The organism is Brevibacillus nitrificans (genome assembly GCF_003710965.1).
Taxonomy (GTDB): Bacteria; Bacillota; Bacilli; order Brevibacillales; family Brevibacillaceae; genus Brevibacillus; species Brevibacillus centrosporus.
This window is the reverse complement of record NZ_RHHU01000002.1, coordinates 57,672-115,342: the sequence shown is the minus strand read 5'-3', so window position 1 is coordinate 115,342 and position 57,671 is coordinate 57,672. Positions and strand designations below refer to the sequence as shown.

Here is a 57,671-nt window from a genome sequence, read left to right as displayed (position 1 = left end):
ACTTATTTGAAGAAAACAGATGTAGCTTCGACTTGGTACTATAATTGGAACATCACTTTCCATAAGATTTCTGCTTCGAAAGTTTTGGTCTTCCTGAATGAAAAAAGCACAAGTGCCCTGTTGATGGGTGTCGTCACGATCAATGGGTATGCAGTGACTTGCAGTGCCAAACAGAACGCATCGCTGATCACTGTGTTCGAAAAAATGGCGAAGTTGAAGGAAACGGAAGACAAAATTTACTTCGCTGGAGTGTGCAGGGGCGGCACGACACTTCGCCTGTTCACGGTGACTTACGACAAGAACTCCGACGTTTTAGATTCTGCGGTCGCATCCAATATCGCCGGAAGCCCTGGACGGGCTGGTGCTATTCGGGTGATCGATGAAGGGAAAGTTGCCGTCTGGGGAATATACCAGCCGACTAGCACCCATAACTATCCAGTGGTTGGATACGCAAACATCACATACGACGAGAGTGGCGCCGTCACAATTGCATTCATGACTCCACTGAACAGCGCTGGATCAATTTACAACGTGAACTATAACTATCAATGGGATTCAGCTGTATTCTGGGACGATTACCTTCACGTCGATGTATGGGAGAACAACAGCGGTACACATAAATATTATTTCGATGTGTACAAACTAACTGATCCAGCCACAAACAAAATCGACTATTTGGGCAGGTTCACGCAGCCAGCACCAGCTGGACGGAAAGCGGTTCTTTACTTCAAGGACCGTCATGAAAAATGGGCGTACATGCTGTCGAACGAATCAAGTCCGAATGAATGCAGGATTGACATATCTGTGAAAAATGTCTATCCAGATTCAACAAACATCATTCCTTCGCCTTACAAATTCCAACGGACACTCAAGATTGGTTTGGGGCAACAGTTATCTTACGTATCTTTGATCCAGACGGAAGAGAACGAAATATTTCTGGCGTATTCTAGTGGATCGCCATACACGTCCTATTTGAAGCAGCTGGACGTCGACGCTTTCAAGAATATGCCGATTGGCGTGGCTAGATCACAGAGTCTGGTCACGTTAGACGGGGCTTGCGGCGGCTTTTCTGGATTGGAAGTAGGAAGGCGGTATTATTACGACGAGAACGGCGACATCAGTATAGATGTACAAGGGACGCTGGTAGGGACGGCGATCACGCCGACAACAATCTTCATGGAAAAGACTTTGTTCTAGGGGGTGAGAGAATGAAAGTAGTTGTTCAAAACGGCGTGGTGGTGGCGATCACAGAAATCGCAGAGATCGTGTCCGGCGGTATCTACATTGGGAATAACACGATTTTCGGAGATCCCAACGCGAAGATCTATGAGATAGCTGACATCCCTCCACAAGTAAAACCGATGGAGTATCTGTACAGCGATGAGGAAGGGTTTATTTTAAACCCTGACTACGTCCCGCCTACTACCGTAGAAGAACAGATGAAAAGTGTGCGGGAAGAAATAGCGAATCTTCAACGCATTGTGAAACGGATGAACGATGATCAGCTTGCTTTCATGGAGGACATACTCTCCATGTTGCAATAAACAATTCAAAATCAAAGGAGTGTTCCACGATGGCACAAACATTCAAACCGTATATGGTCAGCTTCTATTCCAACGCAGTTTATCTCAACGGCTCCCGGCAGCTACCGGAACTGGATCCGGTCTACCAGCAACCCGTTATGCAGTTTGCCGCAGACAATTACACGGAAAGCTTGATCGATAACTCGCTCATGCAGGGCTGGATCACACAGGAAGAGTACAACGCCACAATGGAAAAGCGCACGAACGTATAACGCAGCAAGGTAGCGTTATTTTTTTATGCCTCGGGAGGGCGGTGGCCCTCCTAGAAAGGAGTGAGCAGCCTTGAATCCGATCCGAATTCTGTCGCCTGACCTTACCATCTTGGGGGAAATAGATGACTACGAATCTTTGATGTTTATTCGCCGGTGGCACCGACCAGGAGAGTTTGAGATCCACATCAACCGGCATAAACGGAATGTAGATTCTCTCCAAAAAGATAACCTGGTAATCCTCGGGCGCGGAGCACAAAACATTGGCGTGATCAAGCATCGAGAAATCACGCTCGATGAAAGCGGAAAGCAAGGGGAGGTCTGGAAGATCGTCGGGCAGTCATTGGGAGAGGTCTTGGCACGCAGAATCACTTTTCCTCCGGTTGGACAGGCTTACGACTCAATCCGAGCGCCAGCTGAGACAGTCATGAAGCATTATGTGCTTGAGAACGCGATCGCTCCCGAAGATCCTAAACGGTCAATTGAGCAGATGGTAAATGAGACAGACCAGGCTCGGGGCAGCGTGATATCTTGGCAAACCAGGTACGCACCTCTCACTGAAGAGCTGGAGAAGCTGTCACTCGCCAGCGGCCTTGGCTGGGGTGTCGTCCTGGACTTATCCCTACGGAAGTACGTTTTTGAAGTATACGAGGGCAGAGACCTCACGGTTGGTCAATTCGTAAACCCACCGGTGATTTTCAGCCCAGAATTTGAATCGATTAAAACGCAGCACTTTGTTGATAGTGAAGTCAATTACCGGAATGTCGCTATAGTTGCGGGGCAGGGCGAGGGTGAGCTGCGCGACATCGTGGAGGTGGGGGAAGCGTCCGGGCTAGATCGAAAAGAGGTATTCATCGACGCCAGGGATTTACCGGAAACAGATTCGCTCTACGATCGCGGGCAGCAGAAGCTTGATGAAATGCAAGCCGATTTGCTCCTGGAAGGCCAGATCATGACGACAGGGCCGTTCAGATATGGTGAGGACTACGACCTGGGGGACATTGTGACGATCCGAAATAAAGACTGGGGAGTCACTTTGGATGGCCGGATCACGGAGGTCAAAGAAGTATATGAGCCTAGCGGTTTTGCACTGGAAGCCACATTCGGTAGCTCTTTCCCTACATTGATATCCCGGGTAAAACAGGAACTAAGCCAGATCAGCGCGGAGATCCGCAGATGACATAAGAATGACAGCCCGCCTCGAACCGATCGGGGCTTTACTTATGCCTTGGGGCAAGGGGGACAAATAGATGAGCATAAAAGAGACGATTATCACGGCAGCGATCGGCGCGAATGGCAAAGAGGCAACGGTTGGAGGAATGGTTGCCATTGTGGGTTCTGCAATGAGCGTATTCCTCGGAGGTTGGGACATCACGTTAAAGCTGCTGATTTACGCTATGATCGCTGACTATGCGACCGGCTTGTTGGGAGCAGTCAAACAGAAAAAGGTCAATTCAGAGGTAATGTTCTGGGGCGGTGTGCGAAAAGGTGTGATCCTGCTTGTTATCGGGTTAGCAGTAATGCTGGATCAGCTCATGGGTAACGACTCACCAGTGTTCCGCACGCTGGCGCTTTACTTCTATATTGGCCGGGAGGGTATTTCCATCCTGGAGAATTTCGGACATATCGGTGTAGCATACCCGGCATTTTTCAAACAAATAATGGAGCAGTTGAACGAGAGGGGGAACCAAAGTGGAAAATTGTAAGGGAATCGATTGTGCGATACCATTGACGGTAGTTAAGGCGAAAGCGATCGCGGAGGCAGGCATGAAATTTGTCTGCCGTTATCTTGTTCCAGCCCAGTACGCGTGGAAGCGGCTGACTAGGGCAGAAGCAGAGCTGATCTCAGCTGCAGGCATGAAAGTTGTCTCTGTCTTTCAACGGGGTAATAACGATGCTGCTGGCGGGGCAACAAACGGCACGCGAGATGGCATAGCAGCACTACAGGAAGCTAAGTCGATCGGCCAGCCGGAAGGGACGGCTATCTACTTTGCCGTAGACTATGACGCGCAGCCCGCCGATTACAATGCAATTGAGGCATACCTGCGAGCTGCAGCGAAAGAACTGCCTGGATATCTGATCGGGGTATATGGATCCTATGCCGTGGTCGATGAAATGGCAAAACGAGGGGCGTGCTCAAACTTTTGGCAGACCTATGCCTGGAGCAAAGGACGGTTGTCGCTTGCTGCGAATCTACATCAGTACAAGAACGGTCAAACGTTGGCGGGGCATACGGTTGATTTAAATGACGGGCTTGGAGACGAGGGATGGTGGGACACCCATCAACAGAAAGGGGATAACCCTGTGAATAACAGTCAGGCTACGCCTTTGACGCTGGAGGATTGGGAACGTGAAGCAGGATTGAAGGCAATCGACAGTCTTGCATGCAAAGGACTACTGAATGAACCGGATAAATGGAAACTTATATTGAAAGAAGATCCAGCAGGCGTATTGAGCGAGTTGCCCTGGCTCATGTTTACGATGCTGGATCGGGTGACAGAAAAAATAAAATAGTAAGGGAAAAGCTCCCTGGAGAAATCCGGGGGAGCTATTTAACAATCAAAATCACAGAGTTAACTATAGAATTGAAACGATTTCACGTAAATAAAACAAAATCAACAAAAAATGTTGATTATATTCGCAGAATGATATATTATGAATTTAATAAATCAACTGAATAGAAGGGAGGAACGAACCAATGTTAACTTCATTTGGAAAATTTTGCAGGAAGCTCAGAATTGACAATGAAGAGCTATTAAAAGATATGGCTAGCAAATTGGGAGTGACTTCTTCATATTTATCGGCAGTAGAAAATGGGAAAAGAAATGTTCCTCAAGAGTGGCTACAAGTGATTTCTGAGATATACGATCTCAGTGAGCAGCAGTTCTCAGAACTTCAAAAGGGCATAGAAGAATCCCAAACAGTCATTAAATTTGATTTGAAGGATTTTTCGAACGAAAAAAAAGATATTTTAGTTGCGTTTGCTAGGGAGCATAAGCGGTTAGAATCAAATGACTTGGAGAAAATTTTAAAGATTCTTCAAGGCAATAATGGGGTGAGTGAATGAGCGGTGTTTATGCTGCTACCCCTTATTCCAGGCATAAAATTAGAGAATTAACGAGCATCATAAGAGCGGCTTTTGGATTAACGGATGTAAAACACTTTCCAATAGTCCATTTACTTGAAATAGGATTGCCCCAGGTCTTTGAAGAATTTACTTTGGAGATTGTGGATAATCGTGAACTTCCTAATCAGTATGCAGTGGCTTACCCAGCAAAGAACCTTATTATGGTTAGAGAGGGAGTCTATGAAGGGGCAATCTCTGGTGTTGCTAGAGATCGCTTTACCATAGCACATGAGATCGGACATTTCATGTTGCATCAGCCAGTAAATATTTCGCTTGCGAGAAGTGAAAAAGCGATACCGCCCTATATGAATCCTGAGTGGCAGGCAAATACATTTGCGGGTGAATTACTAGCCCCACCTCACATTATTAGGGGGCTATCGAACGCGGAAGTAACTCTTCTGTGCGGAGTTTCAAAGAAGGTTGCTGAGATACAATTACAAAATTTATAGACGAAAGGTGATTGCTATGGGCAAAAAAAATTGCCATTGCTCTTGTAGAGAGCCAACGGCAGTGTAGAAAAACCTCACTGTTACCAGTGAGCCGCACTACAATAACGTACATACATAAATCGCAACGTAATTGTAGCATAAGCTGGTGCTCTCTTCAAGGGAAAGTCAACTTGAAGGGATGATGTATATATGGAAAATAAAGGTAAGTTGAAGTGGTCGGAGTTTCATCAATCATGGGGGATCTTTCGTGCTTGGCGAAAACATCCGAAATCTCAACAAATTATGTGGGCAAGCGCATATGGAAAGAAAGCGTGGTTTATACCACTAGCAGAATTAGAGAACGAATAAAATCTAAGCATAGACAAGACAAAATGGGAATCCGTGCGGCTCGGGTTTCCATCTATAATAAAAATGGAAGGTGATAAAATGGGGTTTCTAGAAACATTCCAACATCGAGTTGGACTGACAACATTTGCATTGGTTTCGCTCATTGTTGGCGCAATTACCCAGTTTTATTATCAAGTCGTAAAAGCACCCACATTGACATCGTTCATTAACACGATTATTGAAAGCACAAATAATGATGAGTTACTGCTAACATGGGTACTAAATTTGTTCTCAGGTGCATTTCTTGGCTTAGCAGGCTTCTTATGGGCTAAAGAGGCTATAACCGGAGATTTCTACTACGATAGCTCAGAAGTCGCATCTCGAATTACATGTGCTATAGTTGGATTGCTTTGTTTTGTATATGCTACTGTGTTTATCGGATATGTATTTACTGCTTTGCTTGGGATCGTTATTGCTAGTGTGATTGGTTTTATTTTGATTAATAGTAAAAAATAGCCTTAAATAAGTACAGCGATACCCTTCTTCTGGTTTTACTGCGAGGGTATCGCTGTACTTATTTAAACAGTTTCTTTATTAATGCGAACACATCAAAGGTGGTTCGTTGATAGACTTTGTTGTATGCGTACTTCTTCGGATTCCTTAACCAGCCCCAGCCACGGGGCATTTTTAGTTTAGTGCGGTGCACGATCTGACGTTTTATGCTGGTTCTGGCTGAGATTCTCTTTTTAAGACTGGGCTTCCTCATCCCAAATTTCATCAGTGCTCGCCGCTTTCTCTTTTCCACATTGTACCATCCATCGTGTTTATACAGAATAAGTATTTGCGTGTTCGTATATTGTTCGCATATAATACAGAACAAACGTTCTTGTTTGGAGGCGAACAATGTGGTAAAGGAACTACAACGCGCCATTGACCATCAACAACACATTCAGATCATCTATTTGGGCCGAGAAGGCCAGACAACAATGCGAACCTTACGACCGATGGAGGTTACGGGGGATCGTCTGAAAGCTTATTGCCTCACACGTAAGGCACCGAGGGTCTTTGTCATCGATAATATTCTCGCTGTTGCGCCGGCGGTGAGCAGCCGTGCTGTCTGATATCGAGAGAAAAGTTCTGCGGGTGATCGCCAACTACTCAGCTGGAAGGCGTAGGACGCCAACTGTGGACGAATTGTGCATCAAGACTGGGCGCAACAGAGGCGGTATTATGGCAGTGCTGGAAGTATTAGCGCGAGAGGAATATATCGAATGGCAGCGATCCGCGCCGGACAACATGACGGTGCTGGAAGCCTGGGAACGAAAGGGGCCGGTATCATGGTAAGAAAATTAGACAATATGTTTGCGGCAAGTCGATTTGTGCTACCAGAGCAACGTGAGCTGTACCTACAGTTGAAGGAAGATGAGAAGCTGGTTTCTATGCCTACGATCGAACAGGACGAATTTGAATCGTTCGAATACATCCTTAGGGATGCTCAGCAGGCGAATTACGCTGTAACGATTACCTGGTGGCGACACAAAAAGAACAATTTGGGAACCACCTGTATGATGTGGGGAAAAGTAGAGTGGATCAATTCTAATAATAGAAGAGTTAAGTTGCTCACTGACGAAGATGTCCAATGGATTCTAATGGATACTATCATAGCTGTAAAAGGTTAGGAGGTAAATTTGATGGCAAAGGCATCTACGCCAAAACGTCCGACTCGAGATGAATTCGAATTAGAGGACTTAGGCAATCAGCTCGTGGAAGCAAAGGAAGATGGAGACGAAAGGGCTTTAACGGTTTGGGGAGAAGCTGAGAAGGTCCGTGGACGGATCACAGTACTTGACTCAAGAACAAGGTTAGTCCATGTTGAAGATAATGGGCATATCAGGAAAATTCCGTTCTTAGACATTATGAAGGTTAGTTATTCTTAAAATGAAGGACTTGGTTATTCCGGTGAGAGGATGATGAACGGTGGAAAAAACAGAGCTCGTAACAAGGGTAGAGTACCTTTCAGACGTGGTACAGGAAAACGTGATTCGAATAGCAGAAGATGCTTACTCCTCGATAAAAATAGACAATCTGTTTAGATACTTAGATGAAGAGAATAACGTAATGTACTGTGCTTCCGGAAGTGATGAGGACTTCTGCGTTTCGGTAAGCGATTATAGACCAGAACTAAACGTTAGCGCTTTGGGACTTCTTATAAATCGCTTTGGCGAACCACATTCACTCAATGTGAAGGAGAGCTCACTAGATCCGGGATTACATATTTTTTATATAACATGGAAGAGAGTCATCCATTAGAAGCGAATTCGCTGCAAATTAGTATTAAATATATTTAGCGTTGTTTGTTAATAATGATTAAGACAACGAGACAAAACATGTCCCCTCCCTCGCTATTTCTGGGGGATTTTTTTATGGAAAAATGCCTAGCTACATTTATGCGAGGTGATTGGGTACCTGAGTCTGTAGCAAGTACGTACAGATCAAATGGATATAAATGATGATCCTGATAAATAATACTAAAAAAATCAGTGGAGGTATTATGAAGGAAACTGCAGACTCACCAGTTAGTGTCACTTCCGCCCCTAATGAAGTCCAATTGAGTAGTAAAGAAAAAACTAGCGGACAGATTTTGAGCCAGGTGCTGGAGAGTAAATTTGTGAAAGCTGAAGAATCATTAAAGAAAGAGGATAAATACCTATTAGAAGGAGAGTAATTAATGTGGAAACCCGTCCCTGATATAAGGTGACGGGTTTCCACATTAGTACCTATCTAAATAATCCGATGTGTATATGAATCTCTTCCCTACACCGATCATATACCTCTGCAGATTCTTACGGATGTTCGGATCAGCGAGTGCCTAGCTCCATGACAAATGCCTGCTAAATTCCGATTTCGTTTTGCACTTGCTCTGCCGTAGAAAATCCCTTTTGAAAGTCCAGATTTTCAGCGATTTGGAACCTTACAAGGCAGGCTTAAACTACTATAAATTAATTTTTATTCGCAAAAACAACCCATTCAAGGGTGGCTTTCATAGTTTTGAGTCCGAGAACATGCATTATGTTAAGTCTTTGAAAACCATAAATTCATTGTAAACACTCAAATAATTGCTGCATGGCGACACAAAAATTTTATTATAACGTCATTTAGTCTATTCATATGAAATCTTTTTGGAACTTGTGTTTTATTGAACTATCGAACCCGATAGTTCAAGAGAAAGTGATATCTCATGATAGCTTAGTTTAACCTTTTTAGTTGGTTGCACCCCTATTAGAGCATTTTTATTCTATAAAAAGGAAGACGCCATCCAAAATACATAGGATAGCGTCATGATGTTTCTAATATTTTTATTAAGGGTTGGTTGACCAAAGTCCGGCATGTTTTAATAAAACACGTGGATGAAGTTTTAATCCTGCAACCATTAAGTCAGCTAAATCTTCTGCTTGCATCACTTTATCCGGATTACCGTCTGTTAAGTTGAGTTCAACAGCCATATCTGTTGCAACCGTACTTGGAGTTAACGTTGTAACACGAATATTTTGCTTACGCACTTCAAGCATTAATGACTCACTTAATCCGATAACTGCAGCTTTTGAAGCCGAGTATGCACTTGTAACTGGTGCACCTTTTTGACCAGCTGTTGACGAGATATTAATGATGTCACCTGTTTTTCGCTCTATCATTTCCGGTAATACCGCACGTGTTGTGTAGTACACGCCTTTTACATTGACATCGATAATATTTGTCCATTCTTCAGGCGTTAAGTCCATGAAGTTGCCGAATTTTGAAATGCCGGCATTATTTACTAAAATATCGATTGCACCCAATTCTCCACGAATTGATTCAACTGCTGTAGTGATAGAGTCTAAATCCGATACATTTGCCGCGGCAATTGCTACCTTCACATCATACTGTTTAAGTTCCTCTGCTACTTGTTGTATATTTTCAAGCGTACGTCCAACAAGACCTACGTGAATACCTTCTCGTGCAAAAGCTACTGCTGTTGCACGTCCAATTCCACGCCCTGCTCCTGTAATTAACGCCACTTTACCTTTGATTGTTTGCATGGTGTTCACTCCTTTATGAAATAGATTTTATTTAGCCGAAAGGCTTGATGGACCTGATTTTACCCAGTTCTCCATTTATCCCTTCCCCGATTTTATCACGGCTTTATTCGGTTTTTTGCACAATTATTATTATATCACGGGTTTATTGAGGGGTTACAACATCCCAACAAAACCAACTATTCGACTCGTTAGTGTAACAAAGCTGCCGATCATCATCGCGGCAGCTTTGTCGTGGTGTGTTTTTGTGTTATCGATCCCGTTAGTTCAACTTCATTTGTACTTTGAATGTGTGAGCATTAGGTGTGTGAAGAATCGTATAATTGTAGGAGTTTTATAAGAATGATAATTGGTAGTAAATTGCTGTCTTCAATCAATTGCTTGCAAAATACAATAAAATTTCCGTGTTTCTTCCTGATCATGTAGCGTATTTTTCAGTGTTTCCATAAGTGCTATTAACGCTAAGACTTTGGAGATCAAATTCGGAGCTCCATTTAACCCAGGTAATACTGGTACCGGCGCTTTGAATCCTGCTAACTACACAATTGATGGAAAACCACTTGGAGCTAACGGTGGAGCAGGTTATGACTTCTCTACAGTTACTTTGAAAAAGTCTGCTGATAACAAAACAGTAACAGTTAACTTCGGAGCTAACTTCTCTTTGACAAATGATACTTCCTACGCATTGGTAGTAAGTGGACTCAAAGGACAAGATTTGGTAACTGACGTACCTAAATATACTCAAGTACTGAACTTTGTTGACTCTGACAGACCAACAGTTACTGAAGTATCCTATGTTGACAATGTAACAGCTAAAGTTGCTTTTAGTGAGACATTGGCTTCTAAAGGAACTGTAACCATCTATGATGATAAAAATGAAGATGTAACAGCAAACTTTAGTGTCGGTAATCTGTCTGCTGATGGTAAGAGCTTTACTATTGGAATGACAAACCCAGCTGTGTTGAATGGTGTTAACTACAAAGTAGAAGTTATCGGTGCAAGTGATCTGGCTGGTAACCTGTTGAGCCCTAACCCATACACAACAACAATTAAAAAGTCTATTGTAGAGACAGTACCTCCAACTGTAACAGCTATTCAAGCAGTAGATAGCGACACAGTTAAGGTAACTTACTCTGAGAAAGTATCCAATCCAGGAAGCCTTGCAATCAACGCAACAGCAGCTTTCGCTATTGATACTGACGCTAAAACAGGAAACGCTACTGTTGACGCTTCTGGTTTGGTGTATACAGTAGATCTGGATGCTGCAAATGCGGCTGCAGTTGCTGCCGATGGAGTGTATACAGTAACTGTAACAAATATCATTGATACGAACGGTAATGTTCAAGCTACTCAGTCCAAAGCTGTTGCATTTACAGCTGATATCACTGGACCTGCTTTTACTGAAAGCAAAGTAGTTGACATTGCGGGTACTAAATATCTGGTGCTTTCGTTCAATGAATCTGCTGCAGTAGCTAGCTTCATCGATACCGCTGCTGACCTTGTAGGTACTGTTGTTGATGGAGATGGAGTAGAAGCGGCAGCTACTATTGACGCGTCAACTGCTGGTAAACTCACTGTTTACAATCCAGAAGGAAAATCCACAGTAAGTGCTGTGAAGATTGATCTGACTGGTGTAGCAAATGGAACTTACACAGTAGACATTCCAGCTGATCTTGTTCAAGACAGCTTGGGTAACGGTAACCTTGCAAAAGAAATTTCCTTTACCGTAGGCTCTACTACTGGGGATGGAACAAAGCCAACTGTTAACACAGTGAACTTCCAAACCGCTGATAATAACACTGTTGAAGTTATTTACAGCGAGGCTGTTGACAAAGCTACAGCCCTCGATGTAAACAATTACACTGTTGGTGGCGTAGCTGCTTTCGAAAAAGCAGTATTCAGCCCTGATAACACAACTGTTAAGTTGACACTCAAGGATGGTGCGGTTAAAACATCCGGAGATCAACTCTTCACCATCCAAAACGTAAAAGACTTGGCAGGAAACGTTATTAAAACTGCTAACTCCACAGTAAATGCAACTGAAAACGTAAAACCTGTTATCGCTAGCGCTGATTTGGTTGGTAAAAATACAATCAAAATCACATTTAGTGAAGCTGTAGTTGCTGCAAATGTGACTGCTGCTGACCTCGACGTATTGGTTGGATCTGTTAAAGAGGATGAGACTGGTGCATTTGCTGTTGCTCAAGTAGGCGTAGGTGCAAATGATAAAGAATTTACAATTACATTGGCAGATGACCTTTCTACAGCAGAATTGGCTAAAGAAATTAAAGTAAAAGCTGTTGTAGATGCTGGTAACGAAATCGTTGATGCTAATGGAAACAAAGTAGTATCGCACTCTGTTGTTGTTAACAAGTAATAAAAACCTTACTTCATAAGCTCAATCGAGCAAAAGAAGTAGAGAAAGGTCCTACCTCGAAAGAGGTGGGACTTTTCCTTTTGTCTGATCATCCTGCAATAAAGTTCCCCTTTCTTACACAGAAAAAAAGAGCCCTGTTTGGGCTCCTTTCCTCCATACTTCTGCAAGAACTCCGCCACAGCCTTATTCATGACATCCATCACTGTGTAACCCGTATTGTTCACGAATCCGGTCAGTCTTTCCTAGAGCTGTGCTTGAATCTGTACCGTTTTTGTCGCCACAGGTCCTCTATACCATATACAGTTCTTTCGACTGATCTGTCACCGTAAACTCTAGTTTGTCTAGTCACTGCAAAACCCTACTCGTTCTCACTTCAAAAAGCTAAAGACCCATGATTGATAGTTTAATTTACATGCTGTTCAAGAAGAGTCTGCTCTGGTTCACTCATAATACTCACTAAAGAATATAAAAACTGCAGTTAGTGACCCAAAGCAAAAAGACTACTGGACATTCCAGTAGCCTAATTTTTTCTGGATGTTTCTAACTCAGCCAAATTGCAAAAAGATAAATGCCCCCAAGAGCAAATGCTGCTCTAAAGAATCCACGTAGAAATCTTGGAACTAATCGTTCTACAATCACTAACACTACAATCATCAGAACGATCCAGATGCCAAGTTTAAGAGCCAACAGATGCAAGTCCCCTGTGTCAACTCGCAAGTCCAAGCCCATTTTTTCACCCTCCACACTGAGCATTCGACTTCAACATAACATTTCCTTCCTGAAAAACCGTAACAACTCAAAACTCAAACATATATTATTTTTGTGAACCTACACCTGAAAGGAGGTAGAAAGACCACTAGACTCCCACTCCTACGTTTCAAAAACAAATACATAAACGTATACATCTACGTTTCATAGACGTAGATGAAAACGAAACATCTGAGTAGGAGTGGACAAAATGAGAGAGGACATGAGAACGGTTTTTACTAGAGACGCCCCTACTGGAGGTAACCGGATTGGACAAGGGATAGGAGCACAAACTCCGGGTCCTGTAACGATTCCTTTCACGAGTAGCTCCCTATGGAGTGACGCGACAGTTTATTTGGCGCTGAAGGAAACAGGGAAACAGGAGAGCCCGCGAGTTGCAGTTCCCGTATTGTCCCTATCGCCGACGTCTACGCTGAATCTGATCCAGATTTCTTGGAGTAACGCTCTTGATTTTTCGGATATCAAGATTTACTTGAATGATGTCTTGAAGGCCGAGACAGGAAATATCAACTACTATGATTTCAATGGTTTAGCTCAAGGAACATCCTACTCGATCAGAGTGGAGCTAAGAGATCCGGATGCGGAAGGGCCGCAAATCGTCATTCGAGCCATTGTACCGACGCAAAATGAGCTGTAGGATGATAGAAATTGCGTGTCCAAACAGGAAGTGAATAATTTAATAGCAGGTGTATCTATCCCCTTTTGACAGTAGTCAATACAGGGGATTATTTTATGCTGATTCTTACTAAAATAGAAATAAGTAGGTATTTATTTAAATAGGCCGACACTTTTCGACAGCAGAAAAACAATAGATGAATTAAAATTATTATTGCCGGTTTAATTATGGGTATTATTTCCTGTGAATTTAATCCTAATCAATATGGAGGAATCTATGTGCAACCTATGGCAATGAATGCCAAGAACACTTCACTAAAAAGAATACTATCAGCTGTCCTTTCACTCGCTATGTTTTTTATTCTGATTTTGCCCATACAGGTACATGCAGAAGGAGTAGGCAACAGTATAGCAGACGGGATCACTGTAGCTATTAAAAATTACTATGGAATGACGGATACGGTTACTGTTCAAGGGCTCGCAGGAAGAGATGTTGTAAAAGTTTATTCGGCTTCAAATTCGACAGGGAGACTACTAGGATCGGCGAGTGTTCCAGTTGGGAAAGATAGCGTGGTTATATACATCAGCCAGTTAGGAGCCAAATCCGGGAGTGTTTTTTTAACAGTCACGAGTGTAGGCTCTGCCGAGTCTGCTCGAACTGAATTTATTTTCGATTCAGAAAGTGCTGGCGAAGCTCTTGATGCTGAAAATATTACGATAGTCAACAAAGTAGGATTGGCAGATACGATTGAAGTTATGGAAGTCGCAGCTGGAGACATCATAAAAGTTTACGATGCAGCGGGAGTCAGAGTCTTGTCCACAGGCACCGTAGCAACGGGGAAAAACAATGTGACGCTGAGCGTAGCGCAATTGGGCCAAGGAGCAGGAGCAGTAAAGGTAACGCGCACACAAAGGGGCTACTTGGAGAGCGAAAAAGTAACGAAAGAATACGAAGCCGAGCAAAAAGCCCCACAGGTAGCCTCAGACAAGATTACCATCACGAATCTGGTAGGAGTAGCAGATACAGTCCAAGTAACGGACCTCACCCCAGGGGACATCATTAAGGTCTACGATGCAGCAGGAGTCAAAGTCTTGTCCACAGGCACCGTAGCAACGGGGAAAAACAACGTAATGCTGAGCATAGCGCAATTAGGACAAGGAACAGGTGCCGTAAAAGTAACGCGCACACAGAAAGGCTACTTGGAGAGCGAGAAAGTAACGAAAGAATATGAAGCCGAGCAAAAAGCTCCGGTGGTAGACGCAGAAAAGATTACCATCACGAATCTGGTAGGGGTAGCAGATACAGTCCAAGTAACGGACCTCACCCCAGGGGACATCATTAAGGTCTACGATGCAGCAGGAGTCAAAGTCTTGTCCACAGGCACCGTAGCAACAGGAAAATACAATGTAACGCTGAGCATAGCGCAATTGGGTCAAGGAACAGGTGCCGTAAAAGTAACGCGCACACAGAAAGGCTACTTGGAGAGCGAGAAAGTAACGAAAGAATATGAAGCCGAGCAAAAAGCTCCGGTGGTAGACGCAGACAAGATTACCATCACGAATCTGGTAGGGGTAGCAGATACGGTCCAAGTAACGGACCTCATCCCAGGAGACATCATCAAGGTTTACGATGCAACAGGGGTCAAGGTCTTGTCCACAGGCACTGTAGCAACGGGGAAAAACAATGTAACACTGAGTGTAGCGCAATTGGGCCAAGGAGCAGGAGCAGTAAAGGTAACGCGCACACAAAGGGGCTACTTGGAGAGCGAAAAAGTAACGAAAGAATACGAAGCCGAGCAAAAAGCCCCACAGGTAGCCTCAGACAAGATTACCATCACGAATCTGGTAGGAGTAGCAGATACAGTCCAAGTAACGGACCTCACCCCCGGAGACATCATCAAGGTCTACGAAGCAACAGGGGTCAAGGTCTTGTCCACAGGCACTGTAGCAACGGGGAAAAACAATGTAACACTGAGTGTAGCGCAATTAGGACAAGGAGCAGGAGCCGTAAAAGTAACGCGCACACAGAAAGGTTACTTGGAGAGTGAGAAAGTAACGAAAGAATACGAGGCCGAGCAAAAAGCTCCGGTGGTAGACGCAGAAAAGATTAGCATTACGAATCTCGTAGGGGTAGCAGATACGGTCCAAGTAACGGACCTCACCCCCGGAGACATCATCAAGGTCTACGATGCAGCAGGAGTAAAAGTCTTGGCCACAGGTACCGTAGCAACGGGGAAAAACAATGTGATGTTGAGCGTAGCACAATTAGGCCAAGTAGCGGGAAGTGTAAAAGTAACGCGCACACAAAGGGGTTACTTGGAGAGCGAGAAAGTAACGAAAGAATATGAGGCCGAGCAAAAAGCTACGGTGGTAGCCACAGACAAGATCAGTATCACGAATCTGGTAGGAGTAGCAGATTCGGTCCAAGTAACGGACCTCACCCCAGGGGACATCATTAAGGTCTACGATGCAGCAGGAGTCAAAGTCTTGTCCACAGGCACTGTAGCAACGGGGAAAAACAATGTGATGTTGAGCGTAGCACAATTAGGCCAAGTAGCGGGAAGTGTAAAAGTAACGCGCACACAAAGGGGTTACTTGGAGAGCGAGAAAGTAACGAAAGAATACGAGGCCGAGCAAAAAGCTCCGGTGGTAGACGCAGAAAAGATTAGCATTACGAATCTGGTAGGTGTAGCAGATACAGTCCAAGTAACGGACCTCACCCCCGGAGACATCATCAAGGTTTACGATGCAGCAGGAGTAAAAGTCTTGGCCACAGGCACCGTAACAACGGGAAAATACAATGTAATGCTGAGCATAGCGCAATTGGGTCAAGGAGCGGGAAGTGTAAAAGTAACGCGCACACAAAGAGGCTACTTGGAGAGCGAGAAAGTAACGAAAGAATACGACGAAGAACAGAAAGCCCAGTCTCCAGAAGTAGACAAAATCACTGTCATAAACAACGTAGCCCTGCCTGATACGATCGAAGTACAGGGCATACAACCGAGTGATGTCGTGAAAGTTTACAATGCTGAAGGAACAAAATTGTTGGGTTCCGCTACTGTTGCTAGTGGAAAGACCTCCGCTATCGTGAGCGTAGCACAATTGGGTCAATCATCTGGCATTGTGCACGTGACTTTGACTCGAAAGGGCTACTTGGAAAGTGTACGAGTAGAGAAAGAATATGGCGCAGAAGCTCAAACAGACCCGCTGTCTGGTGACCAAATCACAATCACAAATAAAAAAGGTCAGCCCGACGTCATTGAAGTGAAAGAACTAAAAACTGGCGATATAGTCAAAGTCTATAATTCTCCAGATGCAGCTGCCAAGCTAATAGGGTCTGCTACTGTACCGAGTGGGAAAACATCGGTGTCCATCACCATCGCACAGCTTGGACAGGGGGCAGGGAATGCTTATCTTTCCCGTACAGAAAAAGGGAAAGTAGAGAGTGAAAGAGTGTCTAAAGGATTTTACTCAGAAGGACAGCTGATTGAGGCTATTGGTAAAGTGAATGCAGCAATTATTTATGAGGGGCAGCCCTTTAAAGATTACGATGCTGCTTTTCTAGCTATGGAAAAAGCTTTAGAAAATCCCGTGCTTGCTCTGGATTTCGGACAGCTGTATTCGGGGTTCAGCGATGGACACAAGGATTCTGTCTTCGAACGAATGGGAATGAAAGCATATGCGAAACCATTCCAAACGAGGGACGAAATTCAGCTGGCATTAACCCAAATTATTCAGAATGTATATGATCGACTGCCAGCTTACCAAGAAGGACAGAAGTATGTTCGATCGGTAACGATAGCGTCAGACGTCGAAGTAGGGACAATTTTAAACGATCGTCTAATTAAACTGTTGGATGGCAAAGAATCGAATCCTAAGATTCAAATGCTGGTAAGTGTAGAAGGTGGGGAGACGTCAAATCCGAAACCTGCTCAGTACTTATCGATAGACGCTAAAGGCACAATTAAGCTCAAGCAAAAAAATAAAACCACACAAGCAGTGGTAGAACGTGTGCTCATTAAATTTGTTAACCTTACAGGCAGCTATGGTCTCTATGTAAATGTCCGTTTGTTGCCAATCGAACAGAATGAAATGGTACAAGCGATCGAGAAAGTAAATGAAGCTATTTATAGTAGCAATGCAACATATGAAGAGAGACAAGCAGCATTTAAAAGAATGCTAGAAGCACTTCAATCTGATGTTCTGGATCTGGACTTTGGAAAAGAGTTCGATTCCATGACAAACCAAGAAAAGGATGATGTCGCTTACAATCTCATCTACAGAATTACACGTGTAAAACCATTCGTTACAAAAGCCGAAATTCAAACAGAGCTAGCAATCTCCATTCGAGAAGTATTAGAAGGACGAATGATTTACCAAGAAATGTCGAAGTATTTCGATTCTGTTGTTGTGGATCGTTCTGCTTTGCCAAATGATGAAGTTCCATTGCTTCAAACGAAAAATCCTAATCCCACCATCTTGGTGCAGATGGATCATATCGCAGATGAGAACTATCAGGAAATAAAAGACTCGGAGTATTTATCTGTATACGCAGGTAACCGAGTACTCCTGAAAAAGAAAAATACAACAGATCGAGCAGTAGTTCAAATGGTTGTTTTGCGATTTACCAGCGATAACATTCAAACTGTTTTCTATAAAAATATCAAAGTAAAGATTCTCCCTGTAATCAGTTCAGAAGAAGCTGAAGCGATCGAGAACATCAATGCGGTGGCGCGAAGAGTGATTACCAATCCTATGGAGTTCACGGAAGCCATCCGGCTGATGCTTGAAGCTTTAGAGTCCCCTACACTGGCTTTAGATTTTGGGCAGCGGTATGAGAGCTTTACTGACGAGCAAAAGGAGATGCTGGCTTCCGAGGTAATGAATCTAGCAGAGTCAGATCCATTTAGCTCCAAAGTTGAAGTCCAAGATTCCCTTTCTCGGTGGATTCAAGCGATCGTTGATAGGCAGCCAATTGAAGATGAGATCGAAAAGTATAAAACCTCAATCGTATTGAATAGTGAGGTTTTGAAAGAGACGGATGTTACCGATCTTATTGTTCAGCTAAATCCGGGAGAAGTCAAAAATCCTGACATCTACGTAAAGGTAGATTCCGTAAATGGAAAAAATGGAGAAGCAGCACAGTATTTAAAAACTTCGAATGGAAGAATACTAGTTGCGCAACAAAATAATACGACAAGCTCAATTTTTGAGAATGCTATAGTAAGTCTTTCAACTAGCGGTACAAATCACACGTTGTTTTTGACGATCAACGTTAAAATCCTCCCAGTTATTAGTGCGGAGGAAGCAGAAGTCATTGCAAAAGTGAATGAGATTAGATATAAGCCGAATGGATCAGCAAATGAATACGAGGCTGTCATCAACCAGATGAAACAAGCTATTTCAGACCCATTAATAGGAGTAGATGTTAGTAACACGGGGTTGACTGATGAAGGACTAAAAAGCGTTATCGAACAAATGATCTATCTTGTCAGCACGAATCAGCCTTTTAACAGTGTGAAGGAAGTTCAGGATTGCTTTATTCAGAAGGTTAAAGAACAAAAGGAAATACAACCAATCTTTGATGAAATGGAAAAATATTATTTTGATACTGCATTGGACTTTGGAGTGATGCCGGAAGCGGATGTAACCAATCAAGTATTAAGAATGGTAGCGGGAGCACAAAGGAATCCTGATGTGCAGGTGCGAATTCAAAGAATTTTTGGAGGAAGTAGGGATATACCCACGCCATCTGAATACCTCAAATTAAAAAATGGAAAGATCATACTGATGAAGCAGAATACATCAACTCATGTTATAACAGAATTTGTTTATGTTTCATTTTCTAATGGTGCAGATGCTAGTTTTGGAGATTATATAACAGTACGGATTGCCCCAAACTTAATATCTGATGAAATTGAAGCTTTAAATCGAATCAACGCTATTAGAGTAAACGACTGGAATAACGCAGACGAAGTAAGCGCAGCTAGAGAAGCTATGATAGAGGCGCTGATGTCCCCCCTGCTTGCTCTGCATTTTGGAGATGTATTTGATGGATTCTCTGATCGTGCCAAAGAGCATGTCTACTGGGATATTGTATCGAGAGTAAAATTTCAGGCATTCATGAGTATAGAAGAACTTCAAGCTGCTTTAGATGATGCGATTAATAAAGCTGCGAATACAGAGCTTACTTTTATTGAGTCTGACAAATATGTAAGAACGGCAACAATCTCAGGAACAGTACAAGCGGGATCCGATGTTACGGCAGAAGTTGTTCGATTATTAGATGGAGAAGAAGCAAATTCAGCATTTAAGGTATGGGTGAATAACACGGAAGGAGCAGGAGGGAATGATCAGCCGTCTCTCTACCTGGAGCTAGATGAGGAAGGAAGGGTAAAGCTCAAAAATGTGAACCTAACAGGCACACCGATAGTCGAGCACGTCCACTTGTGGTTTAAGAACAATTCTAATAATGGCAGTACAATAACTGTAGGCATTCGAGTAGATGTAACAATTGAGCCTAGTGTAGGAAGTAATGAAATCAGTGAAGAAGAGGCAATTGCAAAAATTAACGCAGTGTCCATCAGTGATAGCCCAACCGAAACTGAACGTACAGATGCAGTGAACGCAATGAAAGAGGCCTTAATGTTGCCAGTTCTTGGTCTGAGATTTGGAGAGATATTTGAGGGTCTCTCTAATCAATCGAAGGAGCGCGTCTATTTGTTCATGATATCCAGAGTAAAAAATGAACCACTTAGGAGCAAAGAAGAGGTTCAGATTACCCTAGATGAAGGAATCCTGCTTGCTGTGAATATGGACATCGTGATTACAGAGTCTGAAAAATACGCAAGAGTGGCAACCATTTCAGGAACGATACAAACGGGTGCCGATGTTACAGAAGAAGTTGTTCGATTAGAAAATGGCGAGGAAGCAGATCCAGAAGTACAGGTATCGGTTAACAGTACGGAAGGAACAGGGGGAAATAATCAACCTTCTGTCTACTTGGAAGTGGATGAGGAAGGCAAGTTAAAACTGAAGAAGACGAATCAAACAGACGCGCCAATAGTCGAACATGTCCAATTATGGTTTACGAAAAATTACAATGGTAATTCAACTACTGTAGGGGTACGGGTTGATGTCACTATCGATCCTAGTATGGAAATAAACCGCACCAGTGAAAGTAGAGAAGCTGAGGCTGTTGCAAAAGGAAACGCAGTTATCAGTGAGAACCCGAGCGATGCTCAGCAGGATGTGAATGAGTCCAACGATAGCACTGATGATCAATTTCTAACGGAGCGGGAAGCTGAGAAATATGTTATGCATGCTTCCATCTCCAACGAAGTCATGGCAGGTGACGACATTACTGATCAGATCATTCGATTAGCAGGAGGGAGCGCGGCAAACCCGGAAGCCCAAGTAACCATTGAGTATGTAGAGGGCCAAGGAGGGGATCAAGAACCTTCTGAATACCTTTCCACTGATGAACATGGGCGAATATTCCTGAAACAAATGAACAGCACAGAGGAAACTGTCACGGAATATGTGCATCTAAAGTTTTCCCTTGGACGCATGGCAGCAAGAGTGAGGGTAAAAGTGGAAATTGAACCACAGCCGGAAGTGAAATCAATGGAAGCAGACGAAGATGGGTTTGTAGGTACGGAGAATCAAGAAACAACGGGTGAAGAGGCAGAGAAAGTAGAACAAATGTAAATGGAGAAGGAGATCGAGCTATATCGATCTCCTTCTTTGCTTTTTGTATGAATGCAGTCTCTTAGAAGCTCATTTGCACTCTGGAAACCGTTCCTCACACCTCCAGCCTCTCGCAACACGCCTGCACAAAAGCTTCAAACAGCCTCAAGTACTCGTCATGGCGATCAATCATCATTTCAGGATGCCACTGGACAGCAACGACGAAACGCTCACCTTTTGCCTCGATGCCTTCCACCAATCCATCCGGAGCGGTCATAGTAACCTTTAGACCTTGTCCCAGCTTATTCACCGCCTGATGATTAAAGCTGTTTACCCAAAGCTCCTGCGTCTGAAAAATAGCTTCGAGTCGTGAGCCTGGCAGGATCGCTGCAGGATGCGTGGGGTGGTATTTGGGAGCGTGCTTTAATGTGTGCGGCATTCCCTCTGGGCGTTCCAATTGCAAGTCTTGGTAAAGCGTACCGCCCATCGCTACATTCAGCAGCTGACTGCCACGGCAAATTCCGAGCACGGGTAGATTGGTTTCATTCAGAACCTTTTTGATGAGCGCGATCTCGTGCTTGTCGCGCTTGGGATCAATCTCTCCCAGACCGGGTCTCGGCAGCTCGCCGTAATAGGTGGGCTCGATGTCAGAGCCGCCGCTGAACAATACGCCGTTAAGAACAGACAAGAGGGGATGGAGCGTCTCTGGGGAGTCTGTCACCGGCAAGATGACAGGAACACCTCCACTTCGTTCAATGGCTTTGACGTAATCATCGGCGAGCACCTGCCATTCCTGGCCAGGTAAACCGAGGCCGCTCTTGGTTCCTACGGTGTCATCAAGCGTGTAGTTGGCACAAATACCAATCAAGGGCTTCATTTCCCTTTCCTCCTAACCTGTGGATCAGTCTGTCAGCATACAATCATCACGCTAAGTAGCTGCTTTTTTAGAAGTAATATTACGAATATTGTAACACATGGGCACTCCACAATAGACACCATTCGCGAGGCAAAACGGGACGGCTATATAATAAGGAAGGTACTCGTATAATGAAAATGTATAGCCATGTTTATGTGGGAGAAGGGCCCTTCTCTATTTCTTTTCTAAAGTAAATCAAACACTTTCCTAGTACACTGGAGAATAGCAGACAAACAAGTTTGCGTGACTTCAATAAAGGGTACGAAAAACAGAGAAGAAAAAGGGGAGAGTGAGAACAATCGTCGCGAAACTAGGCTTTAAACCATTTTTGCTCGCTCTGGCTGTATGCAGCTTGTCCGTTCAAACGGGAATGACACCTGTATACGCTGCTTCCACGGATACGGATACACCTTCGCTTTCACAGGAAGCAGCGGGCGTTCCCACAAGCGAAACGGGAGAATACATCGTCAAGTTCCGTGAAGGGTCGTCCCAGCAAACGATGAAGCTGCGCTCGATGACGAAGGGAGCCGTCTACACGGAACAAACTGACCAGCACATGCTCATCCGCTTAGATGGCAGGACGGATGCGGACGTTTTGAATTCCTTGGCGACGGATCCGCAGGTCGAGTACATTGAGCCGAATATGCGCATGTATGCTACTTCCACGATCGACGATACATACTATTCAGAACAATGGGGCTTGGGTCAGATTCAGGCACCAGAGGCATGGGAAGAAGTCACTGGAGACGCGCAAGTCACGGTAGCTGTCATCGATACGGGCGTAGACTACAGTCACCCGGATTTGAAGGGCAGAGTGGATACGGCAAATGACTACGACTACGTCCATCAAGACAAGGATGCGAAGGATGACGAAGGACATGGAACGCATGTGGCCGGGATCATCGCAGCCAAGCTAAACTCAGAAGGAATAGCGGGGGTAACCGGAAACAGCTCGGTTAAAATTCTCCCATTGAAGGTGTTAGATGAAAATGGAGAAGGAGACCTCTACGACGTAGCGAGCGCCATTATGGATGCAGCGGATTTAGGAGCTGATGTGATCAACCTGAGCCTAGGAGCAGAGCTTGGGGACAATCAGAAAAAGGCACCGCAAACGCTGGTGGACGCTATTAAGTACGCGATGAAAAAAGGGGCCTTGGTCGTGGCGGCAGCTGGCAACGAAAGCTCCAACGCCGACCGCTTCGTTCCCGCATCCATCGCGGGAGTGGTTACGGTGAGCGCGATTGATTCGGACAAGAAGCTTGCTGACTTCTCGAACTACGGCTCCAGTGTAGATATCGCAGCTCCGGGTGTTGACATCCTCAGTACGTATCCTGGAGGCAACTATGTGTACGCGAGCGGGACTTCCCAAGCGACTCCGTTTGTGTCCGGGGTTGCAGCACTGCTCAAGGCAAAGGAACCTGACTTGACCGTAGAAGAGCTTACAGATCGTCTGCTAGCGACCGCTACGGACTTAGGCAAGACTGGGCGAGATTCGTTATACGGATATGGTCTGGTTAATGCCTATCGGGCCGTACAGGCGGATTCTTCTGATTCAGACCTGCCTGATGAACCGGTCAGTGTAAAAAGCGTGAAGGCGGATAAAAGTAAGCTGTCCTTGTCCCCAAACCATCCGGGGACCATCACGCTGACAGCCACGATGACAGACGGCTCCAAGGCTGCTGTAGCTGCCAAAGACGTCGAATGGAAAACAAACAATAAAAAGATTGCTGTCGTAGAAAATGGAGTGGTGACCGCAACCGGGATAGGAAAGACGAGCATTACCGCTGCCTATCAGGGGAAAACCGTCTCCATTCCCGTAGAAATTGTACTCACGAAGCTTGCAGCATCCAAAACATCACTCACGATGAAGCCGGACGGAAATGCGACGGTGCAGCTGACAGCGACGTTTGGAGACAAAAGTCAAACAGAGCTCTCACCAGATGAAGTCGAGTGGACAACGCAGGATAAGGATATTGCAGTTGTTCAGGATGGGGTGATTACGGCCAAAAACATTGGCAGCACCTACATTGTAGCGTCATACGCAGGCAAAAGCGTGAAAATACGGGTAAGTGTCAGCATGACCAAGCTAGTCGCCAGTGCGAGTAAGCTGCTTTTAAAGCCGGATGAATCGGCTCCCATCGAGATTATTGCTGTCTATGGGGAGGACCAGGAAGTAGTCACCTCCGATGTAGAGTGGAAGACTGCCGATGCGGGTGTGGCCGTCTACAAGGATGGCGAGATCGTTGCAAAAGGCTTTGGATCTACCACGATCACGGCATCCTACAGGGGGAAATCTGTAAAGATCAGCATCGATACTCGGCTAAAGCAGCTGCAGGCAGATCAGACACGACTGTCCCTGCAGGTGGACCAAACCGTTACTCCCGTGCTGAAAGCGACCTTTAGCGATGGCTCGAGCGAGCAAATAGAGGACGGAATCTCTTGGACCTCCTCGAATGAGAAAGTAGCAACCGTAGCAAAGAGCGGGGAAATCACTGCAAAAGCAAAGGGGACCGCAACAATTACAGCACGGTATGGAGGGAAATCGATTCGAATTTCCCTCACAGTAAAAGAATAGAGCCAAAGGAAGCATAAAAAACCGCCAGACAGCAATAGTCTGGCGGTTGTCCTATCTTTTAAAGAAAATGGGAAGAGAGTAAAAAATGGCCAGCTGAGGAGGTCAGCTGGCGATATGTATCCCCAAGAAATTCATTTATCATCATTATTTTAACAATAGAGAGCATTTATGTAAACCTTATGCGTATCTGGTAAATAATTCATTATTACTGAAGGCGAAATATCCCATAAGCATTGCCTGCCATTCCTTGACATCGCCTATGCTTACAGGTATCCTTACAAATATTACCCATCGGTCGGATGCGAGTGCAGAGGGACGCCTCTGCTATGCAAATGAACAGGCTTTCATGAGTCGGAATGCCAACTTTTCAAGGTTGCAAAAGGGTGGCACTGTGCTATAGTGAATGACGAACAGAACTCTATATAGATGTAGAGAAAAGTTGGGAGAGACGTTATGTTATCCTTCTTAAAAAATTTACTCGGGAATACTCCCACATCTGAAGAGATTAAACAGCAAGTGAAAGAGGAATCGGTTTTATCTGTGGCTCCTGAGAAGTCACCTCAGGATAAACCGCAAGGGCGAACTGCGGTTGCTGGTGTGGTTACTTCCCTTTCCCTGCATCCATCATGGGAAAATAACCTGAGCTCGCAGGAGAGATATGCACTTTCCTTTATGGCGCAGGAGATGGAACCTTTAGCCGAGGATACCTATTCTCTGGCAGGCACCTCACTTGTTCCTCATGAAGCGGGAGTAGAAGTAACGGCATTTATCCGCAATGGTTCCGATCGTCCGCTCAAGCTTGGCGAGATGACCCTTGTCATATTATTCGGGGATCAACAGTTGTTTACTCGCCAGAAATTCGATTTGGCTGAAATAGGTGAGATTCCGCCGCGATCTGCAAGACCGTGGTCGTTTGTGTTTGAACGTGAGCATTTTCTGCAAGTGGATGTATTGCTTACAAGCTGGAAATTAGCTTTTGAAATCGCACAAAAAAAGATGGTTCTGCCGCAGCAGCTTGAGTTGGAAGAGTCGTGGATTCGCTCTCTTTCAGATGAACAGAAGAACGCACTGATTGAGCTCGCGAAACGTCTACCTTCTATTAAAGAAGGGGAGGTTAATATTCAAAGCATGCAGCTTCGCCGTGATGAATCTGGTGCCTTGAATGTCATGCTCTTGATTCGCAACGGGTCTACGCAATCGCTCTCTTTTGAAAAGCTGCCTCTGGTGTTGTATGATGCGACTGGCGACAAAGCAGCAGAAGGCTTGTTTGAATTAGGCAGTCTGACGGTAAACGCGAATACGAGCAAACCATGGCTGTTCATCTTCCCGCCTGAGAGTATCCAGAAACAAGAAGCAGATTTTTCGCGCTGGAAGGTCAGTGTGCCACAGGGCTAAAGGGAAGAATAAGGTTGGCAAGAGTCATTTGCTCGGGTTCATTTCAAAGGTTATGATATTATTGTAGAGTTTCGGTCGCGTCCGGACGTGTGAGGAGGTAACACATGTTTTCATTCTTAAAGAACTGGTTTGGGAAAAATGAAAGTGAATTGAAGAAAGAGCTTCAGGAAGAAGCAGCCATTGACTTCCATGAGTTGAGCGATACGGAAGTGGATATGGAGAACAACTCGATCACCAAAACAGCACCAGCAGCTACAAAGGTTCATACGGAGCTATCCCTGCACCCAGTGTGGGAACAAGAGCTTGATGCTGAGAAGAAGTACACCCTTCGCTTTCTGCAGGCCGAATTGCCTGATATGGTGAGAGGACAGATCAGCGTAACCGGTTTTAGCATGATTCCGGGCCCAAATGGGTTGACGGTAACCATGTTCTTCCGCAACTCGTTGGATCATCCGGTACGTTTCAAAAATATTCGCATGGCTATTTATCTGGATGATAAGCCATTTGCGAGAATGAATGTAGATTTGTCTGAAATGGGAGCGATCCCTCCACGCTCGAGCCGTCCTTGGGAAATGCTGTTCCCAGAAGAGTCCTTCCTACATGACAACTTCGCGTTCAAGCGCTGGAAAGTAGTTATGAAAGCAGGGAAGAGCTCGCATGTTTGGCCAAAACATCTCGAATTGGATCCAGAGATGGAAAAACGCATGACAGAGCGACAAAAAGATCGGTTGGAAGCGTTGACTCAATCTTTACCACCAGTGCCTGCGGATACGGTGCAAGTGACTGGCTTTGACATTGCCTTGGCAAAGGATGGCCGGCTGGTAGCAGGCATGCTGTTCCGCAACGGCATGAGAGAAATGTACAACCCGGAAAAAATTGAGCTTACCATCTCTGATCAAGAGGGAGATGTAGTAGCGAAGGGTTCCGTGGATGCAAGCACGGTCAAAGTAAAGCCTGGCCACAGTCGTCCGTGGATTATCGTATTCCCGCCGAATGCCGTAAAAAAACCAAATGCGAACCTGCGCAGATGGGTGCTGGAAGTAAAGTAGCACGAGTAAAGTTCATTCTGCTGCAGGGCTTGGGAGGTTGACATATGAGTTGGTTATTGGAAAATTGGTTTGGATCAAAGGAAAGTCTGGAGCAAGTGCGCGAGGATATTCACGAGCATTTGCATAAAGAATTTTATTTGGGTGTCTCCGGGATTGATAATCCGGAGCAGTCCTCTACCCGGATTCCATCTACGGAGCTGGAATTGGTCGTGGATGGACCATGGGACAACAAGCTGGAAGAAACGGAAGCAGAACTGCTGCAATATATTCACGACGAGCTGCCAGCAGTGGTACGTGACGAGGTTGGAGTTGTTCCTTTCTTTACACAAGTAACAGAGGATGGCTATCTGGTACTCACCTATATTCGCAACGCTACAAACAGAAGCGTTTTGCTGCAAAAGCTGCCTTTAACGCTGATCACGAATGAAGGCGAAGTTGTCGCGAAGAAGACCTTCGACTTGATTCCAGCAGGTCCAATTGGCGATTTGACCAGCCGTCCTTTTGAATTCCTGTTTCGCTGGGACGAATTCAGCAAGCTTCCCGAGCAGGAAGTTCCTCTGACGTTGACTTATCAAAAACCTGCTACGCCAAAAGCAGTGGAAGAGATGACGCAAGGTCTGACGAAGGAAGAGAACGAGAAGTACTTGAAGCAAGCAAAGGAACATTCACCGCTTGCAGCCGGTCAGGTTGACCTGCAGGTGCTCGATATCACGAAAGGCGAAGAGGACGGTCTTCGAGTGATTGTAGCGTTCCGCAACGGTTTGGAAAAACGTCTGGAATTCACGGAAGTGCCGATTATCGTCAACGATGAGGAAGGCAACAACGTGGCTCGTATCCAATACACCTTGGCAAACATGAAGGTAGAGGCGAATAGCAACCGCGTGTGGGCATTCGATATTCCTTCGACGTCGATCAAACAAGACGATTATGATGTGAGCAAGCTGACAGCCGTCATCCCAAAGGCACGTCAAAGTAAAAAGCAACCAGCTGTTAATCCGACAGTGGAGAACAATAAAGGCTTATTGCAATAATGAAAAAACCCTTTTTGCCCACGGTGAAAAGGGTTTTTCTACTAGCTAAAAATTCCAAATATTGGATATTCGAACTTGCATGTCTCCCTTTCGTTCCGCTATGCTTAGAAAAGAAGTAGAATACCTGAATTCCTTTTAGACTGCACCTTCGGCAGGGGAGAGAAGGAAGGACTGTTTTTCATGAGGAAATGGACACGAGCAGCGTTTGCGCTCGCGATAGGCTTCACGATGACGCTGGTTGATGTGAAGCCGATGGTAGCTTTCGCTGATTCCAATGATCGCTACTACGATAACCAGCAGCATCTCACCCAGATTCGAGCAGACAAGGCATGGCAAACAGTAAACAGCAATACAGCAATGACTATTGCGGTACTGGATACTGGTGCAGACTACAATCATCCGGATCTGAAAGGGAATTTGTTACCTGGCATCAATCTTGTGAACGCGGGACGTTCCGCACAGGACGACAACGGGCATGGTACGGAAGTCACTGGCGTATTGGCGGCTAAGGGGAACAACGGCATCGGTGTTTCAGGTGTCTTGTGGAACGCGAAAGTTTTGCCGATTAAAGTATTGGACAGCAGGGCAGTCGCTGATTTGGATGTCGTAGCGAGGGGCATTAATACTGCGCTGGACCGAGGAGCCAAGGTAATCCTCATGTCTGTGAGCAGCATGTCCTATTCCAAAGCGCTGACCAATGCCGTTAACCGTGCAGAGGCGAGCGGGGCTGTACTGATTGCAGCAAGTGGAAACGAGGGGAACCGTGTTGCTTATCCGGCTGCTTATCCAACCGTGATAGCTGTAGGGGGAGTAAAAAGCAACAACGAGCCTATCTACGAGTCGAACTCAGGGCCAGAGCTGAATTTGATGGCACCGGGCCTAAATGTTTACACGACCAAGCTTGGCAGCACATACGGCTCTTTTAGCGGCACGTCTGCTGCTGCACCTCAAGTGGCTGGCGCTGCGGCTTTGATCATGGCACGTTATCCCAAGCTAAGGCCAATCGATGTGAGGCAGCTGCTTTATCAAACGGCGACTAATCTGGGCGAAAGCGGATGGGACAAGCGTACGGGCTACGGATTGCTCAACGTGGAAAAAGCAGTCACCTCAGCGATGTCTCAGGACTTTTTAGAGCCAAACAATGTATTGTCGCGTGCCAAGGCATTTCCGATCGAGCAGCAAATACGTGGAAATCTCGGTCCGAACGACACGACTGACTGGTTTAAAATGGACGTCCCCTATGATGGAAGAGTCAGCTTTACGGCATCGGTGAATTCGACTGTATCTTCCCCGATGGCGGCTACCTTTTATTCAGAAAATCGGACGCCGGTCACACACTACATCGGAAATGGCGACACGATAACCGTTTCGGCAAAAGCGGGTCGCATGGACATCAGGCTCGTGCGAAATGGGGGCGTAAATGCCTTTTCCTACGTGCTTACCAGCAGATTCAGCATCAACCCGGACCGCAATGAGCCGAATGACACCAGTGGAACGGCCAGACCGCTTGTGGGCAACCAGATCAGCGTGAACGGAAGCTTTCATAAGGAGGGAGATCAAGACTGGTTCTCCTACTATGTCCGCGAATATGGGCATCTGGATGTGACGGTGACACCAGACAACAAGCGTATGGACCCGGTACTTGCGATCGGCAAGCAGGGCCAGGGAAATAGCACGACATGGGATCAGCTGTATGATAACGGTGATCGTGACGACCCAGCGGAGCATGCATCCAAAGAGGTATCTCCTGGTAAATACCTCCTCCGCGTGAGTGAGTACGAGCAAAATGCAGTGAATGGCGAATACAGGCTGGACTTGAGCTTTACGCCTGTGAAAAAAGATGTAAACGAGCCGAATGACGCGTATCGTCAGGCATCCTATCTGGCAGGTGGTACCGTCATGACAGGGACGCTGCCGACCACTACCGATTCTGACTGGTTCCAATTTACTGTCGGTTCAGAGTCGTACGTCTATGTTCGCGCTCCCTTTATCCCGGTCTCATCCGGCATGAGAATCGCCTTGTACAGCGCAAATAATTTCAATTATGCATTGGCCTCCACGAACGAAGTGGCAGAGCTTTCGGACCAAGGCAAGGATATTTTCGGACTGCGTTTGCAGCCTGGCAAGTATTATATTCGTTTGAACAGTGGCGTTCCGTTTAAATACGACGCCTACCGTTTGACCGTAAACCAGCAGGTGCTGGTCGGTGGGTATCGAGATATTTCCAGTCACTGGGCCCGTTCTGAGATCGTCCGCCTAAGCAATCGAGGGATTGTCAAAGGCTTTGCAGACGCCACGTTCAAGCCAAATCAGGCTGTGACACGCGCGCAGTTTGCGACGATGCTGATTTCGGCGATGCGCTCGGATGGGTTGCCAGTAGCTTCCTCTTATACGGGCAAAACGACCTTCCGTGATCTGCCGAAAAAGCACTGGGCGTATAACAACATGGGGATCGCTTATCAGGTAGGCATCATGAAAGGCTACCCGAACAAGCAGATGAAGCCCGATCAGCCGATCACCCGTGCGGAGATGGCTTCCATGATTGCCCGTGCGCACAATGTACTGCTGTACAAGCGCAGCACATCCAGCTATCGGGATGTACCGACCAGTCACTGGGCTTCCCCAGCCATTGAGGCATTGACCTCACGCGATTGGTTGAACGGTTATGGTTCTACGTTCAAGCCACAGGGTATTGCCACTCGGGCAGAGGTTGTGGTATTGATTACAAAAGCTTATAAATTTTAACCGCAAAATCTGGGGAGGATAAAAAGGATGAAACCAGTCACAAAAGGCCTGCTCGCAGCTGCGATTGGGGGAACAGCAATATTTGCCTCTCAGGCGATGGCAGATGGCGTGGGAGGCGTACCCGGCTCTGTAGACGATCCTGTGGTTACCAAAAGCTACGTCGACCAGCAAATTCAGGCAGCCGGCGGTGGAGGCAGTACGCTGACAGTCGTTGAGGTAAATCCTGGACAGACGCTGTACGGCTTTGAAGGCACAGAATTTATTGTTCGCACAGGAAAAGTACAAGCTGTAGCGGGCAACAATGGAGACGGTCTGACTGACCTGACAGCGGGTGTAGACCTTCGCGGTGGAGCTGTGGTCGGTACGAACCACCTGCTTCTGATTGCCCGTTCTGACAACCGCGGATTGCGTCTCGCACCTGGTTACGATGGGATTTCTCACGTGATGGTTCGAGGGAAATATACGCTCCGATAAAAGTCTATTGACACCATAGAGAAAAACAATTATTCTATAATCCGTAATGGATACTCTTATCCAGAGCAGGCGGAGGGACTGGCCCTATGAAGCCCGGCAACCGACGAAAGAGCGGTGCTAACCAGCAGAACGGACATCTGTTCTGGCCGATAAGAGGATGAAGGAAGCATAAAGCGCTCAAACCTTTTCCTCCGACTTGTTGGAAAAGGTTTTTTTATTGCGTTTACGTCGATAAAATCCTGACTCGGCTACCACACTATTTGTATGAGGTCAAAGGAGGTATTTTCTCATGGCTTTGCAAAAAGGTCGTCGTCTGTTCACATCTGAATCCGTAACCGAAGGACATCCGGATAAAATTTGTGACCAAATTTCCGATTCCATCTTGGATGCGATCCTGTCCAAGGATCCAAACGCTCGTGTCGCTTGCGAAACATCCGTAACAACAGGTCTCGTACTGGTTGCTGGTGAAATCACCACAAATACCTACGTAGACATTCAAAAGCTGGTTCGCGAAACCATTCGCGGCATTGGCTACGATCGTGCGAAATTTGGTTTTGACGCTGATACTTGCGGTGTAATTACTGCAATCGGCGAACAGTCTGCTGACATTGCTCTTGGCGTTGACCAAGCTCTGGAAGCACGTGAAGGTCAAATGTCCGACGCTGAAATCGAAGCAATCGGTGCTGGTGACCAAGGTCTGATGTTCGGATTTGCTTGCAACGAGACACCTGAACTGATGCCGCTGCCAATCAGCATGGCGCACCAACTGGCTCGCCGCCTGACAGAAGTACGCAAAAACGATACCCTGTCTTACCTGCGTCCAGATGGAAAAACGCAAGTAACGGTTGAATACGACGGTGACAAGCCAGTTCGTATCGACACCATCGTTATTTCTACCCAACACGCTCCTGAGACTACTTTGGAGCAAATCAAGAAAGACCTCGTAGAGCACGTAATCAAGCCTGTTGTTCCTGCTGAATTGCTGGACGCGGATACGAAATACTTCATCAACCCAACGGGCCGTTTCGTAATTGGCGGACCACAAGGGGATGCTGGCTTGACTGGCCGCAAAATCATCGTAGATACCTACGGCGGTTATGCACGTCATGGCGGCGGTGCGTTCTCCGGTAAAGATCCAACAAAAGTGGACCGTTCCGGCGCATACGCTGCTCGTTATGTAGCGAAAAACATCGTAGCTGCAGGTCTGGCTGACAAGTGCGAAGTTCAAGTGGCTTATGCCATTGGGGTAGCACAGCCTGTATCGATCGCAGTCGATACTTTTGGCACAGGAACCGTTTCCGAAGAAGATTTGGTAAAATTGGTTCGTAAACATTTTGACCTGCGTCCTGCTGGTATCATTAAGCAACTGGACCTGCGTCGTCCGATTTACAAACAAACTGCAGCGTATGGTCACTTCGGCCGCAACGACCTGAATGTTCCTTGGGAGCAAACAGACAAAGCAGATGCACTGAAGCAAGATGCTGCTGCACTCGTGAAATAAGAAGGAACAGACGAAAGAGCCTAGTTTATCCGCTAGGCTCTTTTTTTGTTTGGTAACAATTTGTGTGCTTCTAAGGCTTGGTGCGGTCAAATTGTCTACTCTTCGTGCGCGCCGTCCATTTATTGGGGAGCCGATCACAAAGGATTTTGTAGGACTATGTCGAATCATCTTATGAGGGAAGTAAAGGAGGAGTATTGGCTGAATAGAGGCTCTTCCTTTTTGCAGATAAACAATTTGATCGAAAACGTGACCGTTGGAATCATGGGAGAGGGATCGAAAGAAAAAAATGTGCCTGAAGTGCAACCTTTTCCCCATGTTGATACGTCTATAAGCATAAGCGTAGCCAAGAGTGCTGAGCCAAACGTCATGCCCTAAAAAAAAGCAACAACAAAACCGAAACAATAGTATAGAGATTTTGGTAGTTGTATGGACGAAAGCGATCCTCCATCAGCTGTTCACGAAAGCGAAATACTTGATTGAAGGAGAGCAATCATGAACAAGGCGATTGACATTAGCGTGCTCGATGGAGTTATTAAACGAACGATTGAAACGGTAGAAACAAGCAAAACCCAAATATTTGATATAGCAGAAAACGCAAGACAGCAAGGGAATTCGTTAAAGCTCGATTTGCATGAGCTGCGTCAGGAAATTTCAAAAGTCATTCAAAAGGTAGATGCGCTGGAACTGGCGTATCGCAAATCACGCAACCGTCTTGCCTTGGTAAGCCGCAACTTTCAGATGTACACGGAGGAAGACATCCGGATTGCCTATGAAGAAGCGAGCCGGATCCAGGTCGAGCTGTCGATTTATCGGGAGCGGGAAAACAACCTGAAGCGTAGACGCAATGATTTGGAGCGTCAGCTGCGTACGCTGGAAGAGACCATCGATCGTGCGGAAAAGCTAGTGTCCCAGATGGGAGTGGTTTTGGGTTACCTCACTGGTGATCTGAGCAAGATCGGAGAAGCGTTGGAATCAGCCAAGCAGCATCAATTGATGGGGTTGAAAGTCATCCAGGCGCAGGAGGAAGAACGCAAGCGGGTAGCGCGTGAAATCCATGATGGTCCTGCACAGTCGATGGCGAATGTAGTGTTGCGCTCGGAGATCGTTGAAAAAATGTTAAAGAACGAACGGATTCTGGAAGCACAGATGGAGTTGCATGAGCTGAAAGAAATGGTTCGGATGAGCTTGGCCGATGTGAGAAGAATCATTTTCGACCTGCGCCCAATGGCATTGGATGATCTAGGCCTGGTACCAACATTGCAGAAATACATACAAACTTGCGAAGAGCGTATCGAGTCTTCCATTGATCTGGTAGTATTTGGTGTGGAGCCTCCACTTCGCAGCTCCGTGAAAGCCGCAATTTTCCGTTTGGTTCAGGAATGTCTGAACAATGTGGAAAAGCATGCGCGAGCAAACACGGTTCAAGTGAAGCTGGAATTTGTACAGGAGTCCTTGAGTCTGGTAGTAAAGGACGACGGTGTCGGCTTTGATCTGGAGAAGAGATTGGCAAACGGCGGCTCGTTCGGTTTGCTGGGCATGAAAGAGCGTGTTCAGCTGCTGGAGGGCTCTGTTGAAATGCAATCGGCGCCAGGTGAAGGAACGAAGGTTATTTTTCAAATACCGCTTAAAATGTGAAAAAATATAGAACTTACACAGGGGGATGAGTCATGGATAAGAGACAGCAAGAGCTCCGTATCGTGATTGTGGACGACCATCAATTGTTTCGCGAAGGCGTGAAGCGCATTTTAGAAATGGAAAACGATTTTAAGGTTGTCGGCGAAGGAGCAGACGGTGGAGAGGCTGCCCTGCTGGCAGAAGAGCATAAGCCAGACGTATTGCTGATGGACATCAACATGCCGAATATCAACGGGGTTTCCGCAGCGGAGAATGTGATTTCGGTAAGTCCAAATACGCGTGTGATCATGCTCTCGATTCATGATGACGAAGGCTATGTATATCGCACGCTTCGCTCCGGTGCTTCCGGCTACCTGCTGAAAGAAATGGGGACGAGCGACCTCGTAGACGCTGTGCGCGTTGTAGCAAGCGGTGGCGCTTATATCCATCCAAAAGTAACGGGCAAGCTGATCGAGGAATTCCGCCGCTTGAGTGAGCAGGAAGGGGCGGCAGAACGCAGCTTCTCCCTGGATGACTCGCAGATGATCGATCCAAAAGTGATCGAGTCTTTGACACGCCGCGAGCGTGAAGTGCTGCAGCTGATGGCAGAAGGCAAAAGCAACCGGGCTATCGGGGAGTTTTTGTTCATCAGTGAGAAAACGGTAAAGAATCACGTCAGCAGCATTTTGCAAAAGCTGAATGTGCAAGACCGTACGCAGGCAGTGGTTATCTCCATTAAAAACGGTTGGGTGAAACTGTAGCGAAAAAAGGCTGTCCGGCATACCTTGTTAGTGGAGGAGGTATGACCGTGATGGAAGAACTTCTACTGTGGCTGTTAGCGGCATATGGCTGCTCCTCTTTGCTTGTGCTTTTGGCTGACAAATGGGCGAGAAGCATGAAAAGGGATGCAGAAATCCCGCAGCAGCACTACAAAGTATTGGTACGGGATTCCGAGCAAGTGCTGGAGAGAGTGATTCGACGCTTGCTGTTTCGTTCCTATTGGAGTGGCAAGCCTATCCGCATATCCTTGATTGACGCTGGATCATCAGATCATACCAGGCGTATGGTCAGTATCTACGAGCGCCACCCGTACTTCTTTCGCTTATTGGAAGAAGGACAGGAGGAGCTGAATCAGTCAGACATCGTCATTGATTTGCGACAGGAATCCAGTACATGAAAAAATGGCACAAAAAGCACTGCTCACGGGCGGTGCTTTTTTTCGTACAGAAATATTTGCTGACTCTCCCTGTCTTTTTGCACACTGAGGGCAAATGAGATCGATTCGGGAGGGAAGCTCTGTGCGCGAGTATTTGCTCTATATCAAGACGGGAGCTGAAAAGATGCTGTCTGCACAAGCCTATGTGACTCCCTGCTTTGCCGTAGATCAGTCGTTTTGGCAAGAGCGGGAGGGGTGCCAGCTGCACGTCATCGGAAAGAGTCCTTCACTAGCGCTGGCTTTTTCGTTGCGGGAGATTGTCAACGCACGCCTGGAGGAGAAGTACGGGACTTCCCATCCGATGAGCGAGGAAGGACTTGCCGAATTGCGGGAGCTGGCCGTACAGCAGGTGCGGGAGACAGCTGTCCTTTACGGGCGTGACATGGCGGGAGTGGAACCGTCAAGACCTGAATGGTTTACGTGGGAGACGGGGGATTGGTCGGTCTCGGTATGCCCCGAGATAGGGGGAGACGATGGGCAAAAGCTGAAGCTGCGCTTGGCGACTGAGACAATTCAAAAGGTCCTCGACGGCCGTGCCTTGCTATGGGAGGAGGCTGAGACGCTGCTCTTGAAAAAAGAGGCTCCTATTCACGACCTGACTGCCGTTTTGCAGAGGCTGGTTTTGTCCGAGCGAGCACAGTGGCGGCCGGGAATACGTTTCGCGATTAAAAAGAGCTGGTGGAAGCATCGGTTGGAAATGAGCTGCGAAAGGTGCGGGAGCAGGGAAAAGGAGATTGAATACACCGTATGCCATTCCTGCGGGCAGGGCTGCGCTTACTGCACGGTATGCCTGGGGATGGGCCGAAGCAAGTGCTGCACGCCGTACTTGCTGGTTCCCGCGACGAGGGAGGCAGCAGTCAGCGACAAGCGTGAAGCAGGGCGGAAGGCATCGCGGCTGCACTGGTTGGGCAGCTTTTCCCGCGATCAGGCGGTAGCAGCAGAACAGGCAAGAAGGTACGTGGCCAATCAACGCCCTGGTTTGTCGCAGTTTCTTATTTGGGCTGTTTGTGGAGCGGGCAAGACCGAGCTTCTTTTTCCATCGATCGAAGAGGCGTTATCGACGGGAGGCAGGGTTCTGATCGCGACTCCCCGCAAGGATGTGGTTCTAGAGCTTGCTCCGCGCTTGCAACGGGTCTTTCCTGATGCTCGTGTCATTGCTGTCCATGGATCCAGTCTGGAAAAGTGGGAGGAAGCGGATATTACGATTGCGACCACACATCAGGTCATGCGCTATTATCAACGCTTTCCGCTCGTGGTACTCGATGAGGTGGATGCTTTCCCATACCACAACAATCCAATGCTGGAGAGGGCAATAGCAAGAGCGGTAAAGCCCGAAGGAAGGCTGCTTTTTTTGAGCGCCACTCCCCCGCAGTACCTCCAAAAAAGACTGGTAGCCGAAAGGAAAGAGAAGCTCGTTTTAAAAAGGGCCAAACTCCCACTCCTGCGGTCCTCTACCCATGTACTGCTGCCTGGGCGCTATCATGGTTCTGCGCTCCCGGTCCCACGCATCGAGACCATCCCAGGCTTGCACAAGCGCATGCGGACAAACAGGCCTATCTCCTCCTTGTTGAAAATCGTACGAAGCACGCTCGCGGAGGGGAGGCAGCTGTTCTTGTTTGTTCCGCGTATTGATGATGTGGAGCGTGTCCTTGCCTATTTGACGACTTTCTTTCCGGACTTGGCCTCCCAAATGGCAGGTGTACATGCTGCCGATCCACAGCGTGACGAGGAGGTCCGTTCTTTCCGGGAAAAGCGTTACCGTCTCATGGTAACAACCACGATTTTGGAGAGAGGCGTCACGATCCCGCGAAGTGATGTTGTGGTGCTCGGAGCAGAGGCTCCTGTTTTTGACGAAGCATCCCTGGTACAAATTGCGGGACGAGTAGGACGGTCCAGCGATGATCCTACGGGTGTAGTGCTGTTTCTGCAGGCTGAGCGCGCTGCCCCTCCAAAAGCGGCAGTCAAGCAGATCAAGCGCATGAACCAGCTTGCGAACCTGCAAGGGGCACAGGAGGAAAGAGCATGAGAAACGATACTTGCCTAGGCTGTGGCGGTCACTTAAACGAGCGAGTAAAAGAGTCGGCTGTTCGCAGTCTGGCGGGTCAGCTAGCCAGTCGAACGCGCTATCCGGTTATGTATCGTTTGGTAGCTGGCTTGGCGCTATGTGGAATCTGTATGAATCAGCTGCCCGTAATGCTTGGACCAAGCTGTCTGCAATGTGGGCGGGAAGGAAGCCAATTGTGTTCGGATTGTCATAATATCACGGCAGAAACACTTCAAAGCAACCGTAGTTTGCTCCGATATAATGAATGGGGAAAAAATTTGCTGAGCACGTTTAAATATCGCGGCGAGGAACGATTGGCTGCCTTTTTTGCCAAGCTGTTAACGATTGCGTTTTATCGTTATTACGAAGGGATCGCGTTTGATTGCATCACGACAGTCCCTCTTCATGCCCAACGTTTGCAGGAGAGAGGCTTCAATCAGGTTGATCTCCTGGCAAAGCGGCTGAGTGCCGATCTAGGAATCCCTGTTCGCTCGCTTCTGGTCCGTACCAAAATGACCGCCAAACTAAGCCAGCAGGCAGGACGTACCGCTCGTGTAGAAAGCATGGAGGGTGCGTTTTCGTGGGCGGGTGAGCGTGTCCCAAAGAACATGTCTGGTTCATACCGCGTTCTTTTGCTGGATGATATTTACACGACAGGATCTACATTGCGTTCATGTGCAAAAACAATCCTTGCACACGCAGGTCCCCATGGCAGCATTTATTCCCTGACGATCTATCGATAGCCAGTCTGTGAAAACTGGAGTATCATGAGAACATACATCAAGTTGAACGGAAAATTTATGGAAGGAATGTAGGGGGTGGCATTATGTCCTTGGGCAAACTTGCCAATTGTTCACGCTGTGATGCACTTTTTGTACAAGCTGTCCGCGATATTTGTCCGAAGTGCTATCAGCAAGTAGAACAGGAGTATGAGCTGTGTGCGCGGTTTTTGCGCAAACGGGAAAATCGCGGCTCTAACATTTACCAGGTGAGTGAAGCAACTGGCGTCAGTGTGAAGCAAATCACGAAATTTATTAAAGAAGGTCGTATATCTATTGCTGGCAACCCGCACCTCGGATATCCATGCGAGCGTTGCGGTTCCTTGATACACACCGGTAATCTTTGTGATACATGCATTGATAGTTTGAAGCATGATATCACGCAGGACTTGGAAGTCATGAGACGTCTTGATGAGGAGAAAAATCCAGGGAATTCGACAGCGGCCTATCGAGGAAAGAGGAATACTGACGAATAGTTTTGTAACAAAAAAACTAATCGGGCGCAGCGAAATTGCCGATGATACTACTAAGAAGTATCATCGGTTTTTTACATCATTCATGTCCGGTGGTTTGAGAGGATGGTTTTCACATGCGGATTAATGAGCCCAATCGTATCGGTATGATCAATGCCTATAACAAGACTGGCAATTCCCAGGTAGGTAAATCCGGCAAGATCCCGATGGGGAAAGATGAAGTGAACATTTCTACCGAGGCGTTGGAAATGCTGAAGCAGCTGGAAGATCCAGATTCGCCGCAGCGTCGGGAAAAAGTGGATCAACTGAAAAAGCAGGTAGAAGAGGGAACGTATCGCGTGCCGAGTGAAAAAATCGCAGAGAAATTCCTGTCCTTCTGGCAAAAGAACAAATAGGCTCTCTAGGGAAGACGAGGGAGAATACAACGATGACGAAAATGGACATGCTCTACGAGCTGCTCGACAACTTGATCCAGTTGCACAAGGCCTTGTACACCTTGGCTACGCACAAGAAAGAGGTGCTGGTTAAAGGAAATGTGAATGAGCTTGTGGCGATAACGAGCCAAGAGCAAAAGTTGATCAAGGGAATTACAGCAGCAGAAACAGCCCGTCTGAATGTAGTAAGAGAGCTGACAACCGAAAAAGGCTTTACGCTGCAGGAAGGCACACTGGCTGAATTGATCAAGTTGACGACCAGTGCGGAAGAGAAAACGCGACTGACCGCCTGTCGCAATGAACTGAGCCGGATTGTTTACGAACTGCGTGATGCGAATGAACTGAATCAGCAGTTGCTAAAGCAATCCCTTTCTTTTGTAAACATGACGCTCGACCTGATCACCGATACACCGGAGGACGATTTCATATACGGAAATCCTGCCTCCGAAGGCTATCGTCAGGCAAATCGAACTTTTTTTAATAAAAAAGCGTAAAGAGGTGTCAATATGCGCTCTACCTTTCATGGTATAGAAGTTAGTAAGCGCGGTTTGTTCGCACAGCAATCCGCCTTAAATACAACGGGCCACAACATTGCGAATGCAAATACAGAGGGCTATAGCCGCCAGCGTGTAAACATGCAGGCGACGACTGGGCTTCCGTATGTGGGCATGTTTCAAACGATCGAGCCAGGCTTACTTGGTACAGGGGTACAGGCAGACAGCATTCAGCGCCTGCGCGAGGAGTTTCTGGATATTCAGTATCGCAATGAATACAAGCGTCAAGGCTATTGGGATGCACGAACGGAAACACTGGAAAAAGTCGAGGGCATCATGAACGAGCCTTCTGATACCGGCCTGCAAAAGGTCATGGACCAGATGTGGCAGGCATGGCAGGATTTGGCGAAAGACCCGACTGATACATCTGCTCGTGCGGTTGTTCGCGAGCGAAGCAAAGCGGTAGCGGATACGTTTAATACCACTTACAAGCACCTGCAGGAAGTTCAAACCGATCTGGACAATGTGGTAAATGTGAAGGCGATGGAGATTAATTCGATCGGTCAGCAGCTTGCCAGCCTGAACAACCAGATTTCCAATGTGGTTCCGCATGGGTATCAGCCCAATGATTTGTACGATCAGCGGGATGTTCTCTTGGACAAGCTCTCCAAGCTGGTGGACATCAAGGCGACGCAGTCTACGGCTGGCATGGTGAACGTCACGATTGAAGGACGGGATTTTGTAACAGGAATCACGTCTCAGCCTTTTGCTGCGGTACAAAACCCGCTTACCGGCGTGAGCGATTTGACATTGGGTGGCGCTGCATTTACGCCGACTTCGGGATATATGGCAGGTACGCTGGAATCCCGCGACCAGATTGTTCCTAACATTTTGAAGCGCCTCGACGTTTTGGCAGTGAACCTGACAAAAGAAATTAACGACATCCACCGTGCAGGGGTGAGCTTGTCGGATATAAATAATGGTACGGTGCAAGACTTGCCGTTCTTCGTAGACACGACTGCACTCGCAGGAAACGCAGCGACCAAGGATTATCCAACCGGCGCGCTCCGCATTACAATCAACCCAGAAATCACAAAGAGCCTGGACGCCATTGCAGCAGCGAAACCGGAGGCGACCTCTACTCCGGTAGGTAACAACGAGACGGCGCTCGCGATCGCTTCCATCAAATTCAAGGTGCTGGCTGCAGGTACAGGTCCGAACGACTTGGCGGAAAGCTCAACATTGGATAACTACTATCGTTATACGATCAGCCAATTGGGTGTAGATGCCCAGGAAGCGACGCGAAATCAAGCAAACTCGGAGATGCTTGTCGGAACGGTAGACAACCAGCGCCAATCCGTATCTGGAGTCTCCATCGATGACGAGATGGCGGAAATGGTCAAATACCAGCACGCATACAGCGCCTCTGCGCGCGTCATGACGAGCATGGACGAAATCTTGGACAAAGTCATCAACGGCATGGGCCGTGTGGGTCTCTAATAGGAGGGATTAGTAGTGGCGGTACGCGTAACGCAAAATATGTTGAATAGCAACATGCTGCGTAATTTGCATAAGTCGATGGGGACTATGGACAAGCTGCAGCAGCAGCTTTCGTCAGGCAGCAAAATCAACAAGCCTTCTGATGACCCGGTTATTGCCGCTCGTGGGATGTTCTATCGCTCCTCTTTGATGGAGAATGATCAGTATAAGCGCAATGTCGATGAGGCGCAGTCCTGGATGGATATGACGGATACGACCATGGATGAGATGGGAAGTATTATGAAGCGGGTGAAGGAAATTCTTGTTTACACCGGAGATGGGGCCGTTTCTGCTGATGACTTGAAGGCCATGGGAGCAGAAGTCGAAGAACTGAAGAAGCACATGGGGACTTTGGCGAATCAGCAGATCAATGGGAAGTATATTTTTGCTGGTACGGATACAAATAAACCTCCGTACGATGCAACTGCTAAAGCTGGTGTCGGGGATTTTGTAAGCACAAACAGCTCGCCTATCAATTTGGAAGTGAGCCAGGGTGTACTAGTAACGTCCAACGTCAATGCTCAGAACATCTTCAATTACCCTAATAATGCTAATAATATGTTCACAGTACTAAACAATATTATCGGGGAACTGAGCAACGGAAGAACGGCGACCCAATTCCAAACGGCAATGGATGATCAGTACAATAAGCTTTTGGCTGAACGGGCCTCGCTTGGAGCAAATGTAAACCGAGTAGAGTTGATTGCAGAGCGTTTGGATACCCAGGAAGTAAGCATAACAGGCCTTATGTCCAAAAACGAAGACGCTGACATGGCAAAAGTGATGACTGATCTAAAAACTCAGGAAAGCGTGCACAACGCCGCATTAGGCTCAGGTGCTCGCATCATTCAGCCGACATTGTTGGACTTCCTGCGCTAGTTGACAGGAGGCAGATGAGACGTGAATATCCCGAAAATACAAATGCAAAGCACGTTTGCCCAGCTCGGATTGAACATCATCAAGCCAATTCAAGATATTAAGCAGCCGTATGCGGAAATGAACCTAAAGCAAGTGCCGGCTACACTGAATATCGAACAAGCCCGAACCACATTACATATCGATTCCAGCCAAGCGCGAGCGAACATCGGAATTATGACCTCCATGCAGTTTAGCGAAAGTGCAGCAGCTTACGGAAAAGAAAAGGCCCTTCAGGCAATCGGGGAAAAAAGCCAAGAGGGTGATCGACTGATGCGGATCTATACAAAAGAAAACGCAATCGCTGCAATTGGTAGAGAAAAAGCCCTTAGAGTCCTGGAGGGGGGGTATACACCTCCGTCTGCGTCTGCAGATGAAGGTGTCAATATTGATATCCAGCTGAAGCCTGTGGTAATAAACGTCCAAAGAAACGGAATGAGTATGGATCCAGTGACGAGGCAGCCTGAGCTCTCCTATACACCAGGCAAAGTAGAGCCGTATATGATACAATACAACAGTCTGAAAATAGATGTAGTAGGCAGTCAGTTGGATCAGATGATGTAAGCGAGGGGAAAACATGAACGCAAGTCAACAAGTGGAATTGGGCAAGCTATTTTTTGAAGATGGCATCCCGGGGTTTTCCCATTTGCAGTTTTTTCAGTTGTTGCAGGAAGAGGAGAGTCCATTCTTCCTGATTCGGTCAACGGAAGAAACGGAAGTAGGCTTTTGGGTGATTGATCCTTTCTCATTTTTCCGTGGATATGAAATAGGATTATCAGATTTAGTAAAAGAAGCTCTGCGTGTGGAAGATCGATCTCAAATTGCCGTGTTTTCAATTGTTACTCTTCGTGAAAATAATCAGGCAACAGTCAATTTAAAAGCTCCAATAGTGGTCAATTTGTCTAATCGAATGGCTAGACAGATTATATTGCAGAATGATACATACTCCATTCGCCAGTCGCTGTTTGACCAACAAGCTGTCGATCGAAAGTAGGTGGTGTTTGCATGCTAGTCCTTTCGCGAAAGAAAAATGAATCGATCATGATCGGCGACGCCATTGAAATCAAAATTATTTCCGTCGAGGGAGACCAAGTGCGAATTGGCATTGAGGCCCCGCGGAATTTGGATGTGTATCGGAAAGAGATTTTTGATGCTATCCAGGAGGAAAATCGTCTGGCAATACAGAGTCAGGGTGATTGGGTGGCGTTAAAACAACTGCTGGAGTCCAATAAAAGCTCGAAGGATGGTCAATAAGACCATCTTTTTTCTTATTTTGTAGAAAAAAGCAGAAAAAGTGCTAAAAGAGGAAAACATACTCTCCGATAATAGTAGTGTAGGGACAAAGTCACAAGCGCGCGATTGTGGTTCGTCTCAAATATATGTAGCAGTCACAGGGACGTGACTGTCGACAACTCAAGGAGGAACTTTACATGATTATCCAACACAATATGTCTGCGCAAAACACTCATCGTCAACTGGGTGTAAACTCTAGCAACCTGTCTAAAAACGTTGAGAAACTGTCTTCTGGCTACCGCATCAACCGTGCGGCTGACGATGCTGCTGGTCTCTCCATCTCCGAGCGTATGCGCGCTCAAATCCGTGGTATGGAACAAGCTTCCCGCAACTCCCAAGACGGTATCTCTTTGATCCAAACAGCTGAGGGTGCGCTGCAAACAGTAAACAACATGCTGGTTCGTATCAAAGAATTGGCTACACAGGCAGCTAACGGTACCTACAGCCAAACAGATGACCTTGCTCGTATCAATGAAGAGCTGACAGAGCTGAAAAGCGAGATGGAAAACATCCAAGGCAACACCAAGTTCAACGGTATTAGCCTGTTGAGCAACAGCAGTGTGATCACTTTGCAAATTGGCCAAGAATCCACTCAGCAATTGGCTCTGGCAACTTCCCGTTTCAGCCTGGTTTCTGTAACTAGCACAGTTAGCGGATGGAGCCTCGGTTCCCAAGCTAGCGCAATTGCAGTACTGAGCGCTATTGATACTGAAATCACTAACGTGAGCAAAGCGCGTTCTTACCTGGGTGCTAACCAAAACCGTCTGGAAAACACTATCAACAACTTGAACATCACTTCCGAAAACTTGACTGCTGCTGAGTCCCGCATCCGCGACGTTGACATGGCAAAAGAACAAATGCAATTCACTAAAAACAACATTCTTACCCAAGCAGCACAAGCGATGTTGGCTCAAGCGAACCAACTCCCACAAGGCGTACTGCAATTGCTGCGTTAATTTTACTAGAGGGAAAAGAGAGCGAGGAAACTTGCTCTCTTTTTCTGAATAACGTATTTTTTGAAAGGGAACATGTAAAATGAGAATATCAGCTTGTGTCATCACTAAAAATGAAGAAAAAAACCTGCCAACATGCTTGAACAGTATGAGAAGCATTGTCTCGGAAATGATCGTAGTGGATACGGGATCAACGGATCAAACTGTTGCAGTGGCTGAATCTTTAGGGGCTAAAGTGTTTCATTTTACATGGATAAATGACTTTTCCCAGGCAAAAAATTATGCGATCTCAAAGGCAACCGGAGATTGGATCATTTTTCTGGATGCCGATGAATATTTTACGGATGAAAGTGTACCGTTAATTCCATTGGTAATAAAAGAAGCAAACGAGAATGACTGTGATATTATCGTGAGTTTACTATGTAATATTGACATTTCTACAAAACAAACCATCAATACGGTCCATCACTCCCGGATATTCCGTAATCATTCGGAGATTCGTTACGAAGGGGCTATACACGAGCGCCTGATGAAATCTGGGAAGGCTCCCAGAGGGTTAATGGCTTCAGAAGGACTTGCCATTATTCACACAGGGTATTCTTCTGATATTGAAATAAGTAAAAGGAAAAGTGAGCGGAATATTAAACTGCTCGCTGCTGAATTCGAAAAAAGTCCGCAAAGTGGAGAATTATGTTTTTACCTAGCGGAATCACATATGGCTGCAAGAGAATTTGAACAAGCTTTGGAGTATGCATACAGATCAGCGGATCTCGATAATTGCACACTATTAGGTGTGAAACAAAAGAACTATTTAAATATCATCACATGCATGATTCATTTAAATAAAGAAAAGAACGAGATAAAACAATGGATTAACAAAGGGATTGAAGGATTTCCAGATTATCCTGATTTTTATTTATTGCTAGCTGATTTACTGACGCAGGAATGTAGATATCAAGATGCACTGGAGGCATTTTCAGTAGGAATCAAATTTATTGATAATGCTTTAAAATCACAATCTGCAGCACCTCATCAGGCACCCAAAATCTTAACGCTGATGGGTGAACTGCAACACAAGATTGGGCAAAATCATGATGCCGTAAAACATTTTGTTTCTGCTTTGAACATCGATAAGTTTCATTACGCGGCTTTAATACAATTACTAAAGTTATTAACCAGGTTTGAAAGCATAAACGATACAAAAAAATTCCTGAACAAAATGTATGATATTTCAAACAAAAAGGATTTATTGTATCTGACACGAGCGTGTCTTGAGGTCAAAAATCATTTGTTAGGTGGGTATTATCTTTCCCTTTTTAGTGAACAAGATTTCTTGTTAATGGCGGAGGAAAATGCAGAGTACAGGTTACTGGCAGGTGACTTCAAACACGCATCTACGTTATTCGACAAGATTTATGAGGAAAAGCAAAGTACAGAAGCCATGATTAAGGCACTTTGCGCATTGTTCTTGAGTGGGGATTCGGCTACTTTACTCGAGCATCTTCAGAAATATAAGAGCGTGGAAAGTAAGGAAATAGAGGAAGGCTTAACTAGCCTGACTGATGCTGAATGTCTTCTGTTCATCTCATGTCTGATCAAGCTTCAAAAAGTTGACAAAGCAATGGAGCTTAAACATTTGTATGAAGGGAAAAATATTATCCTAGATGTTGCAAACTTACTCTATGATAATGAAAAATTTAAAGAGGCTGAGGTCCTTTACGCTGAGTTAATTGCTAAGAAGAATTTTGAGGAAAAATCTCGTGCTATTCTTCTATCGAAACAAGGAGAGTGCTTGTGGAGAATTGGTAAGTACGAGGTGGCCAAGAAACTTGGCTATGAGGCTAGAAACTTAAATTCTCAAGAATATCAATCTCATTCTCTGTTGATGTCTGTAACAAGCGAAACAGGAGAGATCAATGAACTCACTGAAATTGTTAGGGAGGCGATTGGTCAATTCCCAGATTCCGCATTCCTGCAGTCAGTCCAAGCTGTTATAAATAATCAGATTGAGAATAATCATCAAACTATCTCCTACTAAGGATTGCAGATAATCGAATAATTGATATTTGTGGATCTCCTAAAAACCTTGTCCCGAAAGAGAGGGTTTTAGGAGATTTTTTGTTTCTTCCAATAAGAATGAATGTAAATTAGGAAGAAACTGGTCCATTTTGCCTGTTAATCTCTTGTTGAATTTTGTCGATAACATATATAGGAAGAATGAGTTTCAAACAGAGAGCGGTATGCATGATGATTATTTTGAAAGCCAAGTCTGGAGAGGACAATACGATATGAGATTAAATCGAAAGAATCAGATATTGGAATTATTCGCCACAATAGAGGAAGGGATTGAATATGCAGGATACAACGGTGGGGATAAAGCTGTTCGAATGCTTCAGGAGTGCGTGGACGGCTTTTTGTTTTTAACGGACTTTTTAGGTGAAGAGCACGAATTGCGTGATCATATTCAAAAGATAATGGATGCCGTTCATCTCTTGCTCCGTGGAGATATGGAAGACTCTTTGTTTCAATATTACATTGAGCCAATCAAGAAATTAATGCAGGACTTTAGAGTTAAACTATTACATGAGGTAAAGACAGAGGTTGAAGTAGCGTTCATGCCATATAAAATCTCCATGTGGGATTCACTAGAAAGCATTTACAGGGAAGCAGAAAAGGATCCGGATTGCACATGCTACGTTGTTCCTATTCCGTACTTCGAAAAGGATTCAACTGGACAAGTGATTAAGCAGCACTATGAAGGAAATGATTTTCCAAGTGATATCAATCTGACGCCTTATGATGCGTACGATTTTGAGAACAGACGTCCCGATATCATTTACATTCACAATCCATTCGACCAACATAATACATTAACCATGGTCCATCCACGATTCTTTTCAAGCAACCTTGAACAATATACAGACATGTTAGTATATGTTCCTTATTACGTGGCAGGAAGTACTGAAACCACTAATATGAGCTATTTACCGGCTTATCGGAATATATCAAAGATAATTGTTCAATCGAGTACTTTAAGAGATGGTTATTTAGCAGGAGGAGTAGAGGCTAGGAAAGTAGTTGACCTTGGCTCTCCTAAACTTGATGCCATGCTTAAAGCTATAGAGGATCATGGCGAAGCTCCAGTGGAGTGGAGAGAGACTATCCAAAACAAAAAAGTATTTCTATTTAATACCGGGATCGCTGATCTTTTGTCGATAGATACGTGGTTTGAACAAACGGAGACGATCTTAAATTATTTCATGGGTCACGATGAACATGCCTTAATCTGGCGGCCACATCCTCTTACGGAAAATACAATAAAAGCAATGCGGCCACATCTTTTGGGAGCGTTTGAAATGATGGGGGAAAGGCTGAAGCAATCTACCAATGTTATCGTGGATCAAAGCAGTGATATTTATCCGGCAGTTGCTGTTTCGGATGCAATGATTAGCGATTATAGCTCAGTTATGATGCAATATATCATGACTGAAAAACCAGTATTAGGCTTATTAAGTGAGAATATGACAACTCCGGGTCGATGCTATTATGCGGATTACCTAGGGTGCTATTTTATACAAGATACGTCTTTTTCTCAATTCATTGAAATGGTAGAGAAAAATGAAGATCCCAAAAAAGAAGAGCGGGTTCAAAGATTTTTAAACAGTGTAACCAATTCAGATGGTTCGTGTGGGCAGAAGATCCACCCGTTTATTAAGAATGAAGTGATCAATGAATCATTGAGCTTATTTATGATAAATAATTCACTGCTGCCTGTCTAAAGGTTTTTTTACACTACACATTTAGCATAGGGAGTTACTGAAAAAGTTCCGAGATCAGGCTGCCGATCGTACTAGAACGAACTTGCTTGATTAATGGGAGGCTTAGGAATGTTGAATTTTTCGGTGGGGCCAGTAATGATGGAACAGGAGACCTTGCGAATCGGTTCTGAACAAATACCTTATTTTCGAACAGAACAATTTTCGGAAACTATGATTGAAAATGAAGTTTTGTTAAAAAAGTTAACTCATGCAACGGAAGCATCGCGTGTTATTTTTCTTACCGGGTCAGGAACAGCGGCGATGGAAGCAGCCGTTATAAATATATTTAATGAAAACGATAAATTGCTTGTTGTTAATGGAGGTTCATTCGGAGCACGATTTAAAGAAATATGCGATGTCCATGGCTTGTCGGCAGAAGAGCTTCACTTGAATTTTGGTGAAACACTAAAAAGCGAGCATTTAGAAAAGTACGATAGGAAAGGGTTTACTGGTTTCCTTCTTAATGTGCATGAGACGTCAACGGGTATATTGTATGACATGAATCTGGTAAAAGAATTCTGTGAAAGAAATCAATTGATTCTGGTTGCTGATGCCATTAGCTCCTTTTTGGCAGATCCTTATGATATGAGTGAGTATGGTGTGAATGCTACGATACTAAGCTCACAAAAAGCCCTTGCGTTACCTCCAGGGATGTCTTTTGTTTTATTGGATGAAAAAGCCCAGGAAAGAGTACTACAAAACAAAGTCAAAAGTCTGTATTTTAACTTCAAAAATTACTTGGCGGATGGCTTAAGAGGACAAACACCGTATACACCTGCTGTAGGAGTGTTGCTTCAGCTAAGAGAGAGATTACTAGCAATTGAACATGTTGGCACCGATAAAACAATAGAAAAGGTTGCATACATTGCGCAAGATTTCAGAACAAGAATGAAGCAACTTCCTCTGGAATTAGCCCCAGGAAGCTCCTTTTCCAATGCAATCACACCTTTAAGGCCAACGGGAGAGATTACAGCAGACCGAATCTGCAATTACTTGAGGGACGATTACCAAATCTATGTATGCCCAAACGGTGGGTCACTAAGTAAAGTCTTATTTCGAGTCGGGCACATAGGTGCAATCACAATCGATGATAACAGGAAACTGATAGAAGCTTTTTTGGATATGCAGAAAAAAGGCTTGTTATAAATTGATAGAGTGCTTTATCAGGATTAATTCGATAGAAGGGGAAGGGTGGATCATGAAAGCTATATTGTTGGCGGCAGGAAGAGGAACAAGAATATCACGAATGATTGAAGAAATCCCCAAGTGTGTATTGCCTGTTGATGGTATTCCCTTGATTAGAAGAAGTGTGATGATGTTAATAGAAAGAGATATCCAGCCGATTGTATGTGTCGGTTATAATAAAACAAAAATTTTTGAAGCATTAGAAGGATTAGATGTAACCTATTTTTTTAACCCATTTTACGATGTTACCAATAGTATCGCTTCGTTATGGTTTGCACGAGAGGAATTAACAGAGGATACAATTATTATGAATGGCGATGTCTATATTGATCATTCGATTTTAGATTTAATTATAGAGACGGAAAAAGAGTGCTCCTTGATGGTAGATACGGGAAGGACCGTTGTAGGGGATTACTTTTTGATGCTGGAAAATGGATACATAAAAAAGTTTGGAAAAGATTTACCTTTAAAAGAAAGAACATGTGAATACGTAGGAATTGGGAAAGTAAGGGAAAGATTTTTAGCAGACTTTGTAGGTAAATTGAATAGTTTAATTGGAAATCAAGAACATCAGTTATGGTGGGAGAATGTATTGTACTCCTTAACAGAGGAAAAGAATATCGGAACAATTGATATTAAAGGAATGTTCTGGTCAGAAATTGATTATTTTGATGACTATGAGAGAATTTTAGCTTACACAAGCAGGGATCCTCAAAAGGAAAAGGCAGTAGGTGGAGTTAGGTGAAACCGGGAGTAGATTATCTAAAACTAAATGATGACCAGCTAAAACAATTGCAAGAAGAGATGCTTCCCTTACTTATAGAGATAGATAGAATTTGTCGAAAACATAATATCACCTATTTTTTATCAGATGGTACATTGCTTGGTGCTGTGAGACACAAAGGATTTATACCATGGGATGATGACATGGATGTCCAGATGCTTAGAAAAGATTATGACAGGTTTATAGAAGTGTGTGAGACTGAACTAGATACTTCAAAGTTTTTTTTACAGCATCAACAAAATGATGAACATTACAACTGGGTTTATGGGAAATTACGTGTGAAAAACACAACTTATGTCCGAGCTGGGCAAGAACACATTAAACAAAAGACCGGAATATGTATAGATATTTTTCCGCTAGACCCGATCTCGGAGAATAAATACAAACAAAGAATTGCTCTATACATGTGCAATTTATGTAGAAAAATATTGTGGGCGCAGGTTGGAAAAAAAGCGGCTAACACAGCGGCAGGCAGGGCTTTGTTTCGTGTTCTATCTTTAATTCCGAGAAAGCTAACTATTTTGGTCTTTGAGCTTTTTGCTAAATCGGAATATAAAAAGAACACGGCATTCCTAGCGAACCATAATTTGGTTCGCAAGATTTTAAAAAGCGAATGGTACTCCGAAACGATAACAGTCGAGTTCGAAGGTCACAATTTCAGTGCGCCGAAACGATATGATGATATTTTATCGTCACTTTATGGTAAATATCTGGAACCACCTGATGTTAATAATCGTCATGGGAATGCTTATGCTTCCCAGATAAAATTTACGAATGGAATAGAGCTGAAATTATAAAAATGAAGGAGGCAGGCTTATGAAAAGGGTATATAACGATAACATTAGCATTGATCATGATAGCTTGAAGAAATTCTACACGAAAAGAGCGGTTGAAAAGGTTGCGATTGATGTAGATGCACCAGTCGTCTTGTGCGCGGACAAGGATTTTAGCAAGATTGCAGAATGGACAAGCTTTGAAATTGAGAACAGACTCCCTCTTCTGCAACTGAATGAAGAAAGTCGCGTACTTGAAGTTGGATGCGGCACGGGGCGTATATCCAAATTTATTACACCTGTGGTAGACACTTACGTAGGCGTTGATTATGTCAAAGAGTTCATTGATTTAATTCAATCAAGAGATGATATAGAAAAAAAGAGGACAACCCACTTCATCCATTCATCCGTCCAAGATTTAATGAATGGAACCACTAAAATTCCCTTCGAAGGGAAATTTAACCGCTTTATTATTTCTGGTGGAGTATTTATGTACATTAATGACGATGAAGTAAATAATGCAATTTCCCAACTCGTCGAAAAACTTGATGATGAATGTGTGATTTACTTATCTGAGCCTATTGCTTTACATGAAAGATTAACATTAAACAAGTTCTATTCGGAAAGTCTCGAATCTGACTATAGTGCAATATATAGAACGGAAAAGGAATACAACGAAATTTTCGATATTTTATATAAACAAGGGTTTCAATTAACAACAAGTGAAGAGTTTTTCTATGAAGATATAAAAGGACAAAAAGAAACGAAGCAATGGATGTTTATTCTGAAAAGAAATAAGGTCGTGTAATTAATGTAACAAGTGAGATGTGTGTAGACATAAAGGGTTCAGAAGAGTTTTCGGTTACCTACAAAATTTCAGTCCCTAGCCTATTGAGGGAACATATATCTTTCGTAATCCTCTCAACCTATCACGTAAACAGTGTTAGACAGGTTGAGGTTTTTTTTATTGTATAACCAGGGTATTCAAAAATAAAGTTGGTTTCCGGGCCTAAAAACATCCTTTCATCTATAAAGAAAGCTGTGAAAAGTCGATATAGTATTATATCGGTTCGAGTATGAGCATCGGGGGAAGAGAAATATGGCTAAAATGGGGATTGTACATTACGATTCAGTTGAATATTGGAACGAGTATTATAAAAAGGAAAAGATTCAAGAAGAATCGACCTTTTGTACGTATATTAAAAAGCAAATCAATAATAGTTCCATCATTTTGGACGTGGGCTGTGGGTCTGGAAGAGATACATTTGCTTTTGCTAGTGATGGTTATGAGGCGGTTGGAATTGATCGATCTGAGGAAGCCATAAAGTTTAACAATGAGAAAAAATATCACGGGATCCATGCAAAGCTAAAAATTGATTTTCAAGTGGTTGATCTAAATGATTCTTTTTCCTTGAATCGCATATTGGAAGAGCTTTGTCAGAAATCGCTTAGGGAAAAGAAAAATATGGTAGTTTACCTTAGATTTTTGTTGCATTCAATTAATGAGACCACCGAAAAAGTATTGCTAAAGTCAATATCGAAGCATTTACCTAAAGGAAGTTATCTAGCAGCCGAATTTCGGACTATCGAAGATCAGGGGTTGGATAAGCTTTATGACGATCATTATCGAAGATTTATCGTAGCAGAAGATCTTGTTCGTGATTTGGAGGACCAACACCAGTTTGCAACAATTGCTTTTACGAAAGGAACAGGGCTTTCCAAATATAAAGGGGAAGATCCATTTTTGGCAAGAATTCTAATGCAAAAGAAATGATCGAAAGGAGTACGCTGTGAAAACCGTTTCTCTAGCACTGATAGCAAAAAACGAAGAAGCTCACATCAAGAATTGTCTGCACAGTGTACAAAATGTAGTGGATGAAATGATCGTTGTTGACACGGGCTCCACAGACAATACGAAGCAGATTGCAGTGGAATGCGGAGCGAAGGTATATGATTTTCCTTGGACAAACAGCTTTGCTGATGCTCGTAATTACGCTTTACAACAAGCTTCTAGTGACTGGATTTTGGTACTAGATGCGGACGAAATACTGGAGGTCGGATCAGCAGAACTGATTCGTGAATTTATCACGGGTAGTCCAGCTATTGGCCGAGTTAATATCGTGAGCAAGTATTTGGATAACGGAGAAGTTCGTTATGATTGCTCACCAATTTCTAGACTATTTCCGAAAGGTGTCACCTATACAGGACGTATTCATGAGCAGGTTATCTCGAGCTTGCCTCATCGGATGACGAGGATCACAGTCGCACATGAAGGCTACTTCCAAACAGATAAAACAGAGCGGAATTTATCGTTACTAATGAAGGAATTGGATGAGGAACCCAATAACCCGTATCTGCTTATGCAAACTGCGCGTGAATATAGAAACAGACATGATTATCATACAGCAAACCAATTTTTCTCGAGGTCCTACCAATATGCAACGAAAGAGGAAGGTTACTATCCAAAGCTTATCGTTGACTACGTCTATAATATGATGAAATTAGGTCAGCTGGATGAAGGTTACATCGTGATTCAGGCTGAGGAGGAGCGATTAGCCTTTTTTCCGGATTTTCACTTTCTGTTAGGGATGTTTTATATGGACTACGTTCTTGGGGACATTGCAACACGAGTGGAAAAACTGCCAAATATCGAGACGTCGTTTTTAAAGTGTATGGAATTAGGTGAAAGAAAAGAGCTCGGGGGAGTATTAGGCGCTGGTTCTTTTTTAGCAGCCTATAACTTAGGAGTTTACTACGAAGTGATTGGTGATTCGGGAAAAGCATTGAAATACTACCGTCTCTCTTCTGATCAAGGCTACCAAAAAGCCATGGATCGCTTGCGATTGCTAAAGTAAAGGAAATTGCTTTAATTGGCAATTTTTTCTGCCGATCATAAATGTTTGTCCCTGTTTATCCGATACCTCTAGTAAGAGTACTTTCTTTAGGGGGAAAAGAAATGGAAATCGGAGCAGCAAAAATGATGGGGAGAACACCAGGAATCTCAGACGGTGGCCAAGCTGCAGGGGAAGGAACTGCAAAACCAGTAGTCCAACCAGAAGCAGCCGGGGGGAAAGCAATTAACAAGGACCAGCTTAGCAAAGAGATCGCGGGCATGAACAAGTGGCTGCAGGTGACAAACTCACATGTTCAATTTAAATTGCACGATGAATTGAATGAGTATTACGTGCAGGTAGTCAACGATCAAACCAACGAAGTTATTCGTGAGATTCCATCAAAAAAGGTTTTGGACATGGTGGCAAAATTTCACGAAATGGCCGGGCTTTTAGTAGATGAAAGAGGATAGGAGGAGAATAAAATGCCAACAATTCGTTTTAGTGGGATGGCTTCAGGCTTAGATACTGAAAACATGGTAAAAGAATTAATGAAGGCACAAAGAGAGCCGATGAACCGAATCATTCGTCAAAAGCAGACGCACGAATGGAAACGGGACGCATACAGGGACATGAACAGCATGCTCATGGAACTACGGACGTCTGTGGATTCTTTGCGTTTTTCAGGGAATTTCAATAAAAAGAAGGCAGTTTCGGAAAACGATAATACTGTGGGTGTAAATATCGTAGGAACACCAAAACAAACCACTTATGCGGTAAAGGTGGAACGACTTGCGGAGGCAGAAATGCCGGCGTCTGCATCGCTGACGGTGAGTTCCTCCATTACAGATACAAAGACAGCAATTGGTGGTACGAGTGATTTTACACTAACTATTAACGGAGAAGATATTACAGTTTCACCGACCGATACGCTCGATGACGTAATTGGATCTATTAAATCTACAACTGGTATGGATGCATCATTCGTTGACGGGAAGTTGTGGATCGTTTCAAATTCAGGGACGACCCTTGGGGGAACGAATACATTTGATATCAGTGCAACATCATCGGATCCAAGTGCATCTGGCGATGTTACCCCTTTAGGAATCAAGATAGATGAAACAAAAACATCATCTGCAAAAACTGGACAGGACGCGCAAGTAGTCATCAACGGTATTACCTATACATCCAAAACAAATAAGGTCACAGTTGATGGTGTGGAGTTTACACTCAAGCAGGCAGGACCAGCAATCAATGTGACTAACCAGGTTGACGAGGATGCAGTATTTTCTACGATCAAGTCATTCATAGATAAATACAACGATGTTATTGCCAAGATTAACGCTAAAATAGCAGAACCAAAATACAAAAATTACAATCCCCTTTTGGATGAAGAAAAAGAAGCCTTGCCGGATAGTACAGCTGAAAAATTGGAGGCAATGGCAAAGAGCGGACTCTTGCTGCGAGATTCCATTTTAAAAAGCGGATTAGATGAGATGCGAGTGGCCATTAGTGCTCCGTTGGTAGCATCAGGTGTGAACTCGGCTTTCGATACGCTTTCCGAGATCGGGATTGGCGGTCCTCCGGCAGGAAAATACGCGTACCAAGAAAATGGTAAGCTTTATATTGATGAAGCCAAGCTGAAAGCTGCCATTAGAAACAATGGTGCCGATGTTCAGAAACTGTTCACCAATTTTGCGAGTAAAGATTCTCCGAATAAATATCAACAGAGTGGTATTGCTGAACGCTTGTATGATTCCTTGACGAAGACGATAAACAAAGTGACGAAAGAAGCAGGTAGCGCTTCTAGTACCTCGACTTATGATGATAGCTACTTGGGTAGAACGATCCGAGACGAAGAAGATGAAATCGATCGCTGGGAAGATCGATTGAAAGACATGGAGGATCGTTATTATAAGCAATTTGCCAGTATGGAGACGATGATGTCTAAGGCACAGTCACAAAGTAGCTGGTTTGCACAAATGTTAGGGCAATAAAAATAGGGAGAGATGTAGATGTTACAAAATGCTGCTCAGACCTATCAAACGAATCAGGTAACTACCGCTACTCCTGCCGAACTTACCCTTATGCTGTATAATGGGGCAATCAAATTTATCAAGCAAGCGAAAGCATCTTTAGAAGAAAGAAACTTCGTAAAGACGCATGAATCACTGCTAAAAGTGCAGCACATTATATATGAATTAATGTCTTCACTGAAAAAGGATTACCCTATTGCGCATCAGTTTGATAGAATGTACGACTATATGCTGAGAAGAACCGTTGAGGCCAACATGCGCAAGGATATGGAAATTCTCACCGAGGTAGAAGGATTACTCGTAGAATTTCGCGACACTTGGAAAGAGGCAATGGTCTTAGCGAAAAGCCAAGGGTAGAGGGAAATATGGAATCTACAGTTGATTATCTAATGGAAGCTTTATATGAAAAAACTCACTACTTAGTGCAATTGGTAGAAGCTGAGGGTTCGGATTCAATGCAGTGGTTGCCTGTTTTGGAGGATAGGGAGAACATAATCCGGGACTTAGACAATCTCATCCAAAAAGAGGGACCCCTTTCTGGAGCGCATAAACAGCAACTTGCAGTGATGAATGAGATGAATCAAAAGATCTTATCTCAGATGAGTATTCGTAAAGAGAAAATAGCTGAAAAGCTTAGTGCTATTCAACAAAAGAAAGCCGCGAAACAGTTTTATAACCAGATGGGACCAAGCGGCTACGGCGCATTTTTTGACCGTAAGAAATAAAAAAACGGCCGGGAAACCGGTCGTTTTCTTTTCGAAGATTATGCGCGAATATCGATAGACTGGCCGAGTGTTGGATGACTCGCCTGCGCCTGAACATTTTGCGTCGTATTCGCGAGGCCTTCGAGCAGAATAGAAGCTTGAGCCTGCGTAGTATCCTGCACCTGCTTAAAAACACTAACATTCACAGCCTGTTGCAATTGTACAGCATTCATGGTGGTTCACCTCTGCGCTAGATTTGCCTTTCACCCTTTATATCGACATTTCCTGTATTTTCCGTTACAGTCTCGATACGATATCTGTGCCTTGTGAAAACTACCATCTGCTATACTATACCCATCTCGCCCAAACACTAGGAAGGTGACACCATTGTCCACAAAACGCCGCTCGCTGCTCCTGATCGGAGCCGTCCTGCTCATCTTCGTCCACGCGGTCTACCTGAACGGCAGCCTTGCTGACCTGATAAATCCGACCGCGATCGAGCTGGTCGCGCTCTCGGTGATCATTTCGTATGCGATCAAGCGCAAGCATCTGGATTTGAAAAAAATCATAAATTTGCTCATCCACGGCCGTGAGAGCAACGTCGAGGAGACCATCAAGCGCTTCTACTATTACGCGCTCGTTCAGAAAGAACAGGGATATATCGCGCTCGAAAAGGAGCTCCAGCAAGAAAAAGACTCGTTCGTTCAGCGCGGCAGCCTGCTCGCGATCGAGGGTGTTCCCGAGGACGAGCTGCGGCTGATTCTGGAAAACGAGCTGAAAGGGGAGCAGTACCGCTACCAGCAGTCTGCGGGCTTTTTCCGGCTCATCAGCTTGCTGGCGCCTGGGATGGGGCTGGTTGGTACTCTGCTAGGGATGACAGGCG

The 57,671-nt window shown here is 45.0% G+C and carries 55 protein-coding genes and 1 riboswitch (2 of these 56 cut by a window edge); of the genes, 51 read left to right on the top strand and 4 right to left on the bottom strand.

Going from position 1 to position 57,671, the window contains the following annotated elements; translation table 11 throughout:
- The 9 genes from EDM59_RS01505 to EDM59_RS01460 form a co-directional block, all read left to right on the top strand.
- Positions 1–1,197 carry the 3' portion of a hypothetical protein gene (locus EDM59_RS01505; protein ID WP_122922016.1) on the top strand. The gene continues 267 nt to the left of window position 1, outside the view, so only the last 1,197 of its 1,464 coding nucleotides appear in the window; its start codon lies beyond the left edge, outside the window; the stop codon is at positions 1,195–1,197.
- 11 nt (positions 1,198–1,208) lie between these two features.
- Entirely contained in the window at positions 1,209–1,544 is a 336-nt protein-coding gene (locus EDM59_RS01500; RefSeq protein WP_122922015.1) for a hypothetical protein, read from the top strand.
- A gap of 29 nt (positions 1,545–1,573) precedes the next feature.
- Positions 1,574–1,795, top strand: coding sequence for a hypothetical protein (locus EDM59_RS01495; protein ID WP_122922014.1), 222 nt, complete (start codon positions 1,574–1,576; stop codon positions 1,793–1,795).
- A 70-nt stretch (positions 1,796–1,865) separates the two neighbouring features.
- Positions 1,866–2,972, top strand: coding sequence for a siphovirus ReqiPepy6 Gp37-like family protein (locus EDM59_RS01490; RefSeq protein ID WP_122922013.1), 1,107 nt, complete (start codon positions 1,866–1,868; stop codon positions 2,970–2,972).
- Between the two features lie 70 nt (positions 2,973–3,042).
- A complete protein-coding gene (locus EDM59_RS01485; protein WP_122922012.1) occupies positions 3,043–3,498 on the top strand; it encodes a phage holin family protein in 456 nt (151 codons plus the stop codon).
- Positions 3,485–4,306, top strand: a complete 822-nt coding sequence (locus EDM59_RS01480; protein ID WP_246010855.1) for a DUF1906 domain-containing protein — start codon at positions 3,485–3,487, stop codon at positions 4,304–4,306. Before EDM59_RS01485 ends, EDM59_RS01480 begins: the two co-directional genes overlap by 14 nt.
- Before the next feature lie 184 nt (positions 4,307–4,490).
- A complete protein-coding gene (locus EDM59_RS01470) occupies positions 4,491–4,859 on the top strand; it encodes a helix-turn-helix domain-containing protein (RefSeq protein ID WP_122922011.1) in 369 nt (122 codons plus the stop codon).
- Complete coding sequence (locus EDM59_RS01465) at positions 4,856–5,368, top strand: ImmA/IrrE family metallo-endopeptidase (protein WP_122922010.1); 513 nt, start codon at positions 4,856–4,858, stop codon at positions 5,366–5,368. Before EDM59_RS01470 ends, EDM59_RS01465 begins: the two co-directional genes overlap by 4 nt.
- Before the next feature lie 426 nt (positions 5,369–5,794).
- Entirely contained in the window at positions 5,795–6,211 is a 417-nt protein-coding gene (locus tag EDM59_RS01460; protein WP_122922009.1) for a hypothetical protein, read from the top strand.
- Positions 6,212–6,269: 58 nt separating this feature from the next.
- Here EDM59_RS01460 and EDM59_RS31335 read toward each other — a convergent pair whose 3' ends face one another.
- Positions 6,270–6,473 (bottom strand): hypothetical protein, encoded by a 204-nt coding sequence (locus EDM59_RS31335; RefSeq protein WP_122922008.1) that lies wholly within the window; start codon positions 6,471–6,473, stop codon positions 6,270–6,272.
- Here EDM59_RS31335 and EDM59_RS31665 point away from each other — a divergent pair.
- The 5 genes from EDM59_RS31665 (at position 6,415) to EDM59_RS30860 (ending at position 8,420) form a co-directional block, all read left to right on the top strand.
- Positions 6,415–6,816, top strand: a complete 402-nt coding sequence (locus tag EDM59_RS31665; protein WP_342769164.1) for a WYL domain-containing protein — start codon at positions 6,415–6,417, stop codon at positions 6,814–6,816. The genes EDM59_RS31335 and EDM59_RS31665 overlap by 59 nt on opposite strands.
- Positions 6,817–6,966: 150 nt before the next feature.
- The gene (locus EDM59_RS01440) at positions 6,967–7,374 is read left to right on the top strand and encodes a YolD-like family protein (RefSeq protein ID WP_342769163.1); all 408 of its coding nucleotides are present in this window, start codon (positions 6,967–6,969) and stop codon (positions 7,372–7,374) included.
- A 12-nt stretch (positions 7,375–7,386) separates the two neighbouring features.
- Positions 7,387–7,632, top strand: coding sequence for a YolD-like family protein (locus tag EDM59_RS01435; protein ID WP_122922004.1), 246 nt, complete (start codon positions 7,387–7,389; stop codon positions 7,630–7,632).
- Positions 7,633–7,672: 40 nt separating this feature from the next.
- Positions 7,673–8,005 carry a hypothetical protein gene (locus EDM59_RS01430; RefSeq protein WP_122922003.1) on the top strand — a complete coding sequence of 111 codons (333 nt, stop codon included), beginning with the start codon at positions 7,673–7,675 and terminating at the stop codon, positions 8,003–8,005.
- 241 nt (positions 8,006–8,246) lie between these two features.
- The gene (locus tag EDM59_RS30860) at positions 8,247–8,420 is read left to right on the top strand and encodes a hypothetical protein (RefSeq protein WP_183192761.1); all 174 of its coding nucleotides are present in this window, start codon (positions 8,247–8,249) and stop codon (positions 8,418–8,420) included.
- Between the two features lie 634 nt (positions 8,421–9,054).
- Here the strand turns inward: EDM59_RS30860 and EDM59_RS01425 are convergent.
- Entirely contained in the window at positions 9,055–9,771 is a 717-nt protein-coding gene (locus EDM59_RS01425; protein WP_122922002.1) for a 3-ketoacyl-ACP reductase, read from the bottom strand.
- Between the two features lie 466 nt (positions 9,772–10,237).
- Here EDM59_RS01425 and EDM59_RS01420 point away from each other — a divergent pair, with 466 nt between their 5' ends.
- The 3 genes from EDM59_RS01420 to EDM59_RS01400 all read left to right on the top strand — a co-directional run bounded on the left by EDM59_RS01420 (position 10,238) and on the right by EDM59_RS01400 (position 21,238).
- Positions 10,238–12,145, top strand: coding sequence for a hypothetical protein (locus tag EDM59_RS01420; protein ID WP_122922001.1), 1,908 nt, complete (start codon positions 10,238–10,240; stop codon positions 12,143–12,145).
- Positions 12,146–13,103: 958 nt separating this feature from the next.
- Positions 13,104–13,550, top strand: coding sequence for a hypothetical protein (locus EDM59_RS01405; RefSeq protein ID WP_122921998.1), 447 nt, complete (start codon positions 13,104–13,106; stop codon positions 13,548–13,550).
- 257 nt (positions 13,551–13,807) lie between these two features.
- On the top strand, positions 13,808–21,238 hold the full coding sequence (locus tag EDM59_RS01400) for an MSCRAMM family protein (RefSeq protein WP_148040816.1): 7,431 nt from the start codon (positions 13,808–13,810) through the stop codon (positions 21,236–21,238).
- A 94-nt stretch (positions 21,239–21,332) separates the two neighbouring features.
- Here the strand turns inward: EDM59_RS01400 and EDM59_RS01395 are convergent, their stop codons facing one another.
- The gene (locus EDM59_RS01395) at positions 21,333–22,094 is read right to left on the bottom strand and encodes a gamma-glutamyl-gamma-aminobutyrate hydrolase family protein (RefSeq protein WP_122921996.1); all 762 of its coding nucleotides are present in this window, start codon (positions 22,092–22,094) and stop codon (positions 21,333–21,335) included.
- Between the two features lie 328 nt (positions 22,095–22,422).
- Here EDM59_RS01395 and EDM59_RS01390 point away from each other — a divergent pair, with 328 nt between their 5' ends.
- The 33 genes from EDM59_RS01390 to EDM59_RS01225 all read left to right on the top strand — a co-directional run bounded on the left by EDM59_RS01390 (position 22,423) and on the right by EDM59_RS01225 (position 56,809).
- Entirely contained in the window at positions 22,423–24,708 is a 2,286-nt protein-coding gene (locus EDM59_RS01390; RefSeq protein ID WP_122921995.1) for a S8 family serine peptidase, read from the top strand.
- 453 nt (positions 24,709–25,161) lie between these two features.
- Complete coding sequence (locus EDM59_RS01385) at positions 25,162–26,103, top strand: accessory Sec system S-layer assembly protein (RefSeq protein ID WP_122921994.1); 942 nt, start codon at positions 25,162–25,164, stop codon at positions 26,101–26,103.
- Between the two features lie 104 nt (positions 26,104–26,207).
- On the top strand, positions 26,208–27,152 hold the full coding sequence (locus tag EDM59_RS01380) for an SLAP domain-containing protein (protein ID WP_122921993.1): 945 nt from the start codon (positions 26,208–26,210) through the stop codon (positions 27,150–27,152).
- A 44-nt stretch (positions 27,153–27,196) separates the two neighbouring features.
- Complete coding sequence (locus tag EDM59_RS01375; protein WP_122921992.1) at positions 27,197–28,183, top strand: SLAP domain-containing protein; 987 nt, start codon at positions 27,197–27,199, stop codon at positions 28,181–28,183.
- Between the two features lie 228 nt (positions 28,184–28,411).
- Positions 28,412–30,928, top strand: coding sequence for a S8 family serine peptidase (locus EDM59_RS01370; RefSeq protein WP_425455910.1), 2,517 nt, complete (start codon positions 28,412–28,414; stop codon positions 30,926–30,928).
- A gap of 27 nt (positions 30,929–30,955) precedes the next feature.
- The gene (locus EDM59_RS01365; protein ID WP_092275433.1) at positions 30,956–31,402 is read left to right on the top strand and encodes a hypothetical protein; all 447 of its coding nucleotides are present in this window, start codon (positions 30,956–30,958) and stop codon (positions 31,400–31,402) included.
- Between the two features lie 53 nt (positions 31,403–31,455).
- A riboswitch (SAM riboswitch) is annotated at positions 31,456–31,558 on the top strand.
- Positions 31,559–31,691: 133 nt separating this feature from the next.
- On the top strand, positions 31,692–32,903 hold the full coding sequence (metK, locus tag EDM59_RS01360) for a methionine adenosyltransferase (RefSeq protein ID WP_122921990.1): 1,212 nt from the start codon (positions 31,692–31,694) through the stop codon (positions 32,901–32,903).
- Between the two features lie 492 nt (positions 32,904–33,395).
- Entirely contained in the window at positions 33,396–34,538 is a 1,143-nt protein-coding gene (locus EDM59_RS01350; RefSeq protein ID WP_092275439.1) for a sensor histidine kinase, read from the top strand.
- Between the two features lie 32 nt (positions 34,539–34,570).
- Entirely contained in the window at positions 34,571–35,278 is a 708-nt protein-coding gene (locus tag EDM59_RS01345) for a response regulator (protein WP_092275442.1), read from the top strand.
- Between the two features lie 50 nt (positions 35,279–35,328).
- Positions 35,329–35,694, top strand: coding sequence for a glycosyltransferase family 2 protein (locus EDM59_RS01340; RefSeq protein WP_122921988.1), 366 nt, complete (start codon positions 35,329–35,331; stop codon positions 35,692–35,694).
- A gap of 121 nt (positions 35,695–35,815) precedes the next feature.
- Positions 35,816–37,759, top strand: coding sequence for an ATP-dependent helicase ComFA (locus tag EDM59_RS01335; RefSeq protein ID WP_246010854.1), 1,944 nt, complete (start codon positions 35,816–35,818; stop codon positions 37,757–37,759).
- The gene (locus tag EDM59_RS01330; RefSeq protein ID WP_122921986.1) at positions 37,756–38,520 is read left to right on the top strand and encodes a ComF family protein; all 765 of its coding nucleotides are present in this window, start codon (positions 37,756–37,758) and stop codon (positions 38,518–38,520) included. The genes EDM59_RS01335 and EDM59_RS01330 overlap by 4 nt, the downstream gene beginning before the upstream one ends.
- An 83-nt stretch (positions 38,521–38,603) precedes the next feature.
- Positions 38,604–39,032: a TIGR03826 family flagellar region protein gene (locus EDM59_RS01325; RefSeq protein WP_122921985.1), complete on the top strand. Its 429-nt coding sequence runs from the start codon at positions 38,604–38,606 to the stop codon at positions 39,030–39,032.
- A gap of 113 nt (positions 39,033–39,145) precedes the next feature.
- Positions 39,146–39,424 (top strand): flagellar biosynthesis anti-sigma factor FlgM, encoded by a 279-nt coding sequence (gene flgM, locus EDM59_RS01320; protein WP_092275456.1) that lies wholly within the window; start codon positions 39,146–39,148, stop codon positions 39,422–39,424.
- Positions 39,425–39,465: 41 nt separating this feature from the next.
- Complete coding sequence (locus tag EDM59_RS01315; RefSeq protein WP_122922086.1) at positions 39,466–39,957, top strand: flagellar protein FlgN; 492 nt, start codon at positions 39,466–39,468, stop codon at positions 39,955–39,957.
- Between the two features lie 12 nt (positions 39,958–39,969).
- The gene (gene flgK, locus EDM59_RS01310) at positions 39,970–41,457 is read left to right on the top strand and encodes a flagellar hook-associated protein FlgK (protein WP_122921984.1); all 1,488 of its coding nucleotides are present in this window, start codon (positions 39,970–39,972) and stop codon (positions 41,455–41,457) included.
- Positions 41,458–41,472: 15 nt separating this feature from the next.
- A complete protein-coding gene (gene flgL, locus EDM59_RS01305) occupies positions 41,473–42,375 on the top strand; it encodes a flagellar hook-associated protein FlgL (RefSeq protein ID WP_122921983.1) in 903 nt (300 codons plus the stop codon).
- Between the two features lie 21 nt (positions 42,376–42,396).
- Positions 42,397–42,975 carry a DUF6470 family protein gene (locus tag EDM59_RS01300; protein ID WP_122921982.1) on the top strand — a complete coding sequence of 193 codons (579 nt, stop codon included), beginning with the start codon at positions 42,397–42,399 and terminating at the stop codon, positions 42,973–42,975.
- Positions 42,976–42,988: 13 nt separating this feature from the next.
- The gene (fliW, locus tag EDM59_RS01295) at positions 42,989–43,405 is read left to right on the top strand and encodes a flagellar assembly protein FliW (protein WP_122921981.1); all 417 of its coding nucleotides are present in this window, start codon (positions 42,989–42,991) and stop codon (positions 43,403–43,405) included.
- An 11-nt stretch (positions 43,406–43,416) separates the two neighbouring features.
- Positions 43,417–43,665 carry a carbon storage regulator CsrA gene (gene csrA, locus EDM59_RS01290; protein ID WP_122921980.1) on the top strand — a complete coding sequence of 83 codons (249 nt, stop codon included), beginning with the start codon at positions 43,417–43,419 and terminating at the stop codon, positions 43,663–43,665.
- Positions 43,666–43,841: 176 nt separating this feature from the next.
- Positions 43,842–44,660 carry a flagellin N-terminal helical domain-containing protein gene (locus EDM59_RS01285; protein WP_122921979.1) on the top strand — a complete coding sequence of 273 codons (819 nt, stop codon included), beginning with the start codon at positions 43,842–43,844 and terminating at the stop codon, positions 44,658–44,660.
- A gap of 79 nt (positions 44,661–44,739) precedes the next feature.
- A complete protein-coding gene (locus EDM59_RS01280; protein WP_122921978.1) occupies positions 44,740–46,695 on the top strand; it encodes a glycosyltransferase in 1,956 nt (651 codons plus the stop codon).
- A 202-nt stretch (positions 46,696–46,897) separates the two neighbouring features.
- On the top strand, positions 46,898–48,436 hold the full coding sequence (locus tag EDM59_RS01275; protein ID WP_148040815.1) for a CDP-glycerol glycerophosphotransferase family protein: 1,539 nt from the start codon (positions 46,898–46,900) through the stop codon (positions 48,434–48,436).
- Between the two features lie 108 nt (positions 48,437–48,544).
- Complete coding sequence (locus EDM59_RS01270) at positions 48,545–49,621, top strand: pyridoxal-phosphate-dependent aminotransferase family protein (protein ID WP_122921976.1); 1,077 nt, start codon at positions 48,545–48,547, stop codon at positions 49,619–49,621.
- A 52-nt stretch (positions 49,622–49,673) separates the two neighbouring features.
- The gene (locus EDM59_RS01265; RefSeq protein ID WP_122921975.1) at positions 49,674–50,405 is read left to right on the top strand and encodes a phosphocholine cytidylyltransferase family protein; all 732 of its coding nucleotides are present in this window, start codon (positions 49,674–49,676) and stop codon (positions 50,403–50,405) included.
- The gene (locus tag EDM59_RS01260; protein ID WP_122921974.1) at positions 50,402–51,241 is read left to right on the top strand and encodes a LicD family protein; all 840 of its coding nucleotides are present in this window, start codon (positions 50,402–50,404) and stop codon (positions 51,239–51,241) included. Before EDM59_RS01265 ends, EDM59_RS01260 begins: the two co-directional genes overlap by 4 nt.
- Before the next feature lie 19 nt (positions 51,242–51,260).
- Positions 51,261–52,025, top strand: a complete 765-nt coding sequence (locus tag EDM59_RS01255) for a class I SAM-dependent methyltransferase (protein ID WP_122921973.1) — start codon at positions 51,261–51,263, stop codon at positions 52,023–52,025.
- Positions 52,026–52,316: 291 nt separating this feature from the next.
- Entirely contained in the window at positions 52,317–52,991 is a 675-nt protein-coding gene (locus tag EDM59_RS01250; protein ID WP_122921972.1) for a class I SAM-dependent methyltransferase, read from the top strand.
- Positions 52,992–53,007: 16 nt separating this feature from the next.
- Positions 53,008–54,072, top strand: a complete 1,065-nt coding sequence (locus EDM59_RS01245; protein WP_122921971.1) for a glycosyltransferase family 2 protein — start codon at positions 53,008–53,010, stop codon at positions 54,070–54,072.
- A 101-nt stretch (positions 54,073–54,173) separates the two neighbouring features.
- On the top strand, positions 54,174–54,521 hold the full coding sequence (flaG, locus tag EDM59_RS01240; RefSeq protein ID WP_246010851.1) for a flagellar protein FlaG: 348 nt from the start codon (positions 54,174–54,176) through the stop codon (positions 54,519–54,521).
- A gap of 12 nt (positions 54,522–54,533) precedes the next feature.
- Positions 54,534–56,045 (top strand): flagellar filament capping protein FliD, encoded by a 1,512-nt coding sequence (gene fliD, locus EDM59_RS01235; protein WP_122921970.1) that lies wholly within the window; start codon positions 54,534–54,536, stop codon positions 56,043–56,045.
- An 18-nt stretch (positions 56,046–56,063) separates the two neighbouring features.
- Complete coding sequence (fliS, locus tag EDM59_RS01230) at positions 56,064–56,441, top strand: flagellar export chaperone FliS (protein WP_122921969.1); 378 nt, start codon at positions 56,064–56,066, stop codon at positions 56,439–56,441.
- An 8-nt stretch (positions 56,442–56,449) separates the two neighbouring features.
- Complete coding sequence (locus tag EDM59_RS01225; RefSeq protein WP_122921968.1) at positions 56,450–56,809, top strand: flagellar protein FliT; 360 nt, start codon at positions 56,450–56,452, stop codon at positions 56,807–56,809.
- 38 nt (positions 56,810–56,847) lie between these two features.
- On the opposite strand, the gene EDM59_RS01220 is transcribed toward EDM59_RS01225, so the two are convergent.
- Positions 56,848–57,021 (bottom strand): putative motility protein, encoded by a 174-nt coding sequence (locus EDM59_RS01220; protein ID WP_122921967.1) that lies wholly within the window; start codon positions 57,019–57,021, stop codon positions 56,848–56,850.
- A gap of 154 nt (positions 57,022–57,175) precedes the next feature.
- Here EDM59_RS01220 and EDM59_RS01215 point away from each other — a divergent pair, with 154 nt between their 5' ends.
- Positions 57,176–57,671, top strand: partial view of a motility protein A gene (locus tag EDM59_RS01215; RefSeq protein ID WP_122921966.1) — the 5' portion only. Its footprint extends 314 nt past the window's final position; 496 of the gene's 810 nt are visible here — the first part of the coding sequence; the start codon lies at positions 57,176–57,178; the stop codon falls past the right edge of the window.

Excerpts from the sequence above, each read along its gene's own strand:
- EDM59_RS01225 (WP_122921968.1), top strand. The coding sequence starts at position 56,450 with ATGGAATCTACAGTTGATTATCTAATGGAAGCTTTATATGAAAAAACT.
- EDM59_RS01315 (WP_122922086.1), top strand. The coding sequence starts at position 39,466 with ATGGACATGCTCTACGAGCTGCTCGACAACTTGATCCAGTTGCACAAG.
- EDM59_RS30860 (WP_183192761.1), top strand. The coding sequence starts at position 8,247 with ATGAAGGAAACTGCAGACTCACCAGTTAGTGTCACTTCCGCCCCTAAT.
- EDM59_RS01440 (WP_342769163.1), top strand. The coding sequence starts at position 6,967 with ATGGCAGCGATCCGCGCCGGACAACATGACGGTGCTGGAAGCCTGGGA.
- EDM59_RS01345 (WP_092275442.1), top strand. The coding sequence starts at position 34,571 with ATGGATAAGAGACAGCAAGAGCTCCGTATCGTGATTGTGGACGACCAT.
- EDM59_RS01495 (WP_122922014.1), top strand. The coding sequence starts at position 1,574 with ATGGCACAAACATTCAAACCGTATATGGTCAGCTTCTATTCCAACGCA.
- EDM59_RS01370 (WP_425455910.1), top strand. The coding sequence starts at position 28,412 with ATGACGCTGGTTGATGTGAAGCCGATGGTAGCTTTCGCTGATTCCAAT.
- EDM59_RS01270 (WP_122921976.1), top strand. The coding sequence starts at position 48,545 with ATGTTGAATTTTTCGGTGGGGCCAGTAATGATGGAACAGGAGACCTTG.
- EDM59_RS01350 (WP_092275439.1), top strand. The coding sequence starts at position 33,396 with ATGAACAAGGCGATTGACATTAGCGTGCTCGATGGAGTTATTAAACGA.
- EDM59_RS01220 (WP_122921967.1), bottom strand. The coding sequence starts at position 57,021 with ATGAATGCTGTACAATTGCAACAGGCTGTGAATGTTAGTGTTTTTAAG.
- EDM59_RS31665 (WP_342769164.1), top strand. The coding sequence starts at position 6,415 with ATGCTGGTTCTGGCTGAGATTCTCTTTTTAAGACTGGGCTTCCTCATC.
- EDM59_RS01485 (WP_122922012.1), top strand. The coding sequence starts at position 3,043 with ATGAGCATAAAAGAGACGATTATCACGGCAGCGATCGGCGCGAATGGC.
- EDM59_RS01375 (WP_122921992.1), top strand. The coding sequence starts at position 27,197 with ATGAGTTGGTTATTGGAAAATTGGTTTGGATCAAAGGAAAGTCTGGAG.
- EDM59_RS01285 (WP_122921979.1), top strand. The coding sequence starts at position 43,842 with ATGATTATCCAACACAATATGTCTGCGCAAAACACTCATCGTCAACTG.
- EDM59_RS01405 (WP_122921998.1), top strand. The coding sequence starts at position 13,104 with ATGAGAGAGGACATGAGAACGGTTTTTACTAGAGACGCCCCTACTGGA.
- EDM59_RS01500 (WP_122922015.1), top strand. The coding sequence starts at position 1,209 with ATGAAAGTAGTTGTTCAAAACGGCGTGGTGGTGGCGATCACAGAAATC.
- EDM59_RS01395 (WP_122921996.1), bottom strand. The coding sequence starts at position 22,094 with ATGAAGCCCTTGATTGGTATTTGTGCCAACTACACGCTTGATGACACC.
- fliD (WP_122921970.1), top strand. The coding sequence starts at position 54,534 with ATGCCAACAATTCGTTTTAGTGGGATGGCTTCAGGCTTAGATACTGAA.
- EDM59_RS01365 (WP_092275433.1), top strand. The coding sequence starts at position 30,956 with ATGAAACCAGTCACAAAAGGCCTGCTCGCAGCTGCGATTGGGGGAACA.
- EDM59_RS01380 (WP_122921993.1), top strand. The coding sequence starts at position 26,208 with ATGTTTTCATTCTTAAAGAACTGGTTTGGGAAAAATGAAAGTGAATTG.
- EDM59_RS01250 (WP_122921972.1), top strand. The coding sequence starts at position 52,317 with ATGGCTAAAATGGGGATTGTACATTACGATTCAGTTGAATATTGGAAC.
- EDM59_RS01465 (WP_122922010.1), top strand. The coding sequence starts at position 4,856 with ATGAGCGGTGTTTATGCTGCTACCCCTTATTCCAGGCATAAAATTAGA.
- EDM59_RS01280 (WP_122921978.1), top strand. The coding sequence starts at position 44,740 with ATGAGAATATCAGCTTGTGTCATCACTAAAAATGAAGAAAAAAACCTG.
- csrA (WP_122921980.1), top strand. The coding sequence starts at position 43,417 with ATGCTAGTCCTTTCGCGAAAGAAAAATGAATCGATCATGATCGGCGAC.
- fliW (WP_122921981.1), top strand. The coding sequence starts at position 42,989 with ATGAACGCAAGTCAACAAGTGGAATTGGGCAAGCTATTTTTTGAAGAT.
- EDM59_RS01255 (WP_122921973.1), top strand. The coding sequence starts at position 51,261 with ATGAAAAGGGTATATAACGATAACATTAGCATTGATCATGATAGCTTG.
- EDM59_RS01275 (WP_148040815.1), top strand. The coding sequence starts at position 46,898 with ATGCATGATGATTATTTTGAAAGCCAAGTCTGGAGAGGACAATACGAT.
- EDM59_RS01460 (WP_122922009.1), top strand. The coding sequence starts at position 5,795 with ATGGGGTTTCTAGAAACATTCCAACATCGAGTTGGACTGACAACATTT.
- fliS (WP_122921969.1), top strand. The coding sequence starts at position 56,064 with ATGTTACAAAATGCTGCTCAGACCTATCAAACGAATCAGGTAACTACC.
- EDM59_RS01425 (WP_122922002.1), bottom strand. The coding sequence starts at position 9,771 with ATGCAAACAATCAAAGGTAAAGTGGCGTTAATTACAGGAGCAGGGCGT.
- flgK (WP_122921984.1), top strand. The coding sequence starts at position 39,970 with ATGCGCTCTACCTTTCATGGTATAGAAGTTAGTAAGCGCGGTTTGTTC.
- EDM59_RS31335 (WP_122922008.1), bottom strand. The coding sequence starts at position 6,473 with ATGAAATTTGGGATGAGGAAGCCCAGTCTTAAAAAGAGAATCTCAGCC.
- EDM59_RS01330 (WP_122921986.1), top strand. The coding sequence starts at position 37,756 with ATGAGAAACGATACTTGCCTAGGCTGTGGCGGTCACTTAAACGAGCGA.
- EDM59_RS01470 (WP_122922011.1), top strand. The coding sequence starts at position 4,491 with ATGTTAACTTCATTTGGAAAATTTTGCAGGAAGCTCAGAATTGACAAT.
- metK (WP_122921990.1), top strand. The coding sequence starts at position 31,692 with ATGGCTTTGCAAAAAGGTCGTCGTCTGTTCACATCTGAATCCGTAACC.
- flaG (WP_246010851.1), top strand. The coding sequence starts at position 54,174 with ATGGAAATCGGAGCAGCAAAAATGATGGGGAGAACACCAGGAATCTCA.
- EDM59_RS01340 (WP_122921988.1), top strand. The coding sequence starts at position 35,329 with ATGGAAGAACTTCTACTGTGGCTGTTAGCGGCATATGGCTGCTCCTCT.
- EDM59_RS01435 (WP_122922004.1), top strand. The coding sequence starts at position 7,387 with ATGGCAAAGGCATCTACGCCAAAACGTCCGACTCGAGATGAATTCGAA.
- EDM59_RS01325 (WP_122921985.1), top strand. The coding sequence starts at position 38,604 with ATGTCCTTGGGCAAACTTGCCAATTGTTCACGCTGTGATGCACTTTTT.
- flgM (WP_092275456.1), top strand. The coding sequence starts at position 39,146 with ATGCGGATTAATGAGCCCAATCGTATCGGTATGATCAATGCCTATAAC.
- EDM59_RS01385 (WP_122921994.1), top strand. The coding sequence starts at position 25,162 with ATGTTATCCTTCTTAAAAAATTTACTCGGGAATACTCCCACATCTGAA.
- EDM59_RS01265 (WP_122921975.1), top strand. The coding sequence starts at position 49,674 with ATGAAAGCTATATTGTTGGCGGCAGGAAGAGGAACAAGAATATCACGA.